Here is a 57671-nt window from a genome sequence, read left to right on the forward strand (position 1 = left end):
ACTGACGCCTAACCGTTCGTCAGTACTTCACCTCTTCCAGTGATGACAGCCCCCATGCTTGCAAGGGGGCTGTCAGTTTTTGAGCCTCCCCATCCAGCCGGGTACAGTAAGCCCTGGCAATTACCTCTTCTATATGTACAGGCTGCACGGTGGCATGCCCGCCATTGTTCAGCAACCAGGCCACCCGTTTGGCAACAGCACTGCCCGAGTCAATAAGCTGGCATTGCGGCATCAGTTGCCCAATCTCTTCATTGAGTAGCGGGAAGTGAGTACAACCGAGCACCAGCGTATCCGGCTGCTCTTCCCCATCCAGCCAGTCGGCCAATACCTCGCGCAGCAACGCCATATTGACCGGCAAGCCCGCCAGCTTGTGTTCGGCTTCTATGACCAGCTCGGTGGTGCCCTTGAGCAGCACCCGCTTGCCGGGAGCAAACTGGGCGATCAGTTCGTGGGTATAGTCGCGGCTCACAGTGCCTGGCGTAGCCAGCAGACCGATACAACCATTGCGAGTCTGTGCAGCGGCAGGCTTGATGGCTGGCACCACCCCCACCACAGGAATATCCAGTGCCTCACGCAGGGCTGGCAGCGCTATGGTGCTGGCCGTATTACAGGCAATCACCACCAGATCGATATGATGACGGGCCACCATGGTGGTCACCAAGCGGGTGCAGGCAGCAATCAGGGCGGGCTCGCTCAATTCACCATAGGGGAAGTTGGCATTATCGAAGCAGTAGAAATAGTTGTGTGCCGGCAGAACGCGGCGGATCTCGCGGTAGATGGTCAGGCCACCCATACCGGAATCAAACACGAGAATATTGGCCACTTGAGCTCCCCTTTGGTGCAAGGCGGCGATCATACTCCCGCCTGCCGCCAATAGAAAAGGCCCTGCCAATGGCAGGGCCTCGGTTTTTCAAGGATGAACTGGAGAAAGCATCAGAAGCGGTAGTCGGCAGTTACTTTGAACTCGGTACCTGGTGATGCATAGCCTTTAGCGACTTCATAATTGCGATCAAACAAATTATCGATACGACCGCCCAATGTCAGCTGATTAGTAGCGGCGTAGGTAGCACCCAAGTTCACAAGGGTATACGGGCTCAACTCAACATTGCCTACATCGAGTCTTTCACCAACATATAGCACCTCTGTACTCCAGGTCATTTGACCTGTCGTGAAACTGGTCAGCCAGGTACCTTTGTGTTTCGCTCGACGCAAGAGTTGCTGATCATTCGCATTTTTGTCCTTGGCGCGTGTGTAGTCATAGTTGAAGTCATGATGTACAAGCCAAGTATCCAAACCAAGGGCCAACTCGATGCCTTCAATCTCGGCATCAGTATTGCCCTTGGTACAGGTGATATAACCTTTTTGGCACTGAATCAGGTTTTGGATTTGGTTACGATAGAAGTTTGCTGACCAGTCCCAACCGGTGTAACGACCGGAGAAATCCAGCTCCAAATTCTTGCTTTCTTCTGGTTGCAATGCCGGATTCTCATAACCCGGGTAGTAAAGATCCATAAAGGTAGGCGCTTTGAAGCCAGTACCGTAGCTCAGCCGTACATTGTGGTTCTCATCAAAATCCAGCCCACTTGCCGCAGACCAGGTATTGTGACGACCATATTGCTGGTTATCATCAGTGCGGCCGGAAAGTTCCCACAGCAGCGCCTGCCAACGGTAGCTTCCCACGGCAAACAATCCTTTATTGTCACGATCGGGGGCATTAAAGTTTTTGCCATAGCTCCGAGAGTCTGACTTCATCTCCTCACGCTGCCAATCTGCACCGCCTGTCAGGCTGACCCCTTCAATACCACTCCAGCTGTTGATCCAGGATAAACGTGTCAGACCTGTATGAATGGGTTGGCCAGTTTCTTCCCCATTACTCTCCAGCCAGTTCTTCAGCTTGTTTTCACCGTAACTGACTTCAAGTCGACTGATCAGATCCTTACCCTGGAACTTGAGACCACCGTCATATTGGAAAGCCTGTACTCGGCTCTGATCCGCAGACAGATAGGGGTCGTCCGTTTCTGTCAGATTGTCATAACCCTGAGCATTAAAATCAGCGCTCCATGCATCATTAAAAGCGTGGTTCAAACCGATTTGGCCATTGCGGCCGGAGAACCCATCCCGGTCAGGCTGCTGAGCATTGGCTACGACATCAAAACCGTCAGTACGCTCGTAGCCAATCAGCATGTTCATATCGGTTTTTTGGCCAAATGACTGAACTGTTCTTAGCTCGCCCTGACCATAGCCATTGCTGCCAGCACCACCTTTCAGATGTGTCTCGCTGCCATTCTTGGCGGATGTTTTGGTGATGAGGTTGATAACACCGCCGATGGCATCAGAACCATACACCGCAGCGCGCGGGCCACGGATATACTCGATGCGCTCGATATTGCCGAGGGGGATCTGGCTGAGATCCGGCGTACCGGCCACCATGGCCGCGATGGGACGCCCATTCATCAGCACCAGTGAATGGTTGGAGTTGGTACCACGTATGAACAGGCTGCTCATGTGACCTCTGCCACCCAGGGTAGTGATCTGCACGCCGGGCAGCGTCTTCAGCAACGCTGGCAAACTCTGCACCTGACGAGATTCGATCTCGGCGCGATCGATCACCACAACAGGCGCCAACACCGAGCTGACCGGTTGCTCCATGCGGTTGGCCGTAATGACCAGAGTTGGATTGATGGGGATGGTGGTTTGGGCAAACGCCGCCGTCGGCAACAGGGCAGCCGCCAGAAATTTCTTCGACATGAGAGATCCTTAAGTTCGCGTAAGTATCTACTTCGTGGCCGGTTTCTCTCGGCCCGAAATACGAACTCTGGCAGGTCTTCGGGCTCGGGGGCTGATAGCCTACGGCGACGGCTTCCCGCCTGACGGCAGTGCCCTGATGTCGCTTCGTTCCCCCTTACCGCTGCGCGCCAGCTCCGGATTCTCACCGGATTCCCTATTAAGCATGATGCGCCAAAGCGGGAGGATTATAGGCAGAGCAAAGCTGGATGCATAGCCATCCAGATTGCTATTTTTTGCCAGCCAGCGCCGCCAGCCGCTGTTGGGCTCCCTCCATCACCGCCTGTACCCCGGGATGGGAGAGATGGCGCCCTGCCGAGACCAGATAGTAAGAGAGGGTGACGTCGGTGAGAGTGGCGATCCGTTCCACCCCGTAGAGGCGACCAATCTCGTCGGCCATCGCCAGCGGCGCCGGGAAGATCCCCATCCCTGCCTTGCCGAACGACTTCATCAGGGTGGAGTCATCAAACTGCCCCACCAGATGGGGATGAATGCCCTGCTGCCGATACCACTCCAGCAGCCGATCGTGGGTGGCCGACTTCTCTCCGGGGATCAGCAGCGGCAACCCCTCCAGCGAGGCGGGAAAGCCGTCCCGCGCCCGCGCAGCCAGCTCCGGGCTGGCAAACAGCGCCAGCGGGCTGCGCCCCAGCTCGTGGTTATAGCCACGCACGCCGCTGTCGGGAGGGAGCGGGCGATCGATCAGCACCATATCCAGCTTGTGGCGGGCCAGTTCGCTGAACAGCTGCTCGGCCCGCTCCTCGTGACACACCAGGCGCAGCGGGGTCGCCAGCGCCATGGCGGGAGCCAGCAGCTCGAACGCCAGAGTACGGGGTACCGAATCGGCGATCCCCACCTGCATGGTCAGTTCCTGACTGGCGTGGCGCAGGGTGTGCTCCAGCTCGGCACCGAGCGAGAAAATCGCCCCCGCCTGTTCCTGCGCCTGCCGCCCGGCAGCAGTCAGCACCAGACGCCTACCCACCCGGTTGAACAGCGCCACCCCGAGGGACTGCTCCAGCTCGGCGACCTGACCGCTGATGGTCTGCGGCGTGAGGTGCAGCTGTTCGGCAGCTTGTGTCACGCTGCCACTGCGCGCCACATGCCAGAAATAGTAGAGCTGTTTATAGTTGAGCATGCCGTTCCCTATCAGTTTTTACCGAACAACCATCAGCGAGAATCTGATTTTATCGAAACATTGCGGGCTCTAGCATGCAACCATTATCTGAACTGCCCTGCGAGCCATCATGCTGGACGTCGTTGTTCTCTTCTTTCTGTTTGGTCTGCTGGCCGGTCTGGTGCGCTCCGAGCTCAAACTGCCGCCTGCCCTCTACGATACCCTCTCCCTCTTTTTGCTGCTGGCCATCGGCCTCAAGGGCGGCGTCGGTCTGGCCCAGCAATCCTTGCTGCCCCTGCTGCCGCAACTTGCGCTGGTGATCCTGCTCGGTGTGGTGCAGACCCTGCTCGGCTTTGCCGTGCTGCGCCTCAAGATGAACCGGGTGGATGCCGCCGCCACCGCCGCCCACTATGGCTCGGTCAGCGTCGCCACCTTTGCGGTCGGGGTGAACTGGCTGACCGAGCGGGGCATCAGCTTTGAATCCCAACTCTCCATCTTCCTCGCAGTGATGGAGATCCCGGCCATTCTGGTGGGCATAGTGCTCGCCCGCGGCATCAGTCGCGAGACCCGCTGGCGCATGCTGGCCCACGAGACCTTCCTCGGCAAAGGGGTAACTCTGCTGCTCGGCGGCATGGCAATCGGCTATCTGGCCGGACCGGACGGGATTGCCCCGCTCAAACCGCTGTTTGTCGACCTGTTCAAGGGGGCGCTGGCGCTGTTCCTGCTGGAGATGGGCCTCATCGTCGCCCGCCAGTGTCAGGATCTGCGCCGCCATGGCCTGTTCCTGCTCGGCTTCGCCCTTTTGATGCCGCTCGCCTCGGCGGGACTGGGATTGGCTGCTGGCCAGCTGATGGGGCTCTCCCTCGGCGGCCTGACCCTGCTGGCCACCCTGGCGGCCAGCGCCTCCTATATTGCTGTGCCGGCCACCATGCGCATCGCCGTGCCCCAGGCCAACCCGGGGCTCTCCCTCAGCGCCGTGCTGGGGGTCACCTTCCCGTTCAACATCATGCTGGGGATCCCGCTCTACCACAGCTGGGCCCGCCACTTCACGGAGTAGCCACATGCAGACCGAGACCCGCACCCTGCTGACCGTCATCACGGAAGCCAATCTGGAGCCAACCCTGCTGCGCACCCTCACCCGCGAGGGGCTGCGCGGCTACACCATCACAGATGCCCGTGGTCGGGGGGATCATGGCGAGCGCAACGCCAGCTGGAGCGAGAGCGGCAACATCCGGCTGGAGGCGATCTGCAGCCGGGAGCAGGCGGAGCGGCTGCTGGCCCACCTGCAGAGTCGCTACTACCCCGACTACGCCATGATCGCCTTTCTGCAACCGGTCGAAATCGTGCGACCCGAGAAATTCTGAGCCGGCTTGCCGGCTCTTTTTGCCCACCAAAAGCAAACGTTTAACATCAAGGATTCAGAGAAAATGAACACCTCTCCCCTGATCGGCCTGGTAATGGGCTCCGACTCCGACTGGCCAGTGCTGCAGGCTGCCGCCCGCATCCTCAAGGAGCACGGCGTGCCCTACGAGGCACAGGTGGTATCGGCCCATCGCACCCCGGATCTGCTGTTCGAGTATGCCGCCACTGCCCGCGAGCGCGGTCTGCGCGCCATCATCGCCGGGGCCGGTGGAGCCGCACACCTGCCGGGCATGGTTGCCGCCAAGACCACATTGCCGGTGCTGGGGGTGCCCATCCCCTCCCGCCATCTCAAGGGAATGGACTCCCTGCTCTCCATCGTGCAGATGCCCAAAGGGGTGCCGGTAGCCACCTTCGCCATCGGCGAGGCGGGGGCCGCCAACGCAGCCCTGTTTGCGGTCTCCCTGCTCTCCGTTGCACAAGACGACGACGCCCCCCGATACCGGCAGCAACTCGACGACTTCCGCACCCACGAGCGAGATCGGGTGCTGGCACTGCAACTGGAGGAGCCGACATGATACTGCCACCCGCCACCCTCGGCATGCTGGGGGGCGGCCAGCTTGGCCGCTACTTCGTGATGGCCGCCCACCGCCTCGGCTATAAGGTGGTGGTACTGGATCCCGACCCGGCCAGCATCGCCGGTGCCGCCGCCGATCACCATATTGTCGCTTCCTATGATGACCAGGCCGCCCTGCACGATCTGGCTAGCCGCTGCGAGGCCATCAGCTGCGAATTCGAAAATGTGCCCGCCGCCACCCTCGCGCTGCTCGAACAGCAAAAGCCGGTACGCCCGACCGCCAGCGCGGTGCGCATCTGTCAGGAGCGCCGCGAGGAGAAAGCCTTTCTGTGCAGAGCTGACATCCCGGTTGCCCTCTATCTGGCGCTACTGCCGGAAGAGCCCATCCCCGCACAGGCCAGCGAACTCTTCCCCGCCATCCTCAAGACGGCCCGCGAGGGGTACGACGGCAAGGGGCAATGGCAAGTGAGCGGTCTGGATGAGCTGGCGACGGTGTTGGCAGCCAGTGGTGTGCCCTGCGTGCTGGAAAAACGGCTGGCGCTGGAGGGGGAGTTTGCCCTGACCCTGGCGCGCAGCCCGAGCGGTGCCATCAGCGCCCTGCCTCTGGTGCAGAACTGGCACAGCGGCGGCATTCTGGACCAGACCCGCTCCCCGGCCAATGTGCCAACGCTGGAGAGCGAAGCCAAAGCAATAGCCGAACGGCTGATAGCAGCTCTCGATTACGTTGGGGTACTGACGGTGGAGTTCTTTCTGGTGGAAGGTAGACTGCTGGTCAACGAGCTGGCGCCCCGCCCCCACAACTCGGGTCACCCCAGCATCGACAACGCTGCATGCAGCCAGTTCGAGTTGCAGGTGCGCGCCCTGTGCGATCTGCCGCTGCCGGATCAGATCGCCGTGCGTCCCGCCCTGTTAATCAACCTGCTGGGTGATCTCTGGCAGAACGGCACACCCGACTGGGCTGCCCTGCTGGCGCTGCCCGGCCTGCATCTGCACCTCTACGGCAAGGGCGAACCACGCCCCGGCCGCAAGATGGGCCATATCACGGTAACCGGTGACGACTGGTCAACGGTGGAGGAGACCTGCAGCAAGGCTCGTCAGCTGCTGGGACTCGCACCACCACGATAAATCGTATGAGATATGGCTGACGATCGCGACATCCACCGTATGGGGTTCGGCCAGCAGCAAGATAAGTTACATGACCAACCCCTCATCCGCCATCCTTGCCGTAGTGCGGTAGGTTCTAGAGCCGCAAGTTGCAACAGCGCTGGTGTAACAAGGTAGCGAGTACACTGCCAACGTATCAGGGAAGCCAGATGTCGTTACCAAACACCACAAACAACATCATCTAATTTCCGAGCAAAACAAGAATTCTATATCTATGACTAAAAGGAGAGAACACTGGGTCATATCCCGTGTCAGCGTATTCCGAACAGTGGGGCCCTGATTAAACTTTACAATTATCAGGTCGATAGATAAGAGCTCCCCGGCAGCGGGGTAACTTCGATATCCAGGAGATAATCATATGTCTCAGAAAGGAGTTCTGGTGGCACTACTGACTGTTTGCTACACGATGTCGGCTCAGGCCGACAAGCTAACCTCTCAGATCGCCTGGCCAGCCACCGCCAGCAAAAGTACCGGGATGGAAATCTCACTCACCCACCCGGGTCAACAACAGGTCAATTCCTCGTTCACATCCAGCCCAGTCCAGACCGAGGCCATCAACGTCAGCAACTCGGATTTCAATACCACCTATCAATTGCAGGCCCGCACCCTGTATGCCAGTTTGCCCGAGCAGGCCGATACCGACTTCAAGCTATCTCTCAACGGCCAGCCACTGCCACGACACCATGCCCTGCCACTAACCCAAGCCACCCGTTACTTCCTCAGCTACCAAGCCTCAACCGCCAAACCGGATCAAACCGGCGAAGCGGCCTATGAACTACTGGTCTATTGGCACGGCTGAGCATCCATGAAGGCATGTCCAACATGCCTTCATTTTCATGCCAGTTCTGGCTGCATTCTCATTATCGCTTGCCTGACAATCCCATATGAATACTGCAATTGCTGCAATGCCCCAAGCAATTCCTGTGGCTCAAGCCCGGCCGATTCCGCCTCACTACACACCGCCACCAGTTTCATTGCTCCCATGATCCTGGCCCCGCCTTTCAGGCGATGCACATAATCAAGAAACCGGGCTACCTCACCGTCATCGGCAGCCTGCCGTAGGCACAGCAGATCATCATCACTCGCTCGTGCAAACTCATTCAACAAAGGCAACATGAGTGCAGGCTGATGACCGGTCAAAGGCCCCAGACACAACTTAATCTCCTGCATGCAATGCTCGATCTCCCTCTGTTCTTCATGTCGCATGTGGCGGCCCAGACAGCACTCCAGCTCCTCCAGTCCCACTGGTTTGAACAGGCAATCGTCCATGCCAGCCGCCAGTCCCTCGCTCACCTGCTCCTGACGGGCATCAGCCGTCAACCCCAAGATAAGGCAACGATGAGCCCCCCTATCCAATTCCAGAGCTCTATATTGGCGAGTCAATTCAAAACCACTCATGCCGGGCATATTGAAGTCGGTGATCATTACGTCAAAGGGCACTTTAAAAAGAAGATCCAACGCATCGGCACCCGACTCAACAGCCGTTGCATCATGCCCGAGATACGCCAACTGCTGACTGACCAGCAGCCGGTTAGTAGGGTGATCATCCACGATCATGACCCGTAGCTGACGGGTGTAGCCCGTCATCGTGCCCAATGCCACTGGCGATGCAGGCTCGACTGCGCTGGCCAACGGCAACTTCATCTCGATACTGACACAAGTGCCGCGTCCGAGTTCACTCTCAAGCAACAGAGCCCCTCCCATCAACTCACAGAGCGAGCGGGAGATCATCAGACCGAGACCCGTGCCAGAACGCTGGATGTGCTCAGGCTGCCTCGCCTGACCAAAAGGCTGGAACAGCCTGGCTTGATCAGCGGGAGCAATGCCTATGCCCGTATCCCGAATAGCCAGCTGCAAAGTACACCAGCCGTCACTGGCTTTTGATTGCAACTCGACCCGCACCGATCCCTTATCCGTGTACTTTATGGCATTGCTGATAAGATTGGAGAGGATTTGTTTGTAGCAGATACTATCGACCAGAACCCAGCGAGGCTCACTGGCTGCGAGCTCCAGTTGCAAGTTCTTTTGTCTGGCCAGAGCGGTAAATACAGTGACGACCGAAGCCGTCAGCGCCACGATGTCATGGGATTCCGGCCTTAGTTCGAACCGACCGGACTCTATCTTGGAAATATCCAGAATATCGCCAATCAGGCTCAACAGATCCTTGGCCGAACCATGGGCGATGGAGAGTGAGGCCTTGTCCTCTTCATGCAGTCGAGCACGGCGCAAGGTCAGTTCCAGCAACCCAATAATTGCATTCATGGGTGTACGAATCTCATGGCTCATGGTCGCCAAAAAAGTCGACTTGGCACGATTGGCCTCCTGAGCATCCTGGCTGGCCAGGGCCAGCTCTTCTAACAAACGCAGCCGCTCGCTCACATCGATCCAGCCCCCAATGACCCCTTGAACACTCCCCTCAAGATCAAAGTAAGGTTGAACCCAGTGATAAACATCGACAACGCCTGTTGTCATTGACAAGCGATGATCACCTTGCCTGACACACCGCACTGTACGTGCCATGCTGAAATCCTCTAGCAAGGGAGCCAGGAAAGGCCAGCGCCGTATATCTTCCTCCATGGTAGTGCCCAGCAGACTATCTTTCTCCTCACCAAAAAAACCAGCATAGGAGCTGTTACACAGCACCAGTCTATCCTCCTGATCCCGGGCATAAATGGGATGAGGTGTGCCATCAACCAGATCTTCGATGAACTTGAGCTGCGTGCTCAAGGCCACTTCAGCAGCTCTACGCTGGCGCACCTGCTTGTGCAGGGATAGACCCCACAGACCAATCCAGATAGTCAGCAGCATGATCAAGGCGATGATGCCGCCAAATTCCCGCACCAGTTCCTGCCAAGTTATTGCCTCCTGTTGGGTACTGACGCGCCAGCGATTGGAAAGGCCCTCCAGCTCATCCGGCGGAATCATGGCTATCACTTGATCCAGGATGTCCCTTAGAATCCGGCGCTCCGGGGGAACAGCAAAAGCTGCGCTTATTGGAATAGATTCAAAAAGTTCACCCGTAATGAACAGGCTGTCCGGAAACTTGCTATTTATGTAGTGCTTGGCAACTCGCAATGGAAGCACGGTCACATCACAAAGCTTGCTTGCCACACAACGCAATGCATCTTCGATGCGATCGAACTGCTTGGCCTTCAACTGGCCATACTCTTCCTCAATCGCCTGTTCGGAAATAAAATCCTTTACCATCGCAACCGTACCGGTTTTAAGTAACGTCTCCGGCACCGTTGCCTCGTGACTGACTCCTACGACATAAGCCAAAGGCTCCAGTACAAAGGCGCGGCTGAACAAATAACTACTTCTACGTGCGTCCGATGGGCTCAATACCGCTATGTCTACCTGACGCTCGTCAAGCAGCTTTAGCATCTGTGTAGTCGTCTTAACCGGTACAATCTCTATTTCAACACCCAGTTTCGCCCGCAGAACTTGCAGCAAGTCAGCAACAACCCCATGCAAGGTGTTATTTACATCTAGAAAGCTAAGCGGAGGAACACCATCATTAACGCCAATTTTTATTTTTTTTTGTTTACCTAGCCAGTTCCACTGCTCGTTACTTAACTCAACCTTACGCGCGCTGATAGAAAGGCCACCTCCATTCCAACGCTTTGCAATTTCCTCACGTTTCCCATCTAGAATTTCCTCTAAAGCAATATTTATAATTTTTTTTAGCCGTTGATTTCTCCTGTCTAAAGAAAATGAAAAACCATGAGTATCTCGATATAGTGGCTTTAATAACTGAATACTGTCTTGGTAAAACTTATTAACAATGAAATTTCCTGAAATCATATCCAGCATCACAGCATCTACTTGCCCATAAGCAACAGCAGCGAGTGCGCTGTAACGAGATGGATACATTTTTATTTGTATGCCTGGTAGATATCGCTTCACATCAATTGTGGGAAGATAATACTCTGGAACAGCCACAGTTCGTATGTCATGTTCATCTACATGTATATTTTTATATATAGCTGGATCATCCGGCATATATTTATCTGTTAACAATAGCTGCTGTTGTTCTTCATAGGCATTAGACGTGCTTAAGAAGTCGATCTCTCCACGTTTCAGCGCCTCAATAGCTTCAGCGCGAGATGGTATACTTTTCACAACGATCTCGATATGCAACAAATGGCTCAACATTCCAACAATGTCAGCGGTAACTCCTTCGTATGCATTAGCGCGTAGTGTAATATCCATAGGAGGATTATCAGGCATTGGGACTCCGAGCACCAAGCGCCCCTTATTTCGCAACCAAAGCCATTCTTCCACATGTAATGGCAAAAAATTTTTATCAATATATTCACTGTCATTTCGCGAATACACATGCAAGAATGGCGACTCAACATGACTTGCTGAGGCAAAAAATGCGCATAATAAGGCCAGAGCGGCTACGTATGATGCTTTCATATTCACAGTAACTCTTGGCGCTTGGCCAGGCTAATCAGGTCAACCATATTGGTCACATTCAGTTTCTGCATCAACCGAGTTTTGTACGTACTGACTGTTTTTTCACTAAGCAACATACTCTCTGCAATTTGTTTGTTGGTATGCCCCTGACATATTTGCATTAACACACTCATTTCTCTATCAGAGAGGACAGATAAGACATCTTCGCGATCAACTTCATGAGCATACCTCGCCCCGGCCATTACATTTCTAGGGAAGCACAGCTGGCCTTTACCAATTTTAACAAGTACATTTTTCAGCAAAGAAAGATCATCTAACTTTGATATAAACCCATCTGCACCAGCTTGCAAGCAGCGCACCATAATATGATGTGTAGCTTGAGCAGATAATATTACAACTTTAATTTTAGCATCCATATCCTTAAGTCTTTTAATAACCTCAACACCATCTAGCTTAGGAATGCCTATATCTAAAATGACTATGTCAGGGTTATTTGTACGTGCAACCAAAATAGCATCCACGCCATTATCAACCTCAGCGACAATATGATGATCGTCTTGCTGCAACAGAATACGAACAGCCATCCTGATGGCTGGGTGATCATCCACTATCAATATTTTTGCCATATATCTACCTACTAAAAATTTGATGCTGCGCATACTAACTATAAATGCAGCATATGCACCATATAGCACCCAGATATTAATAACATGTTACACATTTAAACCATTTGCTAATTTCAGTGCCATTCCCAGCTTGCAATGCTCAATTTTAGCGATATAAATCATAGCGTTATGCGTAACAGACTTCTTTTGGCTCCTTTCTCTCGATATCATTGTCTCTGACGAGTTCATACGATCCACCATAAAAATCACAATGACTATTTGATTTTAAATCAAAGCATAAAAACCATATAAATCAAATAAATAGTGAGCAACAAATCCATCTGTAAAGCCGTCATGTCAGAACTTATTTAAGTTGCATGCAACAACCACCTTTTAGGATTTTTCCTACACACCATTAAATCGATCCAGGCAGGTCCGTCCAGTATCTTTGTCGGCGAAAAGATGAGCTGATTGGCGAAGCATCACGCTTCGGTAATCGGCAGAGTTGCTTGGACAAAAGAGTCCTGCAAGCTGGAAAGGGAATGCACCCTGGGTGCGTGGAATCAAACGGGTGGCAGCAAATGCCCCCATCAGAAAATGTGTAGGAAATATCAAGATGAAAAAGACTCTGATTGCGCTGACTGTTGCAGGGCTGGGTTTCACTGCAGCTGCTAACGCCGCTGTAGAAGCAAAAGCAGTTGCGAAATGGAAAGCAACAGCCAAAAAAGACACTGTGTCTGAACTGGTAGTAACACCACTCGACAGCCTCTCTTTCCAATATGCAGAAGGGATCAAGGGCTTTAATACCGTTAGTGGTCTGTTCGATGTAGCAATCCAGGGTGATGACAGCGCAACCGACTTTACGCTGAAAGCCAAGAAGCTGAGCGGCACACTGAACCATCTGAGCGGTGGCTCCACCGTTGATGTCGGCGTGTTCTGGATGGGTCAACCGGTCACCGAAAATGCCTATACCACGCTGATCGATACCGCCGCTGGCAACACTGGCGGTGATCTTTCTCCGCTGGCCAGCTCCTTTAATGTTGGCAATGCAACTGATATTCAGCGTCACACAGCTCAGGGCTCGTTCACTTTCAATATTGAAAGCGCCACGGCCAACGGCGTAGCAGCAGCTTTCGATACCCTGCCGGATGGTATGTGGACCGGGGAAGTCAACGTCGAGTTCGTTGCTAACTGGATCTAATTGCCACAGCGGATTTTACGCAGGGCCCCTCAGGGGCCCTTTTAATCACAGGAGTTCTCATGAACCTGAAAATGCTGATGGCATCCATGCTGTTGCTTCCCATGACCAGCCAAGCTATCAACGTTGGCTCTGTCACGACCTTCATTGAAGCTGACAGCCAAGACGCCGCCAAGGAGATCGAAAACGCCAGTTCACAAGCCAGGTTAGTCACCATCTCCGTCAGCCGAATCTCGTCGCCAGAAGAAGGTGGCGAAGAGATCCCTATGGAAGTCGCAGGCGAGTTGATGCTCTCGCCAAGTCGACTGGTATTACCCGCCAATGCCAAAAATAACGTGCGTTTCTTTTATAAGGGCCCACAGGATGGCAAAGAGCGTTACTACCGCATCCGATGGCTGGATACCGCCCTGTCGATGGACGACCAGAAAAACAATCGTCGCCAGGCCGTGGCCACGACCTCAGCCCAGATTGGCACCATTCTGGTTGTAACCCCGCGTCAACAAAAGTTCGCCTACAACTTGCAAAACGGGGTGCTAACCAATCAGGGAAATGCCTCTTATCGCACTGTGGCCTATGGACCCTGTCTGGACACAAAGCGACAAGAACAATGCAAAGAAACATATTACGACTTGCCCGGTAAAAAGCGTCATTTCAAGAAAGTGGATATGCACAATCCCAAAAGCCACTTGGGCCTATGGCTCGGTCAAGAGTTCATCGTCGTCAAATAACCCGTTTGTACTGGTACAGCCTGTACCACTCGGTCGAGTGGCGGTGTTGTCTTGCCGGAATCTGTAAACCATGGTGCTTGATATGTTGAAGAAAACCTGCCTGTTGCCGCTCTCCATGCTGATAGTTGTTTCTACCTCGGCCAACAGCGCGGCGCCACTCAAGATTGCCAATGTCATCATCCCGGCCAGCTTTGCAAAGGCACTGGAAGAGGGGCTGGCGGTTCCTGTTCGCCTGCAATATTCCGATGAAAACAACGGACTCGACACATTGACAGACAGTCCTATCGGTAATGCAACTCTGCTTCTACAGGGTGGAAAGCTCCATTTGTTACGTATCGACTTCAGTGCTGGTGAACAACAGCAACTACTCAACGATACGCTTACCAACATGCTTGCCAATGAACAAAGGCGTACATTCTCTGCGGAAGGGCGGTTGCAAATAGATAGCAACGCGAGCATGCAGCTTGACCTGGTGTCCATGTTGCTGACGATTCAAGTCTCACGCGAAGCATTTGGCCAAGCCAAACAGCAAGACAACCGGGTTGCATTGACACCAAGCGTTGACACCCTGACAGGAGTACATCGCTACAACATGGGTTACTCTTTCAACAATAACCAACAAAGTGGTCATAGCGACTCGAACTTCCTGCAACTGAACAGCACCGTCGGGCTGGGTGCGCATCATATAGCCATGGATGCCTCTCTTTATAATCTCGGGGAACCGGAACAATCCGGAGACATCTATCGCGTCATGTACGAGCGAGATCTTGATGACCGTCGTATTGCTGCAGGGATGGTGTCGACATGGGACCTTCAGACGCTGAGCGGGGTAACCGCCCTAAGTGCCGGACGTATTTACGGTGCGTCGTATGGCAACCAGGCACAGTCACGCAAGCAGACAGTCAATGAGTCGACCACTCAGGTGCAAGTCTTCATGCCAGCCAATGGCGAGGCCAGGGTATACCGAGATGGACGACTGATTGCGTTGCAAAATTTGGCTATCGGCAACCAAAACATCGATACCTCGGCTTTTCCCAACGGGATTTATAACGTCACTGTTGAAGTGTATGTCGATGGGCGCCTTACCAGCACCACAAGCCAACGAGTGACCAAATTAGGTGGTACTCAGCACTTTACCCAAGAGTGGGGATGGCAATTGTGGGGAGGGATGATGGAAGGGACGCAGGAGAATGGCGATTCCCCATTGCTTGGTATGTCGTTGGCTCGTTCGTTTAACACCATTGAGTTGGCCACGACATCGTATGCGTTCAAAGACGCCGCGGTAGGTGAAGCTCGCGCCAGCTGGCAAGTAAACGAACACCTCAATACCCAATTGCAAAGCATGGTGTCTTCCGATCAATCCTGGAGACTCGCATCCGGTCTATCCCTGCAGGCTTATGAAAATGCGTCCCTGTGGCTCAGCCAGGAAAAACTGAAAGTAGGTAATACCCTGACGGTAAGTGAAGCGGAACTTTACTCTGCCGGTATTACCTTGAATCTAGGTGGCTGGATTGATGGTCTTGGGCAACTGACATTTAATACCACGCATGACCGTGAAATGAACAGTGAACGTAGCTACGTTGATTACAGCCAGCACCTCTATTCTGGCCGCTATGGCAATCTGTCGATGCGAGCAAGCTTGCAAAGTGACGGCGGGACATTCAATAGTTTTGATAACAGAAGTATCACGCTCGACTACTCTATTCCATTCGACAATTTATTCAGCTTGGGTATGAGCAGCAACGAGCAAGGCCAGACAACTGCCAACTTGAATTATCAAAAACGTATGGATGGCGTCATTAACCTGGCCTCATTCAACGCTTCTCGAATGGTGCATGGTAGCGATGTTCATAATACAGCGCTCTCCGGAACCTTGGGTTTCGAGAACAAAGCGATTGGTGGTACGGTAACGATGGGACGTGGCCACAGCGGCGATATAAATGGCAATCTCATTGCTCGTGGTGCACTTGTCACAACTCTAGACTCAGTGATTACCTCAAGCCAAAATAGCTCCGGCTCCGGACTCATTATTAACACCGGGATAGATCGTGAAGGACAGATGCTTGCCAAAATCAATGGTCAGGACTACCCCTTAAAAGGCGAGCAAACCTTTTTAGCTCTCTCACCCTATAGTGAATACGAAATCGAGCTGCTCAATAGCAAGCAAGGCAAAGACAGCTATGACATTAATACCGGAAAACAAAAGTACACTTTATTCCCCGGTAACGTAGCAACCCTGGATGCCAGCAATGCTATCAAAGAAATGGTCACTGTATTTGGCATACTAAGAGCCGAAGATGGCTCCCTGATAGTTAATGCACGAATTGATAACCATGTTGGCACCACTATCACCAATGATGTTGGAGAGTTTTCACTGGATGTGGATAAATCCAACCCAATATTGACATTCCGCAACGGCAGTGAGTTTTGTGAAGCGGAACTTGATCTTGAAAAACATTCAGGAGCAGCTTGGGTAGGAATGATAACCTGCCAAGGAATGCCGACCTATGCCATGTTGAGAGATTATTGATTATGAAATTTTCATATAAATTATTTTTTGTTATCGCGCTTGCCGCATGCTGGAATCAAAATGGCAATTCAGCTGTCACTAAGTATAATTTGGTGGATGCTGATCTTCGTCATTTTCTATTCATTGAAAATCAGGAGGACCACAACTTATTTATCACACCAACTGATTACCTTGACCCCCGTTTATCAGGGGGTAATGCTTGGACCTCTGATTCCAGACAGGTGAGTTTGGCATATGCGGATAATGGCCATAACTATAGTGTAACTAACGATAATATAGACATGTGGGAAAATGGGCCAATAAGACACCCATACATTAACCAGCGCTGCATAAAAAGCTGGTCTGGGTGTGATCCACAAACCGCAGAGGCCATTAATAAACCTGCAGAAGTTAACGAATCAGGTTTCTATGGGTTAATGAAAGCAGCTACTGGATATGCACATGCAAAGCTAAGTTCCAGCTTCTTTGACTACCTTAGAAGCATGCCTGTAGGTACGATATTAAATAGAGAAATGAACTTTTGCAGGACAACAAGAGTATATAACGCAGCAGCAGGAGAGCGCTGTATAAACCAAGATAGTGGATCTTGGTATGTAAAAAAAACACAGCACAAAAAAGCGGGGCACTTGCGTTTTATCCAAACCAATGCAATCAGCGAAGTTATTGTTGATAGCAATGGCATGCCATACATACTACCTGGCTCACAAGGTTGTGAAAATTATCGGCTAGGAACTAGAAATGGCGTTTTATGTCGTTTTCTTGACTATGAATTTAATCAAGATGGCAGCCAGTCATTTTCAGACCCCTATATTTACACCAACATAAAAAACTCAACGTTGAATAGTGCCATTGTCAGTGCAGATGTTCAAATGAGCACCAACTTGACCAACTGGGCTCTTAGGGGGGCAGACTACAATGTCAGCTATCTTAAAGGTCAATCATCTATCTATCTTTTTCTATCAAGCAATTTTTTCAAGCAAGTGGTTAGACTTGGATTGCAAGAACAGCTAACTAGAAACTTGATTAACTTTAATATGAGAAATATCAAAGCACCGGAGAGCGGTTTTTATGAGTTCAGTGGTACCACTGAAATAGTTATCAAGCCACGAGATTTTAGCGTCTCTATCCTGTCCTCTGAAGGGGTGAGCTCTCCATACCAGGAGGGTAGCGTAGGAAAAGACATTTTGAATTTCTCTTACAAAATATCGGATAGTGGCCCCATCAGTGCGGACATGTTGGAGATTGCTATTACCCAAGATATCGGGTCACCTTATCAGGGATTTTGCACCTTCTATCCTGCAGAGGACTCGGCCATCGAGCAGGCAGTGCCAATACCGACCAAGTTGGTATTTAATTCAACTACCAATGGGTTATTATCACAGCATAATATCCGTTGCGATGGCACCCCTTTAGACATTCGTGCATTAGGGATCCAGGATAGCACTACACCGCAAGAATGGAATGATCCCATCAGTGGGAAAGGGATTACCCGGTTTTATGAGCTGGCGCTAGAGTTTGATCTAACCGACCCCATGGTACAGCGTACCATTAATGATGAGTTATGGGAGGGAAGTGTACAACAAAGTGGTACTATAACTATAAAGGGAACTTGGCGCTAAATATGGAGAAAGTTATGTATCGTTTTTTTGGCTCCTTGCTAATATTTGCACTCTCTTCAAATGCCTTGGCGATTGACATTGGAGCCATGACAATCGCCATGGCTCCAAAAGAAGACTTTATAGTTCGAACTATCACCAACAATAGTAATGTAACAAAAGTGTATGAAGTCCAGATGGAAAAGATAAATAACCCAACAACTAAAGGTGTCACACTCCCAACCATACCAGGCGAACTGTTGTTTTCCCCCAAACGCTTCATGTTACATGCTAATAATTCACAAAATATTAAGCTATATTACAAAGGGCCCGCTGATAATAATGAGCGTTACTATCGAATCACCTTCACAGAGTCACCCGTAGCTCAAGTTGATAAAAACATGCGTAATAGTCTAAAGGGGGCATTAGAGATAAAACTGGCTGTGCAATCTATTTTGGTTGTTCGTCCGCGACAAATAGCCTTTGATTATCTATTTGATGAAAACCAACAGACAATCACTAATTCAGGAAACACTTATTTTGAATTCATGGTTAAGCAAGGCTGTGAACAGCCAGATAGTGAAGCCACAAGCAAGTATTTATTACCCGGTGAAAGATGGTACAACAATAATATTGGAAAAGCAGGAAATCAGCATGTGATCATATATAAAAATAAATTCATACCAGTCGGGAAAGAGTGCAAGTAATTTATTTTCATAAAGATGTTTGATGGTTGCTAAATAGTGTTAAATATAACTAAGCAATGTAGCAACACTATTTCATTATTATCCATCCATGAAACTACCTGGAACCATCACAAAATCAACACCTATGTTTCATGAAGAAAAATATTGGTATACCTGCATGCTATTTAGTTAAGATAAAATATCAAAAAAATCAGCTATAAAACGTTAGTAGCATTTTTCTCGGCGCCTTAATTTTTATGTCTGCCGTATAAAACTTAACCGTCGCATTGATATACCTAGTCATATAAAATCCAACGGACAATATTTCCCGCTCGGTTCATAATGAAATAATAGATAATGTATTGTCGTTATTACATACGCCACTGCGATTGGTCGAGTATCGGGGCCAGATTGGAGAAATATTAATAAAAAAACGCCCCAGGCTATCAAGCCCAGGACGTTGATGATGATGTGTCACTTTAGACGGCAATGCGGCTCAGCTTAGGTGAACAACATTACAGAACTGACATGGGTCGGGTCATGTTATTGCTTGGTGTAGCCAAGAGGCTATCAGGCCCGCTCCACCGCTATCGGAGCCGGCAGACGGATAGTGAGGGAGAGCACCAGCGCCACTACCAGCAATACCAGGATCAGGTGGAAGGTCGCCATAAAGCCGCCAAACAGGGAGGCCACGATGGAGCCGATGATGCTGCCCAGACCAAAGCCCAGATAGATGACGCCGTAGTTCTTGGTCAGGTTGTTGAGACCGAAGAAGTCGCTCACCAGCGAGGGGTAGACGGTGATGGTGCCGCCGAAGCTGAACGCCACACAGGCGACCGCCACGAAGAACAGGTTGGCATTGAGCGGCACGAAGAGCAGCAGCGCCATGCCCGCCAGAGTAATCAGCTGAGCGATGGTGATAACCCGGATGCGGGACATCTTGTCGGAGAGGATCCCCAGCACCAGACGGCCACCCAGGTTGGCCATGGCGATGATGGCGACGGCATTGGCAGCCACCACTGCTGGCAGACCCACCATCTTCTCGCCGATATCCTTGGCCACGCCGATGACGTAGAGGCCACTCATGCAGGCGGTGAGGAACATCAGCGCCAGCATCCAGTATTGCGGCTTGCGCATCGCCTCGGCCAGAGTGAAGTCACGGCTCTCGCTCTGCTGCACGGAGGCGGCCTGCTTGGGCGCATCCTTCATCAGCATGCCGCCCACCAGCACCATGGACATCGCAATCAAGCCCCACAGCTGGAAGGTGGTCTCAAGGCCGGAGCTGGAGAGCAGCAGCAGGTTGATGTATTTGAAACCGAGACTGCCGAGGCCATAGGCACCGATGGAGCAGGCGGAGATGAGCCCCTTGCGCTCCGGGAACCATTTCACGCAGTTGGAGAGGGTCATCAGGTAGCCGGTACCGTCGGCAAAACCGACCAGAATGCCCGCGCAGAGGTAGAGCATCGCCAGATTGCTGGCATGGGCGGTGAGGAAGAAGCCGATGCCGAGCAGCACGCCGGCGCCCAGGGTCACGTTGCGCACACCGAATCGCTCCTGCAGCTTGCCCGCCATGGAGGAGGCGACCGCCAGCGACAGGCTGAGCAGGCCGAAGGCGAAAGCGACCTGACTCACCGGCTCGTCCAGCTTGTCGGAGAGCTGGGCGTTGAACAGGCTCCAGGTGTAGACAGAACCCAGTGCGAACTGGGTGATGATGGTACCGATCAGTGTCAGGTACCGGGTGCGGTTCATCTCTTTGGTCATGATGCGTCTCGGTCGATGGCCTTAAGGAAATTGAGGCCACTATAGGCAAGACGCAGCTCGCGCCGATCGATTAAGGCATGAAATGCAGATCGGCGGGAATGAATGACAATCAGAGCCGCATCAGCTGACGGAACGCCTTGATGTTGCTGCGACTGACCGGCACCTCGAATGGCAGATCATGGAGCCGGATGAGATAGGTGCTGTTAAACCAGGGGACTATTTCGCGGATCTTGTTGATGTTGACGCAGTAGGAGCGGTGGCAACGGAAGAACCCCTCGGCAGGCAGCCGGCTGACAAACTCGCTGATGGTCATGGTCATCACGTAGCGGTCATCGCGGGTGTAGACATAAGTAAGCTTCTCGTCTGCTTCCGCGTAGTAGATCTGCTCGCAGGGGGTGACGATGATGCGCTCCCCCTTCACCAGATTGACGGTGCGATTCTGCGCTGCCCCCAGCTCGCTCCCCTGCCCCGCCTGCGACTTGCCTGCCTGCTCCAGCTTTTGCAGCAGGCTGATGAGGCGCGGCTCGTTGTAGGGTTTGAGGATGTAGTCGAACGCCTCCAGCTCGAACGCCTCCACCGCAAACTCCTTGTAGGCGGTGACGAAGACGATGTGGGGCGGATGACTCGACTTGTGCAGGTTCTTGGCCAGCAGCAGGCCGTCGATGGAGGGGATCTGGATATCGAGGAACACCACGTCCACCTCGTGATCCTGCAGGTATTTGAACGCCTCCAGCCCATCCTCGAAGCTCGCCACTATCTCGATCTGGCTGTGCTGATTCACCAGATAGATGAGCTCCTCGCGAGCCAGATACTCGTCTTCCACAATGATCGCTTTCAGCATGACAACACCTCTCGCGGCACACACTTATCCTCAACCATGATGGCACTCAGCATGGCATCGACTCCTGATCCGGCAGATAGAAACTCACTTCGGTACCCGGCTCCAGCCGTTTGAGGTGCAGGCCGTCACCATAGAGCAGCTTGACCCGCTGATGCACGTTCATCAGGCCGATGCTGCGGCTCTCCACCCGCCCCGCTGCCACCCCGTCGATCACCTCCTGACTGATGCCGTAGCCGGTGTCCCGCACCGCGACCCGGATGCCACCCGCCAGCTGCTTCACCTCGATGGTGACCCGACCCGGCGCGCTGCGGGGCTGGATGCCGTGCAGGATGGCGTTTTCCACCAGCGGCTGCAACAGCAGGCTCGGCACCTCGATATGCACGTCATCCACATCGAACACCACCTCCAGCTTGTCACCAAAGCGGGCCTGCTCGATGGCCACGTAGTCGCGCACCTGCTGCAACTCCTCCTTGATGTCGATGAGGGTGTCACCCTTGTTGAGGTTGTAGCGCAGGTAATCCGCCAGATTGGCAATGAGCTGGCGCGCCTGCTGGGGCCGGATGCGGATCAGCGACGAGATGGCGTTGAGGGCATTGAACAGGAAGTGCGGGTTGATTTTGCTCTGCAACGCGGTGAACTCCGCCTTGCGGGTCATCTCCTTGAGCTGCTCGATGCGCGACACCTCCATCTGGGTGGAGATGAGCTGGGAGAGGCCGACCGCCATCTCCCGCAGGGAACTGGTGATGCTGTGGGTGCGGCGGTAGTAGATCTTGAGGGTGCCGCTGACGGCGCCGTTTTCCCGCAGCGGAATAATGATGACCGAGTGGAAATCGGAGAGGTGATACTGGCGCAGATCGTTGTTGATGATGATCTGGTCGAGCAGCACCGCCTGCTGGGTCATGCCGCTGATGGCGTGGTGCTCATCCAGTTCGTAATAGTCCTTGCCCACCCCGACATAGGCCAGCACGTCATGGGTATCTGTGATGGCCACCGCATCGGCGCTGATGTCGCGCCGGATCACATCGCACACCTGACTGAGGGAGTGGCGATCGATGTTCTGGAAGAAGGGCAGCGTCTTGTTGGCGATATCGAGCGCCAGCTTGGCCTGCTTGGCGGCAATCAGCTCCTTCTCGTCATCCAGATCCTGCACCAGCTTGATGATGAGGCCGATGCAGAGCGCCCCGACGATCATCGGATAGGCGATATGGTTAACGATCTCCACCCCGACTTCGTGGGGCTCGGTCAGCAGCCAGATGAGCATCATGGTGAGCCCTTCGCAGAGCATCCCCGCCAGAATACCGTAGAGCCAGAGCCGTGACTTGCGACAGCGCAGGTGCAGCCAGGTGGCGAGCAGACCGGCGATGATGCTGGCGATAAGGCAAGGGATGGAGGTGTGGCCATCCATGTCGATGAGATAGCGGTGCAGACCGGAGATGACCCCGGCCGGAATGCCGACCCAGGGGCCGAACAGGATGCCGCCGGAGATAATGGCAATGATCCGCACGTTGATCAGCGCCCCCTCTACCGGAATGCCGGTGTAGGTACTGAACACCGCAAACAGGCCGAAGATGGAGGCTACCAGCACCAGCTCCGCCGGGGTGTGATCCCGCTTCTGGAACAGCCGCTGGAACGGCCGGGTGCGGGTCAGGAAGAAGAGGGTCATCAGCATCAGCGCCGCCCGTTCGAACACCGCCAGCAGCATCATCTGATTTTCAAGCACAAATGTATTCCTGCATCAACCAAGAGTACTCCGGATCATATCCTATTTGCTGGCAATGTACTGATTTCGAAACAGGATGAAAGTGGCCTAACCGTACGAATAAAACGAAACCATATCTATGGATAACGAGTCAGCACAAGTTACTGGCTACTAACTTGCCAGCTAAAAAAACAGCTCACGGTTAATGTAATGGCATCCGTCATCCAAGCTCCACGCACAACAAAATCCTCTATCAACCATACTTTTAGAGATAATTACCTGTACAGTGCAAAACTGAATATATTCAAAAGCCATCTCTGAATCCCAGCCTCAAAAACATCCTTTCAAAAATCATTGATGATTTATTTAACATAGGAAATAGTCTACTCAAGTAGACAATCTTAATTTCTCTACTCATCATTGAAGACTTGCCACTTTATTTTGCTATCTGTGAGATTGGTATCCTTGATACCAAGCTAACTTTTTGGAGAAAAAAACATCATTTACCGCCTATAAAATGATAGGCGTGATGCACGCACCAGTAAAAATAAAACCCACTGAATTTTTAATCACCCTGATTGCTATACGCTTACTAAACACCACCAATTTAAATGAGTGACCGACTTCAGAAAGCAATTTAATATAAAAGATCTAAAAACAACATAAAATATATCTGTGCAAATAAGTTGTTATTTTCCTCGCTTTATCAAAAAAAATCACAAGTTCAAACCAACATGCCAGTCACCATCATGAATCTCCAGGTACTTTGCATGCCAACCCTAAAGGGGTAGAAACAATACACCAAAAAACAAAATATATTAAATTACATAAAACACCATGACTTCCACCCCTCCTTTTCAACATCACAAAGAAATCATAAGACTTTGTTTTTATTGGTATTTTTTTGTATTTTTAGATATTTTGAAAACCACTGCCCCCGGTGATTAAATAGCCACCGAAATCAGTCATCAACATGTCTCTGATGACATGATACAACAATAAATCTTCTAATAAAAATTTGTTGCTTTCTCAAAACTTGTTTCATTTTTGACAACCTTAGTCTTGTCAAGAATGAAACTCTCAATTCAGATTAAAAGGGTAAAATATGAAAAAGGCTATTGTAGCTTCTGTATTACTAGCTGTATTCTCTGGCGCCAGTTATGCTGAAAATAGTGCAACTCCAGCAGCAACTGATCAAGGCCATGGCGTGATCAAATTTATTGGTGCAATTGTAGATGCCCCCTGCTCTATCGCCCCGGAAAGCGTAGATCAAACCATAAATATGGGACAAATCTCCAACAGTGTACTCGAGCATCAAGGTGAGGGTCCTCTGCGTCCGTTCGATATTCATCTTGAAGGCTGCTCTCTTGATACCGCCAAAACTGCCGCGATTACCTTCAACGGCATTCCTGATGATACTGAGAAAAAACATTTAGCTATTAATGGTTTCGCAAAAGGTGCGGCTATCGCCATGATTAGCCAACTGGATGGTTCTGAAGTTGTTTTGGGCACCCCGACCAAGGCTGCCACTCTGGTTGAGGGTGACAACCACCTGAAATTTGGTGCCAAGTTGGTAAGCAATATCAAAGCGGGTGACGGCGGAAAAGCAATCCCGGGTGAATTTAGTGCAACCACTGACTTTATCATGACCTACCAGTAAATATTTAAATTTAATCAAACATTTATCCAGTAATTACGCGCAGGGAGGCGCGTTTCCTTTTGTTTACCTTATAAATTGAAATCTATGAAACAATTTTTATTATCGTTGGCCATTTTTTTCATTTTTATGAGTGTGGCAAAAAGTTCTCACGCAGGTGATATTGAGTTCAATACTGACCTGTTGGATGTTAAAGATAAAGAAAGCATTGAATCAGGTGCTTTTAAACAGGCGGGTTATATTGTACCCGGTGAATACACCATGCAAATGGTGGTAAACGATGCCTTTATTGGCGAGCGTAACGTCAAGTTTCAAGCAACCTCCAGCAACAGCTCACAGCTGTGTTTGACCGTTGCGCTGGCCAATGAATTGGGCCTTAAAAAGCACGATCTGGAACGCCTACTGACTAGTGGGAAGAGGGGCTCTTGCCTTAATCCTGACGTACTCGAAGGAATAGTGATCAAGGGCGATATCAGCAAAGACACGCTTCTCATTTCTGTCCCTCAAGCATATCGGGATTATGTGAGTGACTCCTGGGATCCCCCGTCACGTTGGGATGAAGGGGTCAATGGTGCCCTGCTCGATTATGGCATCAATCTTCAAGAGAACCATTCGACCCATGGTAATGGTGACACAACCAATGTCAGTGCCTATGGTGTGGCTGGTGTCAATATGGGGGCCTGGCGGCTGCGGGCTGACTGGCAGGGTCGTTATGAGCGTAACAAAGAGCAAGCAGGCTCCCAAAGTGAGCTGGATGTCAGTCGTGTGTATGCCTATCGCGCCTTACCCGAACTCAGCACCAAGTTGACGATGGGCGAACTCGATCTGGATAACTCCATGTTCGATAGCTTTCTGTATACAGGCGCCTCTGTAGTTAACGATGACAACATGTTACCCCCCGACTTGCGTGGCTACGCCCCGGAAGTGGTAGGTATTGCCAAGACCAACGCCAAGGTAGTGATTAGTCAGCAAGGGCGCGTTATTTATGAAACGCAGGTGGCTTCCGGGCCATTTCGTATTCAGGATTTGAGCAGCGCAGTCAGCGGCACCCTGGATGTCAGAGTAGAGGAGCAGGATGGATCGGTGCAGACTTTTCAGGTCAACACCGCTCGCATCCCCTATCTCTCCCGACCAGGCTCGATACGCTACAAGTTCAATAGTGGCAAGATCAGCAGTCAACCCCATCGCTTGGATGGACCGGCCTTTGCCAGCAGTGAATTCTCTTGGGGCGTGAGCAATGGATGGTCACTGTTGGGAGGGGCTCTGCTCAGTGAGGGTTACGATGCACTCTCTGTCGGGGTTGGACGTGATTTGCTGCAATTAGGTGCTATCTCTTTCGATATCACTGAATCTCGTGCCCAGTTGGCAGAGGGCTCAAAAACTGGCAGCTCTTATCGAATCAACTATTCAAAGAACTTCGAAGAGTATGACAGCCAAGTGGCGTTTGCCGGTTACCGCTTCTCGGAGCGGGATTTTATGAACATGAATGACTTTATGGCCGCCCGCAAGATTGGCCAACCATACAGGGGCGGCTCCAGAGAACTGTATAACGTGAGGCTAAGCAAGCAATTCAAAGCAGCTCAGCTGGGAGCATATATCGATTACACCCATCAGTCTTACTGGTCCCAGACAGATAGTGAGCGTATCAGCCTCTCTCTGTCTCACTATTTTGATGTAATGGAGTGGCGTGGCCTGGCGACCTCGCTCACCACCTATCACAACGAGCAGGGCCGTCAGACTGATAATGGCATGTACTTCACACTGTCGATTCCCTTTGGGCTGAACAAACATGTGAGTTACAGCGCCTCAACCATGGGGGGCAAAACCACCAACAATATCAGCCTCTTCAACCGGGTGGATGACCGTAACAGTTACTCAGTCACGGCCTCAACCTCGCCAGCAGGTGAAAGCGCCAGCGGTTTCTATACCCACACTGGCGACAAAACCACCCTGATGGCCAACGTTAGTCACCAGGCAGGTAGTTCAACAGCCGCAGGGCTCTCCATCAATGGCGGAATTACTGCGACCAAAGAGGGGATTGCCATGCACCGGGTAGGCATGATGGGGGGCAGTCGTATCATGGTAGATACTGACGGGGCCAGCGGTGTGCCTGTACACACCGGCGGGCCAGTCACCTTCACGAATCAAAATGGCAAGGCGGTTGTAGCCGATATATCCAGCTACTATCGTCAACGAACCAGCATCGACATCGATCAATTGGGTGATGATGTTGAGCCTATTGGGACACCTATTTCCATGGGGACCCTGACCGAAGGAGCTATCGGTTATCGTCATTTCGATATGTTGTCGGGCGGCAAGCGCATGCTTGAACTGGTCAAAACAGATGGCAGCCCAGTTCCATTCGCCGCTGAAGTCGTCAATGACAAGGGGCAACAATTGGGGATGGTCGGTGATGATGGCATGGCCTATCTCGCAGGCCTGCATGAAGGAAGTCCTGTGGAGGCTCGCTGGGGCAGCGAGCAGCATTGCCGCTTTTATTTGCCATCACCGCTACCAGAAGTCAACACGACGGCGAGACTGACTTGTCAGTAATCGATTTTGTATAACCAGATTGAGATAAACCGATATGACCAAGAAACTGTTGTTCACTCTGCCTCTATTGCTAACCATGATGGCTAGCCAGGTTCAGGCTGCCGTCTCACTGGATCGCACCCGAGTGATCTATCCGGCGGGAGCCAATTCAATGAGCCTGACGATCCACAATAATAACAAAACACTGCCTTACCTGGCCCAGGCCTGGCTGGAAGATGCCAATGGCAACAAGATAAATAGTCCGTTCACCCTGTTGCCACCAGTTCAGCGGCTGGAGCCGGGTATGGAGAGCCTGGTCAAGGTGCAAGCATTACCTGCTGTCGCTCTGCTGCCCCAGGATAAAGAGAGTTTGTTCTACTTCAACTTGCGGGAGATTCCCCCTCGCAGCGACAAGCCAAACACCCTGCAGCTTGCACTGCAAACCCGGATCAAGTTCTTCTACCGCCCCGCAACTCTGCTGGTTGAGCCGGGCAGCAACCAAGCGCCGTGGCAAGAAAAAGTTACCCTGCAAGCGGTAGGAGGAAAATACCAGTTGACCAATCCGACCCCTTACTACATCTCCATTGTGGATGGGGCCCGCACACTCAATGCGGGTAGTACTACGGGATTTGAGCCAGTCATGATTGCCCCCAATAGCAGTGCCATGGTCAATCTTGGTGTGGCCCAGCTTGGCCAGCAACCCACTTTTACCTATGTGGATGACTACGGCGGCCGTCGAACCCTGAGCTACCGCTGCACCGGGACCTGCCATTTGTTGCCCGCTCAAGATGCAAAATAGAGAGATAAATATGTCGCTAGGCTCTTCTTCTCCGCGCGCGGCCTACTCCAGGGTTCGTTACCTGTGGTTCATATTGATCACTTTTCAGAGCGTGCTTATCCCGTCTCAAGCTCAGGCGGGGAGTGATAGCTTGATGATTAATGTCGTCGCAGAGGTAGTCAATCAAGCCTGTTCGCTGCGCCCCGGTGATGAAACCATCACCGTCAACTTTGGCAATATCGTGAACAAAGAGTTATTGAGGGACAAACGCACACCAAGTAGAGAGTTTCAGCTTCATCTTGAAGAGTGTGACCCCGATATCTCCAAGGGTGTGAAGGTGACATTCAGTGGTCAAGGAGCGCCAGACAATCCGGACTTGCTGGCGCTGATGGGGGACAGTATCGCCAAAGGGATTGCCATCGGACTGGAGCATCAGGGAAAGGCATTACCCCTCAACAAAGCAAGCCGTGAATTGATGTTAACTGCTGGTGACAACGTACTGACCTTCGCTACCTATGTGCAATTGCTACCATCGGGACAAACGGGCTTGGTATCAGGTACGTTTAGTACAAGTGCCAACTTCAAGCTAGAGTATGAGTAAAGATGCTGAGTTAAAATTAGAATCCACAGTGTTCCTTCTCGAGATTTTCGACGAACACCCGTGGCTTACTAAATTTCTACATGTGGTGGTGGAGAAGTCTTAAACTTAAGTTAAGCATCATGCTCCATGCTCTCTTAATAGCAATTTTTAGCACCTTATTAATATTTATGTGATACTGAGGTTATATGGTCTTTTTTTTCGAAATAATACGAGGTGTATTTAGCACCAGTGATTTTAAAAAACACCTTGGTTACTTTTTGTGCTTCATAACAAATGTTATGTTTGTTTTTTTACTTGGCATAACAAATACCTATGCATCTAGCCTTTCCATTTCTTTAACCGAAGCTCCAGGACTTACAACGAAAGGCGATCCATATATGAAAGCGGTAATTATTGGGGGAGATAATAATGATCTCACGCCTAATTTATGTGCTGGTAAGAAATGGGGTGATTGTTCCATATTAGCTTGGTTAGTTGAAAGGTCATGGCCAAACAAACAACTTGATGGGTATAAATCATATGATGCCGGTGGCATTAACTCAGAGTCATGGCGAAGCTGTGTAAATTCCAATGAAAATAAAACGTTAGGAAAGGTTATTTCTTGCTGGCGAAATAATGGCGTACTTCAGAGACCCTTATATGATACTATCGGTAGTCGTAGACTTAAATCAGGCCCTGATTTATGTCTTTTTTATGGAAGAGATACAGTACAATCAGCCTCATATCCTGGACCAATATCAAATTGCGTATCAGGTTATAAACCAGCTGAGAGTTGTAAATTTGGCCCTAACATTTCCATAAATGCAAAAGGTACAGCAAGCGAATTTAAAAATATGTCTGCAAGTGCAGAAAGTTACTTAGAGTGTACGAATACAACCTCAGGCACAATTAAATTAACCGATGAAAAAGGTCAATTGGTTTTAGATGGTGGAGGTTATTGTAATCTTGATTTAGGTTCTGGTCCAAATAAACCTCATAAGTTAACAGTGCAATATGGAATGCGGAAAAAAGTGATCGCTAAATGCCTATTTTCAGGCGTGAATACTCTAGGTTTACATCGAGGTGCGGGAATAATTGTATTTACGGTAGATTAAATGCCCAGAAAATTTGGAAGTGCTGCTTCGGCTCGTTACATATAAAGTAAAGGTTAAGTTATAATTTGATATCACTTTGACGCTGATATCAGATTGTAACTTGACACATACGCTTTATATATTAGGTTTTACTTATAACTCCATATCAAAACAAGCATTCTTATTCTGACTTTATTAACATCTCATTACCGATAATTCTATTTACAAAACAATGTATCAGTCATTTCTCTATCTGGCGACAAGTAATCATCCATATTTATGAGACTCTCAACTTTCTTAAAGCACTAACTATTTTTACCATTGAATACTTTTGTATAAAATAAAACCCCACCAAAAAGACTGGTTACATGAACAATCTCATTTTTTATCTTAATTGTGCGCAAATAAGCATCATCCTGTGTAAATTGATCAAAAATGGTATAAATTTGAGGATCGACTTGCAAAATATCTTGCTGTATCGATTTGACCTTCAATGACTTATTCTCAAGATGTCTCAAACCATTCTCATAAAAATGCACGCGAGAAATCTTTTTTATTTCAAACACCATGTTTTGCTTTGCATCGTTAAACATCAAATCTTGAGCCCATGCGGCTTGTTCAACATTATCATTATCAATGCCGGTAGTTTTGATCAACATATAACCGATATAGTCTGCTTTAATCTGGCATGGGCGATAGAATCTCAAACGCACAAAGCCCATCCCAGGAATATCGTGTACATTGATCGGTGAAACAGCTTCAAGATTAATATTCTGAGCAATGCATTCCAGCTGTTTCTTTATGTCCAGCCGCTTATCCATTAAAAATGTTTTTTGCCAAACTATATTATCTTTTATATTAAAGTCCAAATATGAGAATGCATCTTTTGATGCAAGAGCATAAAAGTTTCGGTCTTTTTTTATCAACTTTTCAATATATTTATACTCGTCAGGGGAACGAATATCCTCTGTATACATAACAATACGATTAACACTTGGTGTTGCTAATTCCTTTATCTTTTCAAGCTTTCTAAATTCTAATGAAATCTCATCTTTTTCTGTCAAAATATAATATGATGTAATAGCTGAAATGATAGTAACAATAAAAACAAAGAACATTAATATATATTTATCAAGTCGACCGCGATCAAAGAGTCTTTGTTCCTCGTTTGCATCAACATCATCGGATTCCTCAGTCTTTGTGATCACCTCCGTACGGTGTGACAATTCATCACCATGACCAAGTTCAACCTCCAACTTGAAAATGTAACCCACACGAGGAATTGTTTCTATGGAATTGAAAATCCCGATAGACTCAAACTTCCTACGTAGTAGAAGAATTGTTTTGTTGAGACTAATATCCCTGCTTTCTGTTTCACCCCAAATATCATCAAGTATTTTTTTTCTTTCAACAACTCGCAGACTATTATCACAAAGCACTTCCAGCAATACGGTTTCTTTTTGACTGAGCTTTATTTCTTTCTCGTCAAGAATAATTCTGTATGTCTCAGGTTCAAATGTGAACGTGTCGTTATACTTATATTGCTTTGTCATGATTTTATTTAATCTCAACGTTCTGTTGAACTACATTGTATATGATTTTATATACCTTACAGGAATTTTCTAGGGAATGCGGTAACACGTAATCATGAACAGATAACTGTAGGCACAGCCCCAGGCCGACATACTCGACCTCCAGTATGTCGGCAATGAAGAACCACACTTATACATAATGTTCTCTTGGGCTCTCCAACAGGGGATATGTCCGAATTAGCAGTACTGACCGGCCACCCAGCCGGAAGACCAGGCCCACTGGAAGTTGTAGCCACCGAGCCAGCCGGTCACATCCACCACTTCACCGATGAAGTAGAGGCCGGGCACCTTGCGCGCTTCCATGGTCTTGGAGGAGAGCTCGTTGGTATCGACGCCGCCCAGGGTCACTTCGGCGGTGCGATACCCCTCGGTGCCGTTGGGCAGGATCTGCCAGTCACCCAGCAAGTTGGCCACCGCTTCCAGTTCACGCTCGTTGTACTGACGCATCGGCTTGCTGACCAGCTGACCCAGCTCCACCAGCTTGTCGACGAAGCGCTTGGGCAGCTCGCGCCCCAGCACGGTTTTCAGCTCCTGCGCGGGGTGTGCCTGCGCCCACTCACGCAGGGCGGCCGGAATATCCAGCTCCGGCAGCAGGTTGATGTGGATCTTCTCGCCGGCATGCCAGTAGGAGGAGATCTGCAGGATGACGGGGCCGGAGAGGCCGCGATGGGTGAACAGCATCGCCTCCTTGAAGCGGGTGCCATCCTCGGCGGTCACCGCCACCGGCAGACTGATGCCCGCCAGATCGGCGAACGCCTCTTTCTCCGCCTGATGGAGGGTAAAGGGCACCAGACCGGCGCGGGTCGGCAGCACCTTGAGGCCGAACTGCTCCGCCAGCTTGAAGCCATAAGGGGTCGCCCCCAGCTTGGGCATGGAGAGACCGCCGGTCGCCACCACCAGCGAGTGACAGCCGATCTCACCCTTGCTGGTGGTCAACACAAAGCCTTCGTCCTGCTTGCTGACGGTGAGGATCTCGGTCTGGAACTGCAGGGTCACCCCGGCCCAGTCACACTCAGTGAGCAGCACATCGACGATATCCTTGGCACTCTCGAGACAGAACAGCTGCCCCAAGGTGCGCTCGTGATAGTTGACCCCGTGGCGGTCCACCAGATCAATAAAGTCCTGCTGGGTGTAGCGGGCCAGCGCCGACTTGCTGAAGTGGGGATTCTCCGACAGGTAGGCGTGAGCACCCGCCTGATGGTTGGTGAAGTTGCAGCGGCCACCACCACTGATGAGGATCTTGCGGCCCGGTTTCTTGGCGTTGTCGAGCACCAGCACGGAGCGGCCACGGTAGCCCGCCTGCGCCGCACACATCAATCCGGCCGCACCGGCCCCGATCACCACCACATCGACCTGCTTCATCATCACTCACTTATCAAAATAGAAACGGCACCTGGCCAGAACCGAGATTGCCTCTGGCTGACATCACAACGGTGACTGCCCACCAGAATAAACAACGGCCCTTAAAAGGGCCGTTATTGTACTGGCTGAACACTAAGTGTCCACGACTATCAGGCGTTGCTGTCCATGATGCTGGCAGGGGCGCCCTTGGCTAGTTCGGCCAGCTCCTTGTCGATGAAGTAGAGGCCTTTGCCATCTTCACCTACCAGACCCAGACGGTCGACGATGCTCTTGAACAGCTTCTCCTCTTCATGCTGCTCGGCCACATACCACTGCAGGAAATTGAATGTGGAGTAGTCCTGGGTGGTGAAGGCTACGTGGGCCAGCCCATTGATGCACTTGGTGATGTGATACTCGTGCTCCAGGGTGGTACGGAACACGTCGCCCAGCGACTTGAACTCGTGGGGAGGGGCATCGATGGCACCCAGCTTGGGCATGGCGCCGGTCTCGCTCACATAGGTGAACAGACGCTCCATGTGCTGGCGCTCCTCGACCGCGTGCTGACGCAGGAAGGTCGCCGCCCCTTCAAAGCCCTTGTCTTCGCACCAGGCACTCATCTGCAGATAGAGATTGGAGGAGTAGAACTCCAGGTTAATCTGCTCGTTCAACTTCTCGATCATGGCTTGGGCCAGCATCTTGTTTCTCCTCAGTGATTTGGTATCGATTGTCGCCACACTCCCGCCGCGAATCAACCCGCCAACGAGAGGGAGATCCCGTTTCTTTCAGCTCAGGGGGTCAGCTCGCCAAGGGAGGCGACATCCACCGGCGCAGCATAATCGACGCCCGGCAGCTCGAAGCCGTTGAGCTGCATGAAATCCTGCCGCAGCCCGGCAAAGTCCCCCAGCACGTGGAAATTGTCCGGCGTCACCTTGGGCCAGAGCGCCGAGACAGCGGCCTGAATGGCCGGGTCGAGTTCGTGGTCATCCATCCGGATCAGCCGGTTGCCATCGGCCACCACCCCATTGGGCCCGTACATCTTGGCGGCGAACAGTCGCTGCATCTGCTCGATGCAGCCTTCGTGCACACCGCGCTCCTTCATCACCCCCATCAACAAGCCGAGATAAACCGGCAGCACCGGAATATAGGCGCTCGCCTTGGTCACCAGCGCCTTGCAGACCGACACCCAGGCGTGACCGCCAATCTCGGCCAGTTGCAGGTTGATGGTCTCGGCGGTGGCGTGCAGATGCTCCTTGGCATAACCGATGGTGCCATCCCGATAGAGGGGATAGGTGGATTCGGGGCCGATGTAGGAGTAGGCCACGGTTTGCGCACCGGGGGCCAGACAACCGGCCTGCTGCAACGCCTGCATCCAGAGCTGCCAATCCTCGCCCCCCATCACAGTGACGGTATCGCGGATCTCCTCCGGCGTGGCGGGCGCCAGCGACTGCTGCACCAGCGTATCGCGCTCCAGATCCAGCCCCCAGCCGCTGAACGGCTGGCCGGTAGTCTTGAGCACGGAGCGCACTTGCGTGCCGTCAGGCAGCACCCGGATACCGCTCGCGAGCGAATAGATCACCAGATCCACCTGCCCCAGCTGCTGGCGGATGGTGTCGATGGCCTGCTGGCGCATGCCGTCGGAGAAGGCATCACCGATCAGGTTGATGGCGATACGCCCCTCCTGCTCCGCCTCCTTGCGAAACCAGATGTTGTTGTACCAACCGGCACTGCCCAGCCCCTTGTCAGAGGGGCCCCGCTCGAAGGAGATGCCGATAGTGTCGGCCCCCGCGCCGAAGGCGAGCGCAATGCGCGACGCCAGCCCGAAACCGGAGGAGGCCCCCAGCACCAGCACCCGCTTGGGCCCATTGAACGGGCCCGCAGTCTTGATGCGTTCAATCTGCTGCTGCACGGCGGCGCGACAGCCGATGGGGTGACAGTTGCGGGCAACACAACCTTGAATCTGGGGATGAATGATCATGGGAAGGCCTCCAAAGAAATTGGCTACAGCATAACCAAATCGAAAGAGATTAACTTGATGCCGGATCGTTATCAGTCAGAAAAGCCGCGGGAAATGAGGCGGATAAACAAAAGGGAGCACGTGGCTCCCCAAAGCGGTATTCAGATGCTTTTTGTTGTTTTGTGTTCATTGCGAAGCACGGGCCCATCCTATGCCTCTCCCCCCTGATCGGCAAGCCGGGGGGTGTGACCGGCGTCAAACTCCTGTTTAATTTATAGGCAAATGGTGGTTAATAACTGAGTGGCTGACCCTGTGTCACACGTCATTAAACTCATTTAAATCCCAAAACTGTGCCTGAGGCACCATTTTAGTTTCAGCAGAGATTGGTATAGTGGGCTGAAGGATCGGTAAGGAGAACCCCCATGAGTGGAACAACCTATTACAAGCATATTCTGGCCGCGATCGACCTCTCTGAAGACAACCGCAAGGTGATCGACAAAGCAGTCGACAGAGCCCGCTCCAACGGCGCCAAGCTGTCGGTTATCCATGTCGATGTGGACCTCAAGGATCTCTACACCGAGATGATCGATATCGATATCGACAACGTGCAGGATCAGGTGATCGCCGAAGCGAAAGAGAAGCTGGAGGCCTTCCTCGCTTCGGTGGACTACCCCATCGAGAAGAAGCTGGTGATCTGCGGCGATTTGAGCGAGCGGGTCAATCAGGCAGTCAAGGAGTACGAGATCGACCTGCTGGTGTGCGGCCATCGCCAGAGCTTCTGGAGCCTGCTCACCTCCAGCGCCCGTCAGCTGATGAATACAGTGCCCTGCGATCTGCTGGTCGTCCCCTTGCAGAAGTAATGAAACCGGCGTAGTTTGATTTGCTATGAACATGACCGCATTCAATCACAACTACTGGTGGTGCTGCTCCTAAACAGGCGGCACCGCGTTTCTATATGTAAATTTCCCAAAGAAAACACCGTGACCGCCGAGAGGCGGTCATTGTTTTTATCCCTTTGTCGCCTCCCGGCTCACCCAACTGGAGAGAGTGACATGCACAACCCCGTAATCCTGACTGGCGATCGTCCCACCGGCAAACTGCACATCGGCCACTATGTCGGCTCCCTGCGCCAGCGCGTCGAAGCCCAGCACCACTACCGTCAATTCGTGATGATCGCCGACTTACAGGCGTTGACCGACAACGGCCACAACCCGGCCAAGGTGACCGACAACGTGCTGGAGGTGATGGCTGACTATCTGGCGGTCGGTCTCGACCCGGCCAAGACCACCTTCTGCCTGCAGAGCGCCCTGCCCGCCCTCGCCGAGCTCACCTGCTACTACCTCAATCTGGTCAGCGTCGCCCGGCTGGAGCGCAACCCCACCGTCAAGGCGGAGATCCAGCAAAAAGGGTTCGAACGCACGCTGCCGGCCGGTTTTCTGGTCTATCCGGTGAGTCAGGCCGCCGACATCACCGCCTTTCGCGCCAGCCACGTGCCGGTCGGGGAAGATCAGCTGCCGATGCTGGAACAGACCAACGAGATCGTCCGCCGCTTCAACTCTCTGGTAGGCAAAGAGGTGCTGACCGAATGCCAGCCGATCCTGAGCGACACCGGCCGCCTGCCCGGCATCGACGGCAAGGCCAAGATGTCCAAGTCTCTCGGCAACACCATAGAGCTCGGCATGTCGGCGGAAGAGGTCAAACAGGCGGTGTTCGCCATGTATACCGACCCCAACCACCTCAAGGTGAGCGATCCGGGTCAGGTGGAGGGAAATACGGTGTTCGCCTATCTCGATGCCTTCCACCCCGACAAGGAGCTGGTCGCCGAGATGAAGGCCCACTACCGGCGCGGCGGACTGGGGGACATGCGCTGCAAGCAGGTGCTCAATGACTGCCTGCAGACCCTGCTCGCCCCGATGCGGGAGCGCCGGGCCGCGGCCATCGCCGACAAGAAGATGCTGCTGGAACTGCTCTATCAGGGCACCGAGCAGGCTCGCATCATCACCGATGAGGTATTGGCGGAGGTGAAAAGCGCCATGGGGCTCGACTACTTCGCCAGCATCCGCTGAGCGGGAGTCCCGAGCGCATCGTCGCCGTAGAGGTCGAACACCAGCTGGTGCAGCAGGCTCTTGAACCAGCCGATCGCCTCGTCGTGGGCGGTGAGCGGGTGCCCCGCCATCAGGTAGACGATGGGGATGGCGGGGTCGAGCTGGTGCATCCGCAGCGGGTAGTAGCGGCAGAAGTGGCGTCCGATCATCTCGGGCACCACCACCAGATAGCGGCCGGTCGCCATCAGCGGCGGCACCGCCATAAAGCTTGGCAACCGCACGCCCAGCTCCCGCTCCACCCCGAAGCGGGCCAGCCAGAGCTCCACCATCGCCTGACTGTGACCCCAGCTGGAGGTGTGGATGTGGGGGCGGCTCACCAGCTCGACCGGGGTCAGCACATCGGGCAACTCGCTACCGAGTGGCGACAGGCAGACCAGCGGGTTGTTGAACCACTCCTCCCGCCACAAACGGGGTGAGAGGTGATTCGCCCCGGCGAAACCGATCACCAGATCCAGCTCACCCTTTTCCAACTCCCGCTCGTAGTCGCTGTCCGCCAGCTCGCACACCTCAAGCCGACAGTGAGGGGCCTGCCGATGGAGCCGCTCCACCAGCACCGGCACCAGTCCGTGCTCCACCGAGCCCGGGGTGGCGATACGGAAAATCCGCCGTGCGGTAGCGGGATCAAACCCCTTGGCCTGCCGCAATCCCTGCTCCAGCATCGCCAGCGCCTGCCGCACCGGACCGGCCAGCGCCTTGGCTCGCTCGGTCGGCATCATCTCGCGCCGACTCATCACAAACAGCGGGTCATCCAGCGCCACTCGCAGCCGCCCCAAGGCGTGACTGACGGTGGATTGGGAGAGATGCAGCCGTTCGGCGGCACGGGTGACATTGCGCTCCTGCATCAGCATGTCGAATACGGCGAGCAGGTTGAGGTCGAGACGGGCGAGCGAGCTATCCATCGATATTAGCCATAGTTAAATGCCAACAATTCATTTTTACCATAGTAACAGATTGCCTAGAATGCGCTGGCTTAATACATCGGAGATTCAAATGCGTAGCTATCTGTTATTGCTGGCCATTGGCCTGCTGTGGGGTTCCCAGTTCATTTTCATGCACCAGGCCGTTGCCGAGTTGCCCCCCATTCTGGTGGCTGCCGGTCGTGCCCTGTGCGGCAGCCTGACCCTGGGTCTGCTCTGCCTGTTCATGCGACTCAAGAGTGAGCACACCCCGTGGCGCACCTATATGCTGATCGCCCTGCTGGATGCCACCATCCCCTTCATCATGGTCGCCTGGGGCCAGCAATATGTGGATAGCGCCATCGCCGCCGTGGTCATGGGTTGTATCCCGTTTGTGACCATTCTGGCTGCACCGCTGTTTATTTCTGGTGAAAGAATCACCAAAACCGGACTGCTTTCCGTGATCATCGGCTTTGCCGGTGTACTCACCCTGTTCTGGCCGAAACTCTCCCAGGGCATGAACGCCGGTCTGCTCGGTGCCATGGCCATCCTGCTGGGTGCCAGCTGCTTCGCCATCGGTCTGCTGATGATCAAGCGCTTCGCCAAGGACCATCCGGTCGTGGTCGCCCGCAATATCCTGATCTCCTCGGCAATCCAGTTGCTGTTGGTCGCCCCCTTCATGGTTGACCTCAGCAGCCTGACCCTGCCGAGCACCCAGGCCCTGAGTGCGATCACCGTGCTGGGTACCCTCTGTACCGGTCTGGTCTACTTCCTCTACATGGCGCTGATCCAGAAGGCCGGCCCGACGTTCGCCTCCTTCAGCAACTATCTGGTGCCGCTGTTCGGCGTGATGCTGGGTGCCCTGTTCCTCGGCGAGCAGATCCACCCCACCACCGGCGTGGCCCTGGCCCTGATCCTCGGCTCGGTCGCCATGAACCAGTGGGCCCAGCAGCGTCGTGTACAGCGTGAGGCAACCCTATGTCAGGCATCCTGACCACACTGTGCGGTGGTCTGGTGCTGATTGCCGGCTGGCAGTATCGCCAGCGGCTGGCCGGGATCCTGGGCCTGCTGATGGTACTGCTGCCCTGGTTCTTCGATAGCAAGCTGCAAGCCATGCTGAGCTATGCCCTGAATGCCTGAAGTCCATCTCTGAATGTGTGACGAGAGTCTATCTCTCCTGTTTTTGGGACTGTTTTAAAAAACCTCCGATTTGTCCCCCGCTACCGGCGCTCTGCGCCGGTTTTTTTATGCCTGCCAGCCGGCGTCAGATCAGATAGCGATAGCTGAGTCGCTCGTTCTTGCGCGGCCCGCTGATCTGCCAGCTCAGCAGAAAACCACCGTCGATCTCGGTCAACTCGGCGCTGTAGTGATCCGCCCCGCACAGATGGGGCTCGGCGGTCAGCCAGCGGCCATCTCCTTGTGGCAGCAACTCGAACAGTTCGACCGGCGCTTCATAACGCAGATGGGAGAGACGGATCCCCCGTTCGCTACGCTGCCACCAGAAGCGGTTGTGCATGGCGAGTTCCCTGCCATGAGGCGTGATGTAACGGCCCTGCTCGTTAAATAGCCAGCCCCCCTGATGATCGGTCACCTGCACACGCCCCTCGCCGCGACCACTCCAGTCGGTCGCCGACCCCTCGCCATTGCTGGCGGTGAAGGAAAATGCTCCGACCTGTGGCAATCGCGCCCATAAACGCTGGATTGCCGCTTCCATCTCGGCCATCATAGCCCCCTCAAAAATTGACAACTGATGATAAATCAAACACATGAACTACTTGATAGGGGTCACCCTGCTCTGGTCATTCTCCTTCAGCCTGATCGGGGTCTACCTCGCTGGCCAGGTGGATGCCTACTTCTCGGTGCTGACCCGCATCGCCCTCGCCAGTCTGGTGTTTCTCCCCTTCCTGCGCCGCCGCTGGCTGCGACCCGCTCTGGCAGGCAAACTGATGGCTCTCGGTGCCATCCAGCTCGGCATCATGTATCTCTTCTACTACCACTCCTTCCTGCTGCTGACGGTACCGGAAGTGCTGGTCTTTACCATCTTCACCCCCATCTACGTCACCCTGCTCCACGATCTGCTGGAAGGGCGCTTCAAGCCCACCTATCTGTGGGGCGCCCTGCTGGCGGTGCTCGGGGCTGCCGTCATCCGCTTCGACGGCCTGACCGAAAGCTATGTGCTGGGATTTCTGGTGGTGCAGGGGGCCAACCTCTGTTTCGCCCTGGGTCAGGTGGGCTACAAGGTACTGCTGGCACGGGAGGCGGAGCAACCGCCGCAACTGGCTGTGTTCGGCTGCTTCTATCTGGGGGCGCTGGTGATCGCCCTGCCCGCCTGGTGGCTGCTGGGCAAGCCGCAATACCCAACGTCAGGGTTGCAGTGGGGCATTCTACTTTGGCTGGGGGTGGGAGCCTCCGGCCTCGGCTACTTCCTCTGGAACAAGGGGGCGACGCTGGTCACCAGCGGGGTGCTGGCCATCATGAACAATGCGCTCATTCCGGCCGGCTTGCTGGTCAATCTGCTGCTCTGGGGCAAGGATACCGACCTGACCCGACTGACCATCGGCGGCCTGCTGATGCTGGCCTCGCTCTGGGTCTGCCAGCGTGACAAGCGCGGCCAACCCTGACCACACTCAGCCGACAACGGTATTGTGCTCCCGTCTGGCCTGACTGTGACAGCTGGCCAGCCGGGCCAGCAGATGATCGAGCTGCTCGCCAGCCTGACTCTGCACCAGCCCGATGCTGACGGTGACCGGCCGCTGTGACAGCAGGCTGGCATCGGCAATCTCGAGGCGCAGCCGCTCGGCGATCTCCAGCGCACTCATCCGCTCGGTCTGGGAGAGCATCAGGATAAAACCGTCCTCATCCCAGCGGGCGAAGGGATCTTCCCGCCGCAGTTCGTGACGCACGATACGCGCCAGCTTGGCCAGCATGGCGTCGCAGGCAGCTTCACCAAACAACTGCTGGATTTTGGCCATGTGATCGACCGAAAACTGCAGCAGACTGAAAGTGCCGCTCTCGGTGGCCAGCCGCTCTTCAAGCAGTTGCTCGAAACGGCCACGGCTCTCCAGTCCGGTCAGCGGATCGGTGCCATGTCGCTCCTCCACCAGCACGGCAGCGGGATCGAGGTGACGGACGACCCCCAGCAGATAGCCCCGCTCATCGCGACGCATCCGCTCTTCCAGCCGGATGTAGTGACCGTGATGATGCAAAATGCGGTATTCGAGGCGCAGACCGCTGCTGCGGCCGCTCTGGCAGGCGAGCAGGGCATCTTCCAGCCGGGCGACATCGTCGGGATGAACCCGATCCAGCCAGCCAAGATCATCCGGCCAGCTCTCTCCCAATCCCAACAGGCGCAGGCAGGAGGGATCACGCTGCAGTCCATGTTGGGCTGACCAGCTCCAGATCCCCGCCTCCAGCAGCGCCATGGCATCAGACAGCAGACCCGGATCAAGCCGGGCAGTCACATCGACCAAAGGTGTCTTGAGCATTTCCATGGGGCGCCTCGAAACAGGATCTGAATACCTGCTCAATAAGTAACATTGGCGTTCACGCCGAGCAACAGGGTCAGAGCGCTTTTCCCTGATACCCGTTCATCAAGGTCTGCCAGTTCTCCGGTACGAAGTGGAAACTGGTGTGCAGTTGAGACTCTTTATTGAATGAACGGAGCAAGCGTTCCAGATTGGCCTTCTGCCATTCGCCGGGGGAGCGGATCGCCCCCTTGTCAAAATCGATCACCCACACCTTGCCCTCTTTATCGAGCAACAGGTTATGGCTGTTGAGATCGGCGTGATAGACCCCGGCATCGTGCAGCTGACGCACTGTCTGACCTATCTTGTGCCACACCTCGGTCACCACCGGCCCCTGCTTGAGCAGCGCCACCATATCCTTGGCACCGCGAATTCGCTCGATCAGGATATCGGCGCGATAGAAGGGGCCCTGTTTGACCATACGGGCGCCAAACGGACGCGGCACCGGCAGCCCCAGCTCGCACAGCTTGGCCAGCAGGGTGTATTCGGCCATGGCGCGGCTCGACTCGACCCCTTCGAACCAGAAGCGATCCCGCACCACCTTGCCCACCATACCGCCGCGATAGTAGTGGCGCAGCACCAGATGGCGGGACTCATCCTTGACGAACCAGGTCACTCCCCGTCCGATGGAGGTTCCCACCACCTGACGGTTGTTCTGCCACCAGGCAGGATCGAATAACTGGGGAGATGGGTCGCGAAAGGCCCCTTCGGCATACCAGCAGATCTGGTTGTGTTCGGTCTGTACTCGCATCGTGGAGATCCCGCTCGGTGGGTCGTTGATCGCCCCTGTTTATGGGCGATGAGGCTGCGACTATGGCATGCCCGCAACATGTGCCAGCCATGGCGGCTGCTATTCAGGTGGCAAAGCCCGGCTGACGATTGTGCGCAATTTTACAATCCACAGGGGAGTTTGCATAATGCCATCCACCCTTTTTGCCAGCCGTGCGCCACATCATGCCGCTATTTCAAACGCCTCCCTCATCCATCTGCATTCTGCGGCTCTCCGCCATCGGGGATTGCTGCCACGCACTGGCGCTGGTGCGCGTCATCCAGCGGGAGTGGCCACAGACCCGCATCACCTGGATCACCGGCAAAATCGAGGCAACCCTGTTTGCCGATCTGCCCGGCGTCGAGGTGATCCCCTTCGACAAGAGCAAGGGATGGCGCGGCTATCGCGATCTCTGGCAGACCCTCAAGGGGCGCAATTTCGATGCCCTGCTCCACCTGCAGGCGGCGATGCGGGCCAGCATCGCGACCCTCGGCATCAAGGCCAAGGTCAAACTCGGGTTTGATCGGGAGCGGGCCAACGACGGCCAGTGGCTGTTCACCAACCACAAGGTGCCATCCCCTGCCTCTCCCCACGTGCTGGACGGTTTCCTCGCCTTTGCCAAAGAGCTCGGCATCAAGGATCTGACCCCGGATTGGCAACTGCCCATCAGCGCCGAACACCAAGCCTGGGCAAAGGAGAAAACTGGCGGCAAACCGACCCTGCTGATCTGCGCCGCCGCCAGCAAGGCCTTCAAAAACTGGACGGCTGCGGGTTATGCCGCACTGGCGGATCACGCTGCCAGCAAGGGTTTTCAGGTCTATCTCTGTGGCGGGCCGGCCAAACTGGAGCGGGATCTGGCTGCCGAGATCCGGCAACTCAGCCAGAGCAAGCCGGTCGATCTGGTTGGCCAGACCAACCTCAAGCAGCTGTTGGCGCTGATTGGCGAGGCGAGTCTGGTACTGGCCCCCGATACCGGCCCCACCCACATGGCGACCCTGGTCGGCACGCCGGTGATCGGCCTCTATGCCCACCACAATCCTGCGCGCACCGGCCCCTATCTGTGCCGCGACTACGTGGTCAGCGTCTATCAGGAGCTGGTCGAGCAGGAGACCGGCAAGCCGCTGGCCGAATTGAGCTGGCGCACCCGCCTCAAGGATCAGGAGGCCATGCGAAAAATCACCAGCGAGCAGGTGATCGCCGCCTTCGACCACCTCTGTGCAGATCGTCAGCTGCCGTAATGACAGGGCACCTCGGGAATTCCGAGCCATCAGGCAGGGATAACCTGATAGCCTCTGCCCTCAGCCAAAGGCACAATGCAGGCTGATGTGGGTTACGCTCCCGCAGCAAGCTACGAATACTTTGATCGGCTGGAATATGATTCCGGCCGTTTTTTTATTCGCCGCATTCTGGTAAAATTCGCCGCCTTTACATCCTCCTGACTCAAGAGTTTTCCGCGTTTTGCGTTTGGCTGTCTCCCTTTCGGGCACAAGACGGCGGTCTCTGCTACAACCAAAACAGCGGTTTCGATTAAAGGTAATAATATGGCGCAACAAGGCACTCTCTATATCATCTCCTCTCCGAGCGGCGCGGGTAAATCCAGTCTGCTCAATGCCTTGCTGACCAACCACAATCAAGCTGGCAAGATGCAGCTGTCGGTTTCCCACACCACTCGCGCCACCCGCCCGGGCGAAGAGCACGGCGTCCACTACCACTTCGTCCAGGTGGAAGAGTTCAAGGCGCTGATCGAACGCGGTGATTTTCTGGAGTGGGCCGAAGTGTTCGGCAACTACTACGGCACCTCACGCGCCGCCATCGAAGCCTGTCTGGCCAAGGGGATCGACGTATTCCTCGACATCGACTGGCAAGGTGCCCGCCAGATCCGCGAGCAGATGCCGACCAAATCCATTTTCATCCTGCCCCCCAGCCGCGAAGAGCTGGAACGCCGCCTGATTGGGCGCGGTCAGGACAGCGCCGAAGTGATTGCCGGCCGGATGGCGAAAGCCATTGCCGAAATGGTGCACTACGACGAGTATGACTATGTCATTATCAATGAAGACTTCGAGCAGGCGCTGTTCCAGCTCAGGTCCATTATTGAGTGCCAACGGCTGGAGATGCGTCACCAGCAACAGGCTCAAAAAAACTTGCTGCAACAGCTACTGGCAGAGTAAGCCAAAAACAAGTAAACTTTTGCGTCATTTTTAAACACTGCTTTTCTAAATACAGAAAGCCCAAACACTGGAGTCCTGCATGGCACGCGTTACTGTAGAAGATGCTGTAAAACAGGTAGGTAACCGTTTTGACCTGGTGCTGGTCGCCGCGCGCCGCGCTCGTCAAATCGCGGTACAAGGCAAAGATCCCCTGGTCGACGAAGAGAACGACAAGCCGACTGTGATCGCCCTGCGTGAGATCGAGCTGGGTCTGGTGAACAATCAAGTGATGGACACCCAGGACCGCTACGAACAGCAAGAGCAGGAAGCCGCCGAGCTGGCTGCCGTTGCTGCCATCGCCGAAGGCCGCGGTTAAGTTATTCCTCCGGTTGGCACCCGCCCGGGTGCCGACTGTTCATCCCCATTTACAACCGCTCGAAAACCTCGCAAACTCAGGGCTATACCCTCAATTCCACGAATTGCCGTTTCACCGCTGCGGGGACTGTCTTGTATTTATTTGAAAACCTTAAAGAAATAGCCAGTTCCTACCTGCCACCAGAGCAGGTTGAGAAGCTCAAGCAAGCCTATGTGGTGGCCCGTGATGCCCACCAGGGTCAGATGCGTTCCAGTGGCGAACCCTACATCACCCACCCTGTGGCCGTTGCCCGAATCCTGGGCGACATGCGCCTCGATCATGAAACCCTGATGGCCGCCGTGCTGCACGATGTCATCGAGGATACTCCGATCACCAAGGCCGATCTGGCCGAACAGTTTGGCGATGCGGTCGCCGAGCTGGTGGCCGGGGTCTCCAAGCTCGACAAGCTGAAGTTTCGCGATCGCAAAGAGGCTCAGGCCGAGAACTTCCGCAAGATGGTGATGGCGATGACCCAGGATATCCGGGTCATTCTGATCAAGCTGGCCGACCGCACCCACAATATGCGCACCTTGGGCTCGCTGCGGCCGGACAAGCGCCGCCGCATTGCCCGGGAAACCCTCGAAATCTTCGCCCCAATAGCCAACCGCCTCGGTATTCACACCATGAAGAACGAGCTGGAAGAGCTGGGCTTCGAGGCGCTCTATCCGATGCGATCGCGGGTATTGCGCGAATCGGTGCGCCGCGCCCGTGGCAATCGCCGCGAGATCATCGACTCCATCCAGAGCGAAATCAGCGGTCGCCTGAAAGAGGCGGGGATCGAACATCAGGTCAGTGGCCGCGAGAAGAATCTGTTCTCCATCTACAACAAAATGGAGAAAAAAGAGCTGCAATTTCATGAGGTAATGGATATCTACGCCTTTCGGGTCAAGGTGAAGGACATAGATACCTGTTACCGGGTGCTGGGGCAGATGCACAGCCTCTACAAACCGCGCCCCGGCCGCTTCAAGGATTACATCGCCATCCCAAAGACAAACGGCTACCAGTCGCTGCACACCTCGCTGGTGGGGCCGCACGGGGTACCGGTCGAGGTGCAAATTCGCACCGAGTTCATGGATCAGATGGCCGACAAAGGGGTTGCTGCCCACTGGGCCTACAAGCAGGATGGCGACAGCTCGGGCACCACGGCCCAGATCCGCGCCCAGCGCTGGATGCAGAGCCTGCTGGAATTGCAGCAGAGCGCCGGCAGCTCCTTTGAATTTATCGAAGGGGTCAAAACCGACCTCTTCCCCGACGAGATCTACGTGTTCACGCCGGAGGGACGCATCATGGAGCTGCCCGCTGGCGCCACGCCGGTGGACTTTGCCTATACGGTGCACACCGACATCGGCCACGCCTGCGTCGGTTCGCGGGTCGACCGCCACCCCTACCCGCTCAGCAGCCCGCTACACTCGGGCCAGACGGTGGAGATCATCACGGCGCCGGGGGCTCGCCCCAATGCAGCCTGGCTCAACTTCGTGGTGACCACCAAGGCTCGCTCCAAGATCCGCCAGTTCCTCAAGAACCTGCGCACCGAAGAGTCGGTGGTGCTGGGTCGCCGCCTGCTCAACCATGCGCTGGGCGCCAAGAATATCGAAGACATCCCCGAGCCGCGCATCAAGCAGGTGCTCGCCGATACCAAACATGAGAATCTGCAGGGACTGCTGGCCGATGTGGGCCTCGGCAACGCCATGAGTGTCATGGTGGCGCGCCGCATGCTGGGGGATGAACTGCCGCCGGAAGAGCAACCCAAGTCCAGCAGCAAGAAGATGCCGATCAAGGGTGCCGACGGCATGCTGGTCACCTTCGCCAACTGCTGCCGCCCCATCCCGGGAGATGCCATTATCGCCCATATCAGTCCGGGCAAGGGTCTGGTGATCCACCAGGAAGCCTGCCGCAACATCAAGGGCTACAGCAAGGAGCCGGACAAGTACCTGCCAGTGCAGTGGGAAGTGGACAAGGAGCAGGAGCAGGAGTTCCGCACCGGTATCAGCATCGAGATCGTCAACCATCAGGGTGCGCTGGCCGAGCTGGCCAACGTGATTGCCGCCACCGGCGCCAACATTCACGCCATCAGCACCGAAGAGAAGGATGGCCGGGTCTATCAGGTCAGCCTGCTCATCACAACCAAGAGCCGCATCCACCTGGCCAACATCATGCGCAAGATCCGCGTGATGCCCAACGTGCTCAAGGTGAGCCGACAGAAGAACTGAACACAGGCGGCGCAAGCCGCCTGCTGCTTTTATAGAGACAAGCCATGACCCCCGAACGCTTCAAGCGCATCACCGACATGCTGGCCCAGCGTCAGCTCGATTTGACCGTCTGCATGGAAGAGGTCCATAAACCCCACAATCTGGCCGCCATCGTGCGTACCGCCGATGCCATCGGCATCCACCGGGTACACGCCGTCTGGCCCAAAACCTGGATCCACAAGCGCAAGGGCACCGCCCGCGGCAGCCAGAACTGGGTGGATGTAAAACTGCACCCGGACATCGGCAGCGCCGTTGCCGAGCTGAAAGCCTCCGGCATGCAGATCCTGGCGACTCACCTCTCCGACAGCTCCGTCGATTTTCGCGCTATCGACTACACCAAACCGACCGCCATTCTGGTGGGTCAGGAGAAACACGGCATCGGTGAAGAGGCGCTGGCGCTGGCCGACCACCATATCGTCATTCCCATGGTGGGCATGGTGCAGTCCCTCAACGTCTCGGTGGCTGCCGCCGCCATCCTCTACGAAGCGCAGCGTCAGCGCGAGCTGGCCGGTTGCTATCAGCGCGGCTGCCCGCTCACGCTGGAGGAGCAGAACAGCATCCTGTTCGAGGGGGGTTATCCTATCTATGCCCAGCTCTGCAAAGAGAAAGAAATGCCCTACCCCCAGCTCGGCCCGGCCGGTGAAATTCTGGCGGACGAAGAGTGGTGGCAGCGGATGCAGCTGACCCGCAAAGGGTGGGCGCAGCAGAGCGAGCAGGACGACCTACAGGAGGAGTGATGGAGAACCCTTTTGGCAGCTGGCTGGAATCGCAAATCATCCGGGATCACCTGACCAACCCGAACATAGAGGCCGGCGACTACAGCTACTACTCCGGCTACTACCACGGCAAGCCGTTCGAGGATCACTGCGTCCGTTACCTGCTCGGCGATGGCTCGACCCGCGACACCTGGGAGAGCGGCCTCTGGGGCGAGGTGGATCGGCTGATCATCGGCAAGTTCTGCTCCATCGGCTCGGGCGCCACCTTCATGCTGGCGGGCAATCAGGGCCACCGGCTGGATTGGGTTTCCACCTTCCCGTTCAACCCCGACACCTTTGGCGAAGGGGCCCGCAGCGGCTTTCTGCGCAAGGGAGACACCCGGATTGGCAACGATGTCTGGATCGGCTCGGAAGCGATGATCATGCCCGGCATCACCATAGGTGACGGCGCCGTCATCGCCACCCGCGCCGTGGTGACCAGGGATGTGGCCCCTTACACCATAGTCGGCGGCAACCCGGCCCAACCGATCCGCCGCCGTTTCAGCGATGAGCAGATCCTCATGCTGCAAGAGATGCAGTGGTGGGACTGGCCCCTGCCCCGCTTGCAAGCCAGCATGGCGCTACTCTGCTCGGGGGATATCGCCGCCCTTTATCACCATTGGCAACAGGAGTGTGCCTGATGAAACCCCTCTCTCTTTCCCTGTTGGCCCTGACCCTGTTTTCTGCCGGAGCCCTTGCCGTGACCAATACCTATCAGCTCACCAGCGAAGCCGATGTACCCAGCCTCTACCAGCAAACCCTGCCCGACTTCTGGCGCCAGCATGCGGTGGAAGGAGAGTTTAAGGGCAAGGATGGCGTAACCATCCGCTATGCCGCGCTACGGCAAGCCAAGGTCGATCGCGCCATCCTGATCGTCAATGGCAGGGTCGAGAGCTACCTCAAGTATCAGGAGCTGGCGTGGGATCTCTGGCGTCAGGGCTACAGCCTCTATCTCATCGACCATCGTGGTCAGGGGATGTCCGACCGGATGCTGAATGACCCGCAGAAGGGATATGTCGACCAGTTCGACGATTATGTGGTCGATCTCAAGCAGTTTCACGACCAGATAATCATGGCGGACCAGCCTGCAAAGCTGTTCCTGCTGGCCCACTCCATGGGCGGCGCCATCTCGGCCCGCTATCTGGAACGCTGGCCCGATGATATCAAGGCGGCCGTGCTCTCCTCCCCCATGCTGGGCATCAATCTCGGCGGTCTGCCCAAGTGGCTGGCCAAGGGATTGGCGAGCACCATAGGCACGGTCGGCGGCTGGCTTGGCGAGCCTCCCTACGGCCCCGGTCAGGGCGCCTATCAGGATCACGGCTTTGCCGATAACGAGCTGACTCACAGCCAGCCCCGCTATCAAGCCTTCCGCCAAATCTACGAGCAGCACCCGCAGATCAAGCTGGGTGGCGCGACTGCCCACTGGATTTATCAGGGGATCACCGGTGCCGATGCCGCCATCGCCGATGCGGGCGCCATCAAAACCCCGCTGCTGGTGCTGCAAGCTGGCAAGGACAGCGTGGTGGACAATGCCGCGCAGGAACGCTTCTGCACCATTGCCAAGTGCGAAGGGGGCAAACCGCTGCGCATCGAGGGGGCCTGGCACGAACTGTTTATCGAATCCGATGACAAACGCCAGCCCGCCCTGACCGCGATGGTCGACTTTTTCGCCCGCTTCTGAGCTGGCTATTTTTTGTAACCCTAAATAAATGGGGTGACAGTGCGGGCTAAGGTAAACTGCCCCTGTTTTCAATCGATGCCGAGGTAATGATGTTCAAGGTAGTTGTATCCGATCTCGATGGCACTCTGCTCAACAAGCAGCACCAGATCTCTCCCCGTACCCGGGATACCCTGCACCGCCTGGTAGAACAAGGTGTGAAATTCGTGGTCGCCACCGGCCGTCATCATGTTGACGTTCGCAGCTTCCGCGATGCGCTGGGGATGGACATCTACCTCATTACTTCCAATGGCGCCGTGGTCCATGACAAACAGGACCAGCTGATTTTCAACCAGCCGCTGCCGACCGAGATCGCCGCCGAACTGATTGCACTGGAGCGAGATCCCTCTATCCACCTCAATGTCTATCAGGGTGATGATTGGGTGGTGGAAGAGGAGCTGCCTTGGTTGCTGCAGTTCCACGACGAGTCAGGGTTCACCTACCGTCTGGTCGATGACCTGAAACAGGAACCGAAAGAGCAGATCAACAAGGTGTTCTACATCGGTGACCACGAGAAGCTGCTGAAGATTGAGGCGCACCTCAACCAGCGTTACGGCGATCAGCTCAACGTCACTTTCTCCCTGCCGGACTGCCTCGAAGTGATGCACGCCGGGGTGCACAAGGGCAATGCGGTGCGTGCCGTGCTGGAGCAGAACGGTTTCGACATGTCGGAGGCGATCGCATTCGGCGATGGCATGAACGACCTCGAGATGCTGACTATGGTGGGGCGCGGCATCGTGATGGGTAACGCCCATGACCGCCTGAAAATGGCGCTGCCGGAGTACGAGCAGACCCTCACCTCCGATGAAGATGGCGTCGCCGTCTATCTGGAGAAGCTGTTCGAGCTGGAGAGCGTCAGCGCCGCCTGATCCTCTTCAGCCCGCCATCCGATTCAGCAAAGCCTCACCATGTGAGGCTTTGTTTTTTCAGGGTTTCCAGCCAGGGATTGGGCCGCTGCCAGCTGAAGCTCTGGTTCGCTCCGCCGTAGCATTCAGCCAGCCGCAGCGGCGTGCCGGGGGTATGGCGTCGCCCGGCCACATCGAGGCAGCGAGAGACCTTGCTGTTGAAAAGCCTGTCTTTCTGCCACTCCCACTGCGCCTGACCGTCACAGGGTGCCAGCATCACTTCGCTGTCGTTTTTGGCTTGCAAACAGAGATCCTGCAGACGCAACTCACCCAGATCCCACTCGAACAGTTGATCGTCTTTTCCGCTGCAAGGTTGTGCCAACACCTTCTGTTGGGACACCGCAACGCAAAAATCACCGCTGGTCAGCAAGGGGGAAAGCACCCGGTCCTCCGACGGTATCGAAGCGATTGAGTCCATCATTTCATCGGTTGATGGCGGCTTGATGGTACATCCTCCCAGCAACAAGGCGACCAGCAGGGCGGGAGAGCAAGCAAGGGAAATTTTGTTATTCATGGAAAATGCCTGAAATGGGCCGATGACATCCGTTTGTCAGTGACTCGAGGCTGAAGCATAACCGAAAGGTTGGGCACTCTGCCCTGATAGAGTGTAAACAGACGTAACAGAGAAAGCGTGCAGGCGCAGTAAAGGCCGGAAAGCAAAAAACCTCGCCGAAGCGAGGTTTTTCTAAATGTGGTCGGTGATAAAGGATTCGAACCTTTGACCCTCTGGTCCCAAACCAGATGCGCTACCGGGCTGCGCTAATCACCGATGCTATTCAAAAATAGTGCTTTTCAAAAAACAAAGACGACCTGATGGTCATCCTCGTCATACAGCAAGTATGGTGCGAAGAGAGGGACTCGAACCCTCACACCCGGGGGGCACTAACACCTGAAGCTAGCGCGTCTACCAATTCCGCCACCTTCGCGTACCTGACAAGCTGTAAAATGGGGTGGCTGATGGGGCTCGAACCCACGACAACCGGAATCACAATCCGGGACTCTACCAACTGAGCTACAGCCACCACAGCTGTTTTCGTTCCACAACAACGCCCGTTTAACCGACGCACTTTTGATGGTGCGCCCGACAGGATTCGAACCTGTGACCTCTGCCTCCGGAGGGCAGCGCTCTATCCAGCTGAGCTACGGGCGCTACGCTGTCGAACGGGGCGCATTATTAATGATGGTTGCTGGTTTGTCTACACTTTTCTGTCACCGAAACACCGTTCGTTGTTTTTTCAAGCACATTGCGCACTTTTCTTCCACTATTCCCCTGCTGACAGCCAAAAAGGGGCAGATCGCAGTCGCAAATCGCCTTGCTGCCTTGACTTGATTTGATGCCCATCTAGAATGAATGAACGTTCATTCAATCGAAAGTCACACTGATGATTCTGGATAAAAAAGAGAGCATCTTCAACGCGGCCCATGAGGTGCTGGGTGAACGGGGTTTTCATGGTCTGTCGATTGCAGAAGTCGCCAAGAAGGCCAATGTTGCCACCGGCACCATCTATCGCTACTTCGGCGACAAGGATGATCTGATCCGGCAACTGCACCAGCACACTATCTTGCAGTGTGTGCCCATGGTCATGGCCGATGTAGCAATCGATAAAGTTTCATTTCAACAATTTCGCCAATTATGGCTCAATATTCATGCCATTTTTGTTAACGAACCCAACGCTATCCGGTGCAAATTGCAGTACGAGAGCTCTCCGCTAGGGGCAGAATTGGAGACCAATCCTGTCATTCTGGCCGCCTGGGAGCCTCTGGACCGATTTTTTGAACAGGGCGTTGAACAAGGATTGTTTATTGATTTACCGATACGGGCACTCCAGGTGTTGAGTCTGGACAGTGTCATGCATCTGGCCCTGCAGTGCAGGGTGCACAACATCACGCTGACCGAATCGCAGTTGGAAACCGCGATCCGGGCCAGCTGGAATGCCATTTTATCCCCCAATCTTTCCACCTCAGGAGCCTGTTCATGAAAAAGTGGATGGCCATTATGTTGCTGATAGCGATCGCCTTGTTTGGCAGCGTCATCGGCTTCAATTTGTTCAAACAGAAGATGATTGCCCAATATATGGCCAACCGGCCGGAACCCGAGTTCCCCGTCACCGCCATGGTGACCAAGGCGCAGGATTGGGTACCGACCATCGAAGCGATCGGCTTCATCGAGCCGAATCAGGGGGTGACCCTCTCCACCGAACTGGCCGGTACCATTGACGCCATCACCTTCGAGTCGGGCAAACCGGTCAAGGCTGACCAGCTGCTGCTCAGCCTGGACTCCACCGTGGAGCGGGCCAATCTGCGCGCCTCCCAGGCCAAGCTGCCGGCGGCAAAAGCCAAGTTCGATCGTTTCCAGAACCTCTACAAGACCAGCTCCATCTCCAAAGAGCAACTGGATGAGGCGGAAGCGGCCTATCGCTCACTGGAAGCAGATATCGAGAGTCTGAAGGCGACCATTGCCCGTCGTGAAGTCCGTGCGCCCTTTAGCGGCGTGGTCGGCCTGCGCAATGTGTTCCTCGGTCAGTATCTGCAGCCGGGCACAGATATCGTGCGCCTGGAAGATACCAGCGTGATGCGCCTGCGCTTCACCGTGCCCCAGACCGATATCTCCAAAATCAAGCTGGGCCAGACCATCAAGATCAATGTGGATGCCTATCCGCAAACCCAGTTTGACGGTCATATCACCGCCATCGAGCCTGCGGTCAACTTCCAGAGCGGCCTGATCCAGGTACAGGCAGACATTCCGAACAACGACGGTCAGCTGCGTTCCGGTATGTTCGCCCGCGCCAGCATCATTCTGCCGACGGTGAAAGATCAGATCGTGATCCCGCAGACCGCTATCTCCTTCACCCTTTACGGTCAGAACGTCTACGTGCTCAAAGAGGGCGAAGAGACCGACAAAGAGGGTAACAAGGTGAAAGTGCTGCGAGCCAAGCAGGTTGTGGTCAAGGCCGGTGAGCGCCGTGGCAACGATGTGCATGTGCTCTCCGGCATCCAGGCCGGTGACCAGATCGTACTGTCGGGTCAGGTTCGCCTGAGCAACGACACCAAGGTGCATGTGGTCGAGAACGATGCCCTGGCCGTTCCGGCACAAACCCCGATGCTGTAAGCGCGGAGATCTGCGATGCGATTTACTGACATATTTATAAAACGGCCTGTGCTGGCGATCTCGCTCAGCTTCCTGATCGCCTTGCTGGGCTTTCAGGCCATCTTCAAGATGCAGGTACGGGAATACCCCGAGGTGACCAACACGGTGATCACCGTCAGCACTGGCTACTATGGCGCCAGTTCTGATCTGATCCAGGGGTTCATCACCCAGCCGCTGGAACAGGCGGTCGCGCAAGCCGACAACATCGACTTCATGACCTCCTCCAGCCAGCTGGGTAGCTCCACCATCACTGCATACATGAAGCTCAATACCGACCCCAACGCCGCGCTGTCCGATATACTGGCGAAGGTGAACTCGGTGCGCTCTCAGTTGCCGAAAGAGGCGGAAGACCCCTCGGTCACCTCCTCCACTGGTTCAACCACGGCGGTGCTCTACCTCGGCTTTACCAGCCCGGAGCTCAACTCCAGCCAGATCACCGACTATCTGGAGCGGGTTATCAAGCCACAGCTCTTTACTGTCGGCGGGGTCTCCAAGGTTGACCTCTACGGCGGTGTCGAGTTTGCCCTGCGGGTATGGCTGGATCCGGCCAAGATGGCGGCCTTCAACCTGACTGCCAGCGACGTGATGACGGTGCTCAACAGCAACAACTATCAGTCCGCGACAGGTCAGGCGACCGGTTACTTCACCCTGTTCAATGGCAATGCCGAGACCCAGGTCAAGGATGTCGACGAGCTGAAGCGACTGGTGGTGGCCACCCGCGACGGCAAGGTGATCCGTCTGGCGGACATCGCCAAGGTAACCCTCGAGAAGAGTCACGATGTCTATCGTGCCAGCGCCAATGGTCGCGAAGCCGTGGTCATGGCGGTCAACGCCGCCCCGACAGCCAACCCCATCAATATCGCCCGCGATGTGCTGGCACTGCTGCCGAGCCTTGAGCGCAATATGCCGAGCACCATGCGTCTCAACGTGATGTATGACTCCACCGTGGCGATCAACGAGTCCATCCACGAGGTTATCAAGACCATCCTGGAGGCAGCCGCCATCGTTCTGGTGGTCATCACCCTGTTCCTCGGCTCGTTCCGCGCGGTCATCATCCCGATCATCACCATTCCGCTCAGTCTTATCGGCGTGGTGATGATGATGGATATGTTCGGCTTCTCGATAAACCTGATGACCCTGCTGGCGATGGTGCTGGCGATCGGTCTGGTGGTGGATGACGCCATCGTGGTGCTGGAGAACGTCGACCGCCATATCAAAGAAGGTGAAGAGCCGTTCCGGGCCGCCATTATCGGTACCCGTGAAATTGCGGTGCCGGTCATCGCCATGACGGTTACCCTGGCTGCGGTATACGCGCCTATCGCCCTGATGGGGGGCATCACCGGCTCCCTGTTCAAGGAGTTTGCCCTGACCCTGGCTGGCGCCGTGTTCGTCTCGGGCATCATCGCCCTGACCCTGTCACCGATGATGTGTTCCAAGATGCTCAAGGCCAACGAGCAGCCGGGCAAATTCGAGAGCACGGTCCACCACCTGCTGGAACGGATGACCGATCGCTACGACAGCATGCTGCACGCCGTGATGAAAAAGCGCCCCGTCATCGTGGTGTTCGCCGTCATCGTGTTCGCCAGCCTGCCGTTGCTGTTCAAGTTCATCCCGAGCGAACTGGCACCGTCAGAGGACAAGGGGGTAATGGCCGTGCTGGGTACCGCACCGTCCAACGCCAACCTGGACTACATCGAAAACACCATGGCGGATGTGAACAAGATCCTGGACGAGCAGCCCGAGATCGCCTTCTCCCAGGTCTTCTCAGGGGTGTTCAACGCCAACCAGGCGTTCGGTATCGCCTCCATGGTGCCCTGGAGTCAGCGTGAAGCGAGCCAGAAAGAGGTGCTGGATCGGGTCGCCAATCTGGTGAAAGACATCCCGGGTATGGCCATCACCACCTTCCAGTTCCCGGAACTGCCGGGAGCATCGAGTGGTCTGCCGATCCAGTTCGTCATCACCACCCCGAACAGCTTCGAAAGCCTGTTCCTGGTGGCCGGTGAAATTCTGGCCGCGGCGCAGAGTAACGGTCAGTTCGTCTATTCGGATCTCGATCTGAACTACGACTCCGCCACCATGAAGATCCGCATCGACAAGGACAAGGCGGGTGCCTACGGCATCACCATGCAGGATATCGGTATCACCATGGGCACCATGATGGCGGACGGTTACGTCAACCGTATCGACCTGGATGGCCGCTCCTACGAGGTGATCCCGCAGGTCGAGCGCAAATACCGTCTCAATCCGGAGTCCATCAAGGGCTACTACGTGCGGGCCGCAGATGGCAAGTCGATCCCGCTCGGCAGCCTGATCACCATTGAAGTGGTTGGCGAGCCCCGCGCCCTGCCCCACTTCAACCAGCTGAACTCCGCCACTATCGGTGCCGTTCCGGCTCCGGGTGTGGCCATGGGTGATGCGATCAACTGGTTCCAGACCACCGCCGACGAGAAGCTGCCGCAAGGCTATCGTTACGACTTCATGGGTGAAGCCCGTCAGTTCGTCACCGAAGGCAATGCGCTCTATGCCACCTTCGCGCTGGCACTGGCGATCATCTTCCTGGTGCTGGCGATCCAGTTCGAGTCGGTGCGTGACCCGCTGGTCATCATGGTCTCTGTACCGCTCGCCATCAGCGGGGCCTTGATTGCCTTGGCTTGGGGACTGGCGACCATGAACATCTACTCCCAGGTGGGCCTCATCACCCTGGTGGGTCTGATTACCAAGCACGGCATCCTGATCTGTGAAGTAGCGAAGGAAGAGCAGCTGCTGCGCGGCATGAACCGGATGGAAGCCGTGATGCAAGCCGCCAAGGTGCGTCTGCGTCCGATCCTGATGACCACCGCCGCCATGATTGCCGGTCTGATCCCGCTGCTCTACGCCGCAGGCGCCGGTGCAGCACAACGGTTCAGCATCGGTATCGTCATCGTGGCAGGCCTTGCCATCGGTACCCTGTTCACCCTGTTCGTACTGCCGGTGATCTACACCTATCTGGCTTCCGAGCACAAACCCTTGCCGGTATTCGATGAAACCATTCCGCCCAAGGCAAACGGCGGACACTGATCATCAATCACTTGCCAAGGCCCCGATACGGGGCCTTTTTTATGGTTCGCAGGAAAGACGACATAAGTGCATGAAGCAGTTAAACTAAAAAACACAACATCCAGACCGCAAGGACGCCATGTCAGGACTCATCTCCAAGACCGCCGAGGCCGTAGGCCGCAACGGACTCTCATACCGCCTGCTCTCCTATATTCTGGTGTGTAGTACCGTATTGGCGATGATCATTACGGTGCTGCAACTCGCCTGGGATTACCGCAAGGATGTCGCCGTCATCGAAGACAGCATCGGCCAGATCGAAGCCTCCTTTTTGCAACCTATTGCCGCCAGCTTGTGGAACCTCGATGAGGAGCAGGTCAAAGTGCAGATCGAAGGGATCATGAACCTGCCCAACATGCAGTTTGTGATGGTCAAGGAGATGCTCGGCAACTCCGAAGTGCCACTGTTGACCCAGGGAGTGGAACGGGAAAGCTATGACATCTCCCAGGAGTTCAATCTCACCTATCAGGGGGAAATTGTCGGCAAGCTGTTTGTCGCCGCGTCGCTGGAGCAGATTTACCAGCGTCTGATTGAGAAGTCAGTGCTGATCATGGTCAGCCAGACCATCAAGACCCTGGTGGTCTCATTTTGTATCCTGATCATCATTTACTATCTGGTGGTCAGACACATCAACCGCATCGCCAACTACGCCCAGAAGTTCAACCTCGATCGGCTCGACATGGAGCTGGTGCTGGAGGGGCGTCCGCAACCACGCAAGAAACCCGACGAACTGGATACCCTGGTCTCCACCCTCAACCAGATGCGCACACGGCTACGTGACGAGCTGGTCGCTCGTCATCAGGCGGTGGAACAACTGCAACAGGAGCGGGATTTCTCCGCCACCCTGATCAACTCGGCCAACATGGTCATCTGCTGTATGGAGCCGGATCTCACCATCGCCAGCATCAATCCGGCAGCCATCCTGCTGACCGGTTATCACCAACAGGAGCTGCTCCAGCACAACTGGCTGGATCTCTTCGTCAGCCCGACCCAGCGGGAAGAGCTGAACAATATCCTGAACGAAGAGGGGTCACTGGCAGACAAAGAGGTCATCATGCATGACCAGCAGGCCCACGAGCTGGTGCTGCAGTGGACCTTCGTACCCTTCTATGAAGGGCCGAACCTCAAGTACCAGATCGGGTTCGGCTACGACATCACCCAACTGAAAAAGGTCGAGCGGGAGATTATCCAGCTCAATGAGCAGCTGGAAGGAAAAGTGGTGGAACGTACCCGCAGCCTGAGTGAAGCCAACAACCAGCTGGGCAAGGCGTACGACGACCTGAAACAGGCCCAGCAAACCCTGGTGGAGTCGGAGAAGATGGCCTCCCTCGGCTCGCTGGTGGCCGGGGTGGCACACGAG

At 54.5% G+C, this 57671-nt stretch carries 50 protein-coding genes, 4 tRNA genes and 1 riboswitch (2 of these 55 running past the window's edge); of the genes, 33 read left to right on the plus strand and 21 right to left on the minus strand.

Going from position 1 to position 57671, the window contains the following annotated elements; translation table 11 throughout:
- On the plus strand, window positions 1-12 hold the final stretch of the coding sequence (locus tag I6L35_RS05710) for an RNA-binding protein (protein ID WP_005339200.1). Its footprint begins 480 nt before the window's first position; the window shows 12 of its 492 coding nt (coding positions 481-492); its start codon lies beyond the left edge, outside the window; the stop codon is at window positions 10-12.
- 7 nt (window positions 13-19) lie between these two features.
- Here the strand turns inward: I6L35_RS05710 and murI are convergent, their stop codons facing one another.
- The 3 genes from murI to nhaR all read right to left on the minus strand — a co-directional run bounded on the left by murI (window position 20) and on the right by nhaR (window position 3916).
- Complete coding sequence (gene murI, locus I6L35_RS05715; protein ID WP_216979762.1) at window positions 20-823, minus strand: glutamate racemase; 804 nt, start codon at window positions 821-823, stop codon at window positions 20-22.
- 110 nt (window positions 824-933) lie between these two features.
- Window positions 934-2748, minus strand: a complete 1815-nt coding sequence (locus I6L35_RS05720; protein WP_216979763.1) for a TonB-dependent receptor — start codon at window positions 2746-2748, stop codon at window positions 934-936.
- A 51-nt stretch (window positions 2749-2799) separates the two neighbouring features.
- Window positions 2800-2978: riboswitch (cobalamin riboswitch) on the minus strand.
- Window positions 2979-3013: 35 nt separating this feature from the next.
- Window positions 3014-3916: a transcriptional activator NhaR gene (gene nhaR, locus I6L35_RS05725; protein ID WP_216979764.1), complete on the minus strand. Its 903-nt coding sequence runs from the start codon at window positions 3914-3916 to the stop codon at window positions 3014-3016.
- Window positions 3917-4025: 109 nt separating this feature from the next.
- Here nhaR and I6L35_RS05730 point away from each other — a divergent pair, with 109 nt between their 5' ends.
- The 5 genes from I6L35_RS05730 to I6L35_RS05750 all read left to right on the plus strand — a co-directional run bounded on the left by I6L35_RS05730 (window position 4026) and on the right by I6L35_RS05750 (window position 7794).
- Window positions 4026-4952, plus strand: coding sequence for a sodium-dependent bicarbonate transport family permease (locus I6L35_RS05730; RefSeq protein ID WP_199416737.1), 927 nt, complete (start codon window positions 4026-4028; stop codon window positions 4950-4952).
- 4 nt (window positions 4953-4956) lie between these two features.
- On the plus strand, window positions 4957-5259 hold the full coding sequence (locus tag I6L35_RS05735) for a hypothetical protein (protein WP_005321666.1): 303 nt from the start codon (window positions 4957-4959) through the stop codon (window positions 5257-5259).
- 63 nt (window positions 5260-5322) lie between these two features.
- A complete protein-coding gene (gene purE, locus I6L35_RS05740; protein WP_216979765.1) occupies window positions 5323-5832 on the plus strand; it encodes a 5-(carboxyamino)imidazole ribonucleotide mutase in 510 nt (169 codons plus the stop codon).
- Window positions 5829-6956 carry a 5-(carboxyamino)imidazole ribonucleotide synthase gene (locus tag I6L35_RS05745; protein ID WP_216979766.1) on the plus strand — a complete coding sequence of 376 codons (1128 nt, stop codon included), beginning with the start codon at window positions 5829-5831 and terminating at the stop codon, window positions 6954-6956. Before purE ends, I6L35_RS05745 begins: the two co-directional genes overlap by 4 nt.
- Window positions 6957-7353: 397 nt before the next feature.
- Window positions 7354-7794 (plus strand): hypothetical protein, encoded by a 441-nt coding sequence (locus tag I6L35_RS05750; RefSeq protein ID WP_005342112.1) that lies wholly within the window; start codon window positions 7354-7356, stop codon window positions 7792-7794.
- 35 nt (window positions 7795-7829) lie between these two features.
- Here the strand turns inward: I6L35_RS05750 and I6L35_RS05755 are convergent, their stop codons facing one another.
- Both I6L35_RS05755 and I6L35_RS05760 read right to left on the minus strand, forming a co-directional pair.
- On the minus strand, window positions 7830-11417 hold the full coding sequence (locus I6L35_RS05755; RefSeq protein WP_216980248.1) for a transporter substrate-binding domain-containing protein: 3588 nt from the start codon (window positions 11415-11417) through the stop codon (window positions 7830-7832).
- A gap of 2 nt (window positions 11418-11419) precedes the next feature.
- The gene (locus I6L35_RS05760; protein ID WP_216979767.1) at window positions 11420-12043 is read right to left on the minus strand and encodes a response regulator transcription factor; all 624 of its coding nucleotides are present in this window, start codon (window positions 12041-12043) and stop codon (window positions 11420-11422) included.
- A gap of 595 nt (window positions 12044-12638) precedes the next feature.
- On the opposite strand from I6L35_RS05760, the gene I6L35_RS05765 reads away from it, so the two are divergent.
- The 5 genes from I6L35_RS05765 to I6L35_RS05785 all read left to right on the plus strand — a co-directional run bounded on the left by I6L35_RS05765 (window position 12639) and on the right by I6L35_RS05785 (window position 18780).
- Window positions 12639-13223, plus strand: coding sequence for a common pilus major fimbrillin subunit EcpA (locus tag I6L35_RS05765; RefSeq protein ID WP_216979768.1), 585 nt, complete (start codon window positions 12639-12641; stop codon window positions 13221-13223).
- A gap of 59 nt (window positions 13224-13282) precedes the next feature.
- Window positions 13283-13948, plus strand: coding sequence for a hypothetical protein (locus I6L35_RS05770; protein ID WP_216979769.1), 666 nt, complete (start codon window positions 13283-13285; stop codon window positions 13946-13948).
- An 82-nt stretch (window positions 13949-14030) separates the two neighbouring features.
- The gene (locus I6L35_RS05775; RefSeq protein WP_254204531.1) at window positions 14031-16478 is read left to right on the plus strand and encodes a TcfC E-set like domain-containing protein; all 2448 of its coding nucleotides are present in this window, start codon (window positions 14031-14033) and stop codon (window positions 16476-16478) included.
- A 2-nt stretch (window positions 16479-16480) separates the two neighbouring features.
- Window positions 16481-18097: a hypothetical protein gene (locus I6L35_RS05780; RefSeq protein WP_254204533.1), complete on the plus strand. Its 1617-nt coding sequence runs from the start codon at window positions 16481-16483 to the stop codon at window positions 18095-18097.
- Window positions 18098-18111: 14 nt separating this feature from the next.
- Window positions 18112-18780: a fimbria/pilus periplasmic chaperone gene (locus I6L35_RS05785; RefSeq protein ID WP_216979772.1), complete on the plus strand. Its 669-nt coding sequence runs from the start codon at window positions 18112-18114 to the stop codon at window positions 18778-18780.
- A 549-nt stretch (window positions 18781-19329) separates the two neighbouring features.
- Here I6L35_RS05785 and I6L35_RS05790 read toward each other — a convergent pair.
- The 3 genes from I6L35_RS05790 to I6L35_RS05800 form a co-directional block, all read right to left on the minus strand.
- On the minus strand, window positions 19330-20520 hold the full coding sequence (locus I6L35_RS05790) for an MFS transporter (RefSeq protein ID WP_216979773.1): 1191 nt from the start codon (window positions 20518-20520) through the stop codon (window positions 19330-19332).
- A gap of 109 nt (window positions 20521-20629) precedes the next feature.
- The gene (locus I6L35_RS05795; RefSeq protein ID WP_216979774.1) at window positions 20630-21361 is read right to left on the minus strand and encodes a LytTR family DNA-binding domain-containing protein; all 732 of its coding nucleotides are present in this window, start codon (window positions 21359-21361) and stop codon (window positions 20630-20632) included.
- A gap of 46 nt (window positions 21362-21407) precedes the next feature.
- Complete coding sequence (locus tag I6L35_RS05800; protein WP_216979775.1) at window positions 21408-23081, minus strand: sensor histidine kinase; 1674 nt, start codon at window positions 23079-23081, stop codon at window positions 21408-21410.
- 1084 nt (window positions 23082-24165) lie between these two features.
- Here I6L35_RS05800 and I6L35_RS05805 point away from each other — a divergent pair.
- The 5 genes from I6L35_RS05805 to I6L35_RS05825 all read left to right on the plus strand — a co-directional run bounded on the left by I6L35_RS05805 (window position 24166) and on the right by I6L35_RS05825 (window position 29722).
- Window positions 24166-24720 (plus strand): fimbrial protein, encoded by a 555-nt coding sequence (locus I6L35_RS05805; protein WP_005342239.1) that lies wholly within the window; start codon window positions 24166-24168, stop codon window positions 24718-24720.
- 84 nt (window positions 24721-24804) lie between these two features.
- A complete protein-coding gene (locus tag I6L35_RS05810; RefSeq protein ID WP_216979776.1) occupies window positions 24805-27270 on the plus strand; it encodes a fimbria/pilus outer membrane usher protein in 2466 nt (821 codons plus the stop codon).
- Between the two features lie 34 nt (window positions 27271-27304).
- Complete coding sequence (locus I6L35_RS05815) at window positions 27305-28048, plus strand: fimbria/pilus periplasmic chaperone (protein ID WP_216979777.1); 744 nt, start codon at window positions 27305-27307, stop codon at window positions 28046-28048.
- Between the two features lie 10 nt (window positions 28049-28058).
- Window positions 28059-28628, plus strand: coding sequence for a fimbrial protein (locus tag I6L35_RS05820; protein ID WP_254204534.1), 570 nt, complete (start codon window positions 28059-28061; stop codon window positions 28626-28628).
- 185 nt (window positions 28629-28813) lie between these two features.
- Complete coding sequence (locus tag I6L35_RS05825) at window positions 28814-29722, plus strand: hypothetical protein (RefSeq protein WP_216979778.1); 909 nt, start codon at window positions 28814-28816, stop codon at window positions 29720-29722.
- Between the two features lie 284 nt (window positions 29723-30006).
- On the opposite strand, the gene I6L35_RS05830 is transcribed toward I6L35_RS05825, so the two are convergent.
- The 4 genes from I6L35_RS05830 to fabV form a co-directional block, all read right to left on the minus strand.
- On the minus strand, window positions 30007-31254 hold the full coding sequence (locus tag I6L35_RS05830; RefSeq protein ID WP_216979779.1) for a winged helix-turn-helix domain-containing protein: 1248 nt from the start codon (window positions 31252-31254) through the stop codon (window positions 30007-30009).
- A 216-nt stretch (window positions 31255-31470) separates the two neighbouring features.
- On the minus strand, window positions 31471-32655 hold the full coding sequence (locus I6L35_RS05835; protein WP_005355716.1) for an NAD(P)/FAD-dependent oxidoreductase: 1185 nt from the start codon (window positions 32653-32655) through the stop codon (window positions 31471-31473).
- 149 nt (window positions 32656-32804) lie between these two features.
- Window positions 32805-33329 carry a non-heme ferritin gene (gene ftnA, locus I6L35_RS05840; protein ID WP_005339225.1) on the minus strand — a complete coding sequence of 175 codons (525 nt, stop codon included), beginning with the start codon at window positions 33327-33329 and terminating at the stop codon, window positions 32805-32807.
- Between the two features lie 92 nt (window positions 33330-33421).
- On the minus strand, window positions 33422-34609 hold the full coding sequence (fabV, locus tag I6L35_RS05845) for an enoyl-ACP reductase FabV (protein ID WP_216976406.1): 1188 nt from the start codon (window positions 34607-34609) through the stop codon (window positions 33422-33424).
- Between the two features lie 401 nt (window positions 34610-35010).
- On the opposite strand from fabV, the gene I6L35_RS05850 reads away from it, so the two are divergent.
- Window positions 35011-35448: a universal stress protein gene (locus tag I6L35_RS05850; protein ID WP_005339229.1), complete on the plus strand. Its 438-nt coding sequence runs from the start codon at window positions 35011-35013 to the stop codon at window positions 35446-35448.
- 192 nt (window positions 35449-35640) lie between these two features.
- Complete coding sequence (gene trpS, locus I6L35_RS05855) at window positions 35641-36654, plus strand: tryptophan--tRNA ligase (RefSeq protein WP_019446260.1); 1014 nt, start codon at window positions 35641-35643, stop codon at window positions 36652-36654.
- On the opposite strand, the gene I6L35_RS05860 is transcribed toward trpS, so the two are convergent.
- On the minus strand, window positions 36633-37592 hold the full coding sequence (locus I6L35_RS05860; RefSeq protein ID WP_005357110.1) for a LysR family transcriptional regulator: 960 nt from the start codon (window positions 37590-37592) through the stop codon (window positions 36633-36635). The genes trpS and I6L35_RS05860 overlap by 22 nt on opposite strands.
- 91 nt (window positions 37593-37683) lie before the next feature.
- Here I6L35_RS05860 and I6L35_RS05865 point away from each other — a divergent pair, with 91 nt between their 5' ends.
- Complete coding sequence (locus I6L35_RS05865) at window positions 37684-38583, plus strand: DMT family transporter (RefSeq protein ID WP_005339234.1); 900 nt, start codon at window positions 37684-37686, stop codon at window positions 38581-38583.
- A complete protein-coding gene (locus I6L35_RS05870) occupies window positions 38568-38729 on the plus strand; it encodes a hypothetical protein (RefSeq protein ID WP_005339236.1) in 162 nt (53 codons plus the stop codon). The genes I6L35_RS05865 and I6L35_RS05870 overlap by 16 nt, the downstream gene beginning before the upstream one ends.
- Before the next feature lie 124 nt (window positions 38730-38853).
- Here the strand turns inward: I6L35_RS05870 and I6L35_RS05875 are convergent, their stop codons facing one another.
- A complete protein-coding gene (locus tag I6L35_RS05875) occupies window positions 38854-39315 on the minus strand; it encodes a DUF6314 family protein (RefSeq protein WP_216979780.1) in 462 nt (153 codons plus the stop codon).
- A gap of 40 nt (window positions 39316-39355) precedes the next feature.
- On the opposite strand from I6L35_RS05875, the gene I6L35_RS05880 reads away from it, so the two are divergent.
- Window positions 39356-40210: a carboxylate/amino acid/amine transporter gene (locus tag I6L35_RS05880; RefSeq protein ID WP_216979781.1), complete on the plus strand. Its 855-nt coding sequence runs from the start codon at window positions 39356-39358 to the stop codon at window positions 40208-40210.
- Window positions 40211-40216: 6 nt separating this feature from the next.
- On the opposite strand, the gene I6L35_RS05885 is transcribed toward I6L35_RS05880, so the two are convergent.
- Both I6L35_RS05885 and I6L35_RS05890 read right to left on the minus strand, forming a co-directional pair.
- Window positions 40217-41080, minus strand: coding sequence for a sensor domain-containing diguanylate cyclase (locus tag I6L35_RS05885; RefSeq protein ID WP_064334991.1), 864 nt, complete (start codon window positions 41078-41080; stop codon window positions 40217-40219).
- Between the two features lie 70 nt (window positions 41081-41150).
- On the minus strand, window positions 41151-41864 hold the full coding sequence (locus I6L35_RS05890; RefSeq protein ID WP_005342265.1) for a 3-deoxy-D-manno-octulosonic acid kinase: 714 nt from the start codon (window positions 41862-41864) through the stop codon (window positions 41151-41153).
- A gap of 203 nt (window positions 41865-42067) precedes the next feature.
- On the opposite strand from I6L35_RS05890, the gene I6L35_RS05895 reads away from it, so the two are divergent.
- The 8 genes from I6L35_RS05895 (at window position 42068) to I6L35_RS05930 (ending at window position 50034) form a co-directional block, all read left to right on the plus strand.
- The gene (locus I6L35_RS05895; RefSeq protein ID WP_216979782.1) at window positions 42068-43120 is read left to right on the plus strand and encodes a glycosyltransferase family 9 protein; all 1053 of its coding nucleotides are present in this window, start codon (window positions 42068-42070) and stop codon (window positions 43118-43120) included.
- Window positions 43121-43423: 303 nt separating this feature from the next.
- Entirely contained in the window at window positions 43424-44050 is a 627-nt protein-coding gene (gene gmk, locus I6L35_RS05900; RefSeq protein WP_005339253.1) for a guanylate kinase, read from the plus strand.
- Between the two features lie 79 nt (window positions 44051-44129).
- Entirely contained in the window at window positions 44130-44405 is a 276-nt protein-coding gene (gene rpoZ / locus I6L35_RS05905; RefSeq protein WP_005307060.1) for a DNA-directed RNA polymerase subunit omega, read from the plus strand.
- Between the two features lie 131 nt (window positions 44406-44536).
- Window positions 44537-46654: a bifunctional GTP diphosphokinase/guanosine-3',5'-bis pyrophosphate 3'-pyrophosphohydrolase gene (gene spoT / locus I6L35_RS05910; protein WP_216979783.1), complete on the plus strand. Its 2118-nt coding sequence runs from the start codon at window positions 44537-44539 to the stop codon at window positions 46652-46654.
- Window positions 46655-46698: 44 nt separating this feature from the next.
- Window positions 46699-47430, plus strand: coding sequence for a tRNA (guanosine(18)-2'-O)-methyltransferase TrmH (trmH, locus tag I6L35_RS05915; RefSeq protein WP_216979784.1), 732 nt, complete (start codon window positions 46699-46701; stop codon window positions 47428-47430).
- Window positions 47430-48089 (plus strand): CatB-related O-acetyltransferase, encoded by a 660-nt coding sequence (locus I6L35_RS05920; RefSeq protein WP_216979785.1) that lies wholly within the window; start codon window positions 47430-47432, stop codon window positions 48087-48089. The genes trmH and I6L35_RS05920 overlap by 1 nt, the downstream gene beginning before the upstream one ends.
- Window positions 48089-49129 carry an alpha/beta fold hydrolase gene (locus I6L35_RS05925; protein ID WP_216979786.1) on the plus strand — a complete coding sequence of 347 codons (1041 nt, stop codon included), beginning with the start codon at window positions 48089-48091 and terminating at the stop codon, window positions 49127-49129. Before I6L35_RS05920 ends, I6L35_RS05925 begins: the two co-directional genes overlap by 1 nt.
- Window positions 49130-49218: 89 nt before the next feature.
- Window positions 49219-50034 (plus strand): Cof-type HAD-IIB family hydrolase, encoded by an 816-nt coding sequence (locus tag I6L35_RS05930; RefSeq protein WP_216980250.1) that lies wholly within the window; start codon window positions 49219-49221, stop codon window positions 50032-50034.
- A 34-nt stretch (window positions 50035-50068) separates the two neighbouring features.
- On the opposite strand, the gene I6L35_RS05935 is transcribed toward I6L35_RS05930, so the two are convergent.
- The 5 genes from I6L35_RS05935 to I6L35_RS05955 form a co-directional block, all read right to left on the minus strand.
- Window positions 50069-50584 carry a ricin-type beta-trefoil lectin domain protein gene (locus I6L35_RS05935; RefSeq protein ID WP_216979787.1) on the minus strand — a complete coding sequence of 172 codons (516 nt, stop codon included), beginning with the start codon at window positions 50582-50584 and terminating at the stop codon, window positions 50069-50071.
- A gap of 178 nt (window positions 50585-50762) precedes the next feature.
- A tRNA-Pro gene (locus I6L35_RS05940) sits at window positions 50763-50839 on the minus strand.
- Window positions 50840-50910: 71 nt separating this feature from the next.
- Window positions 50911-50996, minus strand: a tRNA-Leu gene (locus I6L35_RS05945).
- A 20-nt stretch (window positions 50997-51016) separates the two neighbouring features.
- Window positions 51017-51092 (minus strand) — tRNA-His (locus tag I6L35_RS05950).
- 51 nt (window positions 51093-51143) lie between these two features.
- Window positions 51144-51220: transfer RNA gene (locus I6L35_RS05955), tRNA-Arg, on the minus strand.
- 232 nt (window positions 51221-51452) lie between these two features.
- Here I6L35_RS05955 and I6L35_RS05960 point away from each other — a divergent pair.
- From I6L35_RS05960 to I6L35_RS05975, 4 genes are all read left to right on the plus strand, one after another.
- Window positions 51453-52049: a TetR/AcrR family transcriptional regulator gene (locus I6L35_RS05960; protein WP_005339267.1), complete on the plus strand. Its 597-nt coding sequence runs from the start codon at window positions 51453-51455 to the stop codon at window positions 52047-52049.
- Window positions 52046-53179, plus strand: a complete 1134-nt coding sequence (locus tag I6L35_RS05965) for an efflux RND transporter periplasmic adaptor subunit (RefSeq protein ID WP_005355753.1) — start codon at window positions 52046-52048, stop codon at window positions 53177-53179. The genes I6L35_RS05960 and I6L35_RS05965 overlap by 4 nt, the downstream gene beginning before the upstream one ends.
- 15 nt (window positions 53180-53194) lie before the next feature.
- Entirely contained in the window at window positions 53195-56275 is a 3081-nt protein-coding gene (locus tag I6L35_RS05970) for a multidrug efflux RND transporter permease subunit (protein WP_216952542.1), read from the plus strand.
- A gap of 118 nt (window positions 56276-56393) precedes the next feature.
- Window positions 56394-57671: the 5' portion of an ATP-binding protein gene (locus I6L35_RS05975; RefSeq protein WP_216952540.1), read on the plus strand. Its footprint extends 690 nt past the window's final position; only the first 1278 of its 1968 coding nucleotides appear in the window; it begins with the start codon at window positions 56394-56396; its stop codon lies off the right edge, out of view.

The organism is Aeromonas sp. FDAARGOS 1405, assembly GCF_019048265.1.
In the GTDB taxonomy this organism is placed as follows: Bacteria; Pseudomonadota; Gammaproteobacteria; order Enterobacterales; family Aeromonadaceae; genus Aeromonas; species Aeromonas veronii_A.

What these genes read in the sequence shown, in the direction of transcription:
- I6L35_RS05825 (WP_216979778.1), top strand. Translation starts at nt 28,814, where the DNA reads ATGGTCTTTTTTTTCGAAATAATACGAGGTGTATTTAGCACCAGTGAT.
- I6L35_RS05770 (WP_216979769.1), top strand. Translation starts at nt 13,283, where the DNA reads ATGAACCTGAAAATGCTGATGGCATCCATGCTGTTGCTTCCCATGACC.
- I6L35_RS05780 (WP_254204533.1), top strand. Translation starts at nt 16,481, where the DNA reads ATGAAATTTTCATATAAATTATTTTTTGTTATCGCGCTTGCCGCATGC.
- nhaR (WP_216979764.1), bottom strand. Translation starts at nt 3,916, where the DNA reads ATGCTCAACTATAAACAGCTCTACTATTTCTGGCATGTGGCGCGCAGT.
- I6L35_RS05960 (WP_005339267.1), top strand. Translation starts at nt 51,453, where the DNA reads ATGATTCTGGATAAAAAAGAGAGCATCTTCAACGCGGCCCATGAGGTG.
- I6L35_RS05745 (WP_216979766.1), top strand. Translation starts at nt 5,829, where the DNA reads ATGATACTGCCACCCGCCACCCTCGGCATGCTGGGGGGCGGCCAGCTT.
- I6L35_RS05870 (WP_005339236.1), top strand. Translation starts at nt 38,568, where the DNA reads ATGTCAGGCATCCTGACCACACTGTGCGGTGGTCTGGTGCTGATTGCC.
- ftnA (WP_005339225.1), bottom strand. Translation starts at nt 33,329, where the DNA reads ATGCTGGCCCAAGCCATGATCGAGAAGTTGAACGAGCAGATTAACCTG.
- I6L35_RS05850 (WP_005339229.1), top strand. Translation starts at nt 35,011, where the DNA reads ATGAGTGGAACAACCTATTACAAGCATATTCTGGCCGCGATCGACCTC.
- gmk (WP_005339253.1), top strand. Translation starts at nt 43,424, where the DNA reads ATGGCGCAACAAGGCACTCTCTATATCATCTCCTCTCCGAGCGGCGCG.
- fabV (WP_216976406.1), bottom strand. Translation starts at nt 34,609, where the DNA reads ATGATCATTCATCCCCAGATTCAAGGTTGTGTTGCCCGCAACTGTCAC.
- trmH (WP_216979784.1), top strand. Translation starts at nt 46,699, where the DNA reads ATGACCCCCGAACGCTTCAAGCGCATCACCGACATGCTGGCCCAGCGT.
- I6L35_RS05835 (WP_005355716.1), bottom strand. Translation starts at nt 32,655, where the DNA reads ATGAAGCAGGTCGATGTGGTGGTGATCGGGGCCGGTGCGGCCGGATTG.
- I6L35_RS05815 (WP_216979777.1), top strand. Translation starts at nt 27,305, where the DNA reads ATGACCAAGAAACTGTTGTTCACTCTGCCTCTATTGCTAACCATGATG.
- I6L35_RS05765 (WP_216979768.1), top strand. Translation starts at nt 12,639, where the DNA reads ATGAAAAAGACTCTGATTGCGCTGACTGTTGCAGGGCTGGGTTTCACT.
- I6L35_RS05880 (WP_216979781.1), top strand. Translation starts at nt 39,356, where the DNA reads ATGAACTACTTGATAGGGGTCACCCTGCTCTGGTCATTCTCCTTCAGC.
- rpoZ (WP_005307060.1), top strand. Translation starts at nt 44,130, where the DNA reads ATGGCACGCGTTACTGTAGAAGATGCTGTAAAACAGGTAGGTAACCGT.
- I6L35_RS05890 (WP_005342265.1), bottom strand. Translation starts at nt 41,864, where the DNA reads ATGCGAGTACAGACCGAACACAACCAGATCTGCTGGTATGCCGAAGGG.
- I6L35_RS05805 (WP_005342239.1), top strand. Translation starts at nt 24,166, where the DNA reads ATGAAAAAGGCTATTGTAGCTTCTGTATTACTAGCTGTATTCTCTGGC.
- I6L35_RS05735 (WP_005321666.1), top strand. Translation starts at nt 4,957, where the DNA reads ATGCAGACCGAGACCCGCACCCTGCTGACCGTCATCACGGAAGCCAAT.
- I6L35_RS05965 (WP_005355753.1), top strand. Translation starts at nt 52,046, where the DNA reads ATGAAAAAGTGGATGGCCATTATGTTGCTGATAGCGATCGCCTTGTTT.
- I6L35_RS05795 (WP_216979774.1), bottom strand. Translation starts at nt 21,361, where the DNA reads ATGCTGAAAGCGATCATTGTGGAAGACGAGTATCTGGCTCGCGAGGAG.
- I6L35_RS05930 (WP_216980250.1), top strand. Translation starts at nt 49,219, where the DNA reads ATGTTCAAGGTAGTTGTATCCGATCTCGATGGCACTCTGCTCAACAAG.
- I6L35_RS05755 (WP_216980248.1), bottom strand. Translation starts at nt 11,417, where the DNA reads ATGAAAGCATCATACGTAGCCGCTCTGGCCTTATTATGCGCATTTTTT.
- I6L35_RS05830 (WP_216979779.1), bottom strand. Translation starts at nt 31,254, where the DNA reads ATGACAAAGCAATATAAGTATAACGACACGTTCACATTTGAACCTGAG.
- I6L35_RS05895 (WP_216979782.1), top strand. Translation starts at nt 42,068, where the DNA reads ATGCCGCTATTTCAAACGCCTCCCTCATCCATCTGCATTCTGCGGCTC.
- I6L35_RS05925 (WP_216979786.1), top strand. Translation starts at nt 48,089, where the DNA reads ATGAAACCCCTCTCTCTTTCCCTGTTGGCCCTGACCCTGTTTTCTGCC.
- I6L35_RS05875 (WP_216979780.1), bottom strand. Translation starts at nt 39,315, where the DNA reads ATGATGGCCGAGATGGAAGCGGCAATCCAGCGTTTATGGGCGCGATTG.
- I6L35_RS05720 (WP_216979763.1), bottom strand. Translation starts at nt 2,748, where the DNA reads ATGTCGAAGAAATTTCTGGCGGCTGCCCTGTTGCCGACGGCGGCGTTT.
- I6L35_RS05760 (WP_216979767.1), bottom strand. Translation starts at nt 12,043, where the DNA reads ATGGCAAAAATATTGATAGTGGATGATCACCCAGCCATCAGGATGGCT.
- I6L35_RS05865 (WP_005339234.1), top strand. Translation starts at nt 37,684, where the DNA reads ATGCGTAGCTATCTGTTATTGCTGGCCATTGGCCTGCTGTGGGGTTCC.
- I6L35_RS05810 (WP_216979776.1), top strand. Translation starts at nt 24,805, where the DNA reads ATGAAACAATTTTTATTATCGTTGGCCATTTTTTTCATTTTTATGAGT.
- I6L35_RS05935 (WP_216979787.1), bottom strand. Translation starts at nt 50,584, where the DNA reads ATGAATAACAAAATTTCCCTTGCTTGCTCTCCCGCCCTGCTGGTCGCC.
- purE (WP_216979765.1), top strand. Translation starts at nt 5,323, where the DNA reads ATGAACACCTCTCCCCTGATCGGCCTGGTAATGGGCTCCGACTCCGAC.
- I6L35_RS05775 (WP_254204531.1), top strand. Translation starts at nt 14,031, where the DNA reads ATGTTGAAGAAAACCTGCCTGTTGCCGCTCTCCATGCTGATAGTTGTT.
- I6L35_RS05785 (WP_216979772.1), top strand. Translation starts at nt 18,112, where the DNA reads ATGTATCGTTTTTTTGGCTCCTTGCTAATATTTGCACTCTCTTCAAAT.
- I6L35_RS05885 (WP_064334991.1), bottom strand. Translation starts at nt 41,080, where the DNA reads ATGGAAATGCTCAAGACACCTTTGGTCGATGTGACTGCCCGGCTTGAT.
- I6L35_RS05730 (WP_199416737.1), top strand. Translation starts at nt 4,026, where the DNA reads ATGCTGGACGTCGTTGTTCTCTTCTTTCTGTTTGGTCTGCTGGCCGGT.
- I6L35_RS05750 (WP_005342112.1), top strand. Translation starts at nt 7,354, where the DNA reads ATGTCTCAGAAAGGAGTTCTGGTGGCACTACTGACTGTTTGCTACACG.
- I6L35_RS05920 (WP_216979785.1), top strand. Translation starts at nt 47,430, where the DNA reads ATGGAGAACCCTTTTGGCAGCTGGCTGGAATCGCAAATCATCCGGGAT.
- I6L35_RS05860 (WP_005357110.1), bottom strand. Translation starts at nt 37,592, where the DNA reads ATGGATAGCTCGCTCGCCCGTCTCGACCTCAACCTGCTCGCCGTATTC.
- I6L35_RS05790 (WP_216979773.1), bottom strand. Translation starts at nt 20,520, where the DNA reads ATGACCAAAGAGATGAACCGCACCCGGTACCTGACACTGATCGGTACC.
- trpS (WP_019446260.1), top strand. Translation starts at nt 35,641, where the DNA reads ATGCACAACCCCGTAATCCTGACTGGCGATCGTCCCACCGGCAAACTG.
- I6L35_RS05970 (WP_216952542.1), top strand. Translation starts at nt 53,195, where the DNA reads ATGCGATTTACTGACATATTTATAAAACGGCCTGTGCTGGCGATCTCG.
- I6L35_RS05820 (WP_254204534.1), top strand. Translation starts at nt 28,059, where the DNA reads ATGTCGCTAGGCTCTTCTTCTCCGCGCGCGGCCTACTCCAGGGTTCGT.